Consider the following 57671-nt stretch of genomic DNA (forward strand, 5'->3'; position numbering starts at 1 on the left):
TACGACCACACTTCAGGATCGTTTCTCCACTTGTACGACACATCAGCATCTTTTAACGCTAATGGCCTTAGGTAAATTTGAGTGTTCATATGAGCGGTTTTAAAGCTTTAACAATAACTTTCATATCCGCTATGCTGTAGCGGTGATCAATTGGTAACGAAATAAGATGTTTAGCCAGAAAGTATTCATAACTATCAACATGTGCCCATTCGTAAACATTGGGCCAATAGGTGGCTACAAATATTTTTTGATTGATGAGCTGCTGTTTAATAGACGGATCTTCTCCCAGAAGCGGGTAAACCATCGGCACATCCTCTTCAGAAAAATTTAGCCTCAAAATATTTTCCTGCCCCAGGTGCTCATCCAGATAAGCAAAGTTCCTTCTTCTGATATCGGCGCACTTATCGTAATCGATGCTGGAAAGAATGGTTTTTGTTAATGCCGACATCTTTTTGATTTCGTTATTGCACAGCTGCTTGTTGTTTTCTATGTAATCGGCATAGCCCTCTTCAATATTGATATCGATACTTTTAATCAGGTGAGCAAACCGATCTGTTGATTGATCCTGTTTTAAATTTAAACCCAGTGTTTTAGAGATATTCAGATAGGCACCATCGGGTACACCGAAAAACTTGCGGCATGAGTAGAAGGTATCGCAATTGTTTACCGGCTTAGAAAAAAATGCCTGGGCATTATCTATAATCAGGTTCTTGATTTTTTTAGCTAGCTTTTTAACGGTTTCCGTTTTAAGTCCGAAGTAATTGGTGTAAAGTAAGCAGCAATGTTCGCCTAATTCAAAATCTATTACCGGATCTAAATCTTCGTCTATATGGTAAAAGTGATACTGTACGTTTAGTTTTTGAAGCGGCTCTAGCAAAACCTCACAGGTATAGTATGGAAGATATATGGTGGAGTATTTTCTTGTCCTTAACACATACTCAAGTGCATTTCTACCGGTATTAAGTGCAATTAAATCAGGGTAATAAAGCTCCCCTTTTGATAATTCTAGCGGGATGTAGCCACCGATTGTTTTGGGTGAGTGCGTTTCTGTTTCCATCGTTTTATCCTCTACCCTTGATCTGCTTTATACATTCTGCTTTCTACAGGTCTGTAATATTCCTGTAAACTGGCAGGTACCCTGGCATTGTAACCAATAATCTGCCTTAAATCGTTATCTATTTTTTCGCCAAATTCGTATCCCAAAAATCTGGGATAATCGAATTGTTGTTTGATGTAAGGTTTGGTAAAACCTAAGGTTAAAGCTCTACGCTGTTTGCGGGTGAAATTAATCCCCCCTGCATGCCAGATATTGGAATCGAATAATATAATGCTTCCTTTTTTAGCAATAGCTTGTTTAGCGAAAGCTTTAAAGTATTTTTCTTCGGGTTTGATATCTAATTTATGAGAACCCGACAAAAAGTGTGTGGCGCCATTAAATATGGTAAAATCATCGAGCACAATAATCATCTGGATCATAAACTTAGATTCAGACGAAAATGTACGAACATCGCGATGGATATTTTGGATATAGGATTTGCTCTTTTTGGTGTTAATTACTCCATTTATTCCATTAAGAATGTAGTTTCCGCCCAAAAAATCACGGATTTCTCTGTGGCAGTACAATTTACTCAAAAGCTCTATAGCGAAATTATCTTTCTCAAGCAAATGATGTAATGTTCCCTCCATATTTTCTTCAATTCCATTTAAAACCTGTATTTCTCTTCTTAACAGATAAGAAGCTTCGAAACCTGTGGTTATTTCTGAAATTAATTTCTGATTGATTGCCTTTTCATATACAACCCATCCATACTCATCAATAGCTTCCCTAAAGTCGGCTAAAGTGGCTCGTTTGTAAATAAATGTATTGTTCACAATTTTAGGTTTAGTTTATTTATTTGGTTAGTTATTAATGTGTAAAGGTTGGTTAAGCCTGTAAATGCATGATCTTAAAGAGTTCTGCATTAACGATATTCACATCAAATTTTGTTTTTGCAAATTCATGTCCTTTGTTCCCAAAAGCAATAATATCATTACTGTTATTAATAAAATATTCCATTTTGTTGGCTAGTGCACCGGCATCTTTAATCGGGATAAGAAATCCGTTGGCCTGCTTAAGGTCGTTATTAACGGTTTCACGGCACCCTACAGAGTCGCAGGTAATTACTGCCCTGCCTATGGCCATTCCTTCGAGCACACAGCGTGGAACGCCCTCTCCATAATAAGAAGGATGCACCATTACCGAAGAGCGCTCAATATCTGGCCGCACATCATCAACCTGTCCGATGTATTGAATCGTATCTCCACTCGCAATTTTTTGATACAGCTCGGGTGCAATGGCGTCAATATTCGGATCGTATGGTCCAATGAGTTTAAAAACGGCTTGCGGAAACCGTTGCTTAACTAATTTAGCGGCATCGTAATATTCTTTAATGCCTTTTGCATTTATGAGCCGCGATACCATTAAAAAAGTTATGGGCGAGGTACTTGGTTTAGAATAGTGATAATGACTTAAATCTACTCCCGATCCGTTAACCACATAAACCTGGTGTTTTTTATTCAGGATCTTCAGATCGATTAAGCGTTGAGAATCGTCTTTGTTCTGAAAAATAATATTTAAACGTGGATTGGGTTTCAGACTTAGTTTTAGTAATAACCTTGTTATTTTAACAATTAGTTTATTACCGGATGAATTATCGGTAAAGTTATAACCCAAGCCAGTAAGCATGGGGGCAATTAGTTTAACCTTGCATATTTTAGCTAAAAAAGAGCCGTAAATAACAGGTTTAAAGGTGTAAGGAAAAAAAATATCAGGTTTTATTTGCCTGATGAGTTTATATAGCGAAAAGATAAATCTTAAATCGGATATGATAGAAACATTACTACCATCTAATTTACTCTCGTAGGTAATTACATTCAGTTCTTTCAGTTTACGCCGAACAGATTCTTGTTCAATTTTTGGTGTAAATACAAAAACCTGGTTATGTTGCTGCATTTTTTCGATCAGTTTCCCTCTAAAATCGAGCAGGGATCTGGAAGAGTCGCAAACGATAAAAATCTTCTTACTAGTTATATTCATCATGTCAAAATTTTAATTTAAACTGCAAAGCCACCTATCCAGGTGGCTTATTGCAGAAAAAATATGAAGGTTTTGCTTTACCTACCTGGCACCAGCATTTGCCGTAACAATTGCAGGCACGCTCGCTGCATCGTTAAGGAATGATGCATACTCATACTCTGGAACCCAGGAAGAAACTGCCGTCGTTATATTGTTTGCCCCACATTTATCGTAAATATTGGTGGTAATACCGCTAAAATATCCTTCCGGATCACTTGCCACTTTTGTAGTTAATGGTTTAGCACAATTTGAGAAATATTCATTATCTGTTCTCACTATACCACCTGCTCTTGTACCGATTGAGTAACCTGAGTTGTTAAGGTGATAGTTGTTAAACATGTGTACACTACCATAATTCATTGATGGCTCTCTTTCGGTAACATTATACCACATGTTGTGGTGCATGGTTACGTGCAATTTACCTTTATCTGCTTCGTGACCTTCGATACCGCCACTAATTAGTACTGATAGGTTGGTATCGTGGAATTTACTCCAGGAAACAGTTACATAATCAGATTCTCTGGTAATGGTAATGTCTTTACCCCAATATTCCCAGCCATGAGTACGATCTGTAGAGAAATCGCAATGATCTACCCAAACATGGTGAGCAGCCTCTTTAATTTGCACTGCTGCCTGTTCTACGTAATTTTTAAAAGTGATATTCTGAATTATAATGTTACTTACTGTATAAATAAATAGATTCACACCCTCAATAACAGCTCCAGATCTACCAATAATAGATTTGTTTGATTTTACATAAACAATATCCTTACCAGCGCCTTTAATGGTACCACTTACATAAATAGTACGTGTAATGTTATCACCAACAGCTGCTTTTAATTGATCAAGGGTTGTTACAGTAGTTTCGACACCACCCTGGCCACCTGTTGTTTTACCATTTACCAAAGCATAACCTACTAAGGCTGCATTAATAGTTGTATTTGTAGGAGGTGGAGTTACCGTTTCTGCCGGTGGTAAAGCAGCACTTGTACCGCCCATTACATAGGTATAAGAACGGCCGTTCGTTCTTGGGTCGGTATTATCAGATGCTGAAAATATTACCGTAGTACCCCAATGGCTAAACCTTCCTTTACCTAAATTCCTAATATCATCGTGTATGCTATGAGCAGGACCAAGTTCTACTCCGTTTTCAAATAATCTTAAAATTGATTGTTCTTTTGAAGTAGCATTGTCACCGCCAGAAATGGATTGTGAAATTTTATATGCATAACCTCCTTCAGACTTTACTCCTATAAGGCTTAATTTACCTGTACTGCCACTGATAGCTGCTAATACTGATGCTGAATCGCTTGAAAACAATTCTGTACTGTCGGCCAATTTATCATCGGCATTCACACTTTTTTTACAATTACTAAAGAAGATAATTGTCGTTAACATTAAACCAATTAAACTCACTTTTTTAAACAATTTTGTCTTTCTCTGCATTTTTTATTTTTTTAAATTTACAACTTAACGCTATATGCGATAAATGAGTACATTTAATAAAATGCAGTTAAAACGCTGATAATTAAATAATAGGCTTAATATTCGGCATTACTTATACTGTAAACCAATTGCTTACAGATAGTAAAATGACAGTTTAATAATTCAGTTTTATAAGATTTATTATACATCTAGTTTACACAGTCATGACAAACTAAATTGCAATAACAGTTGTTTTAGGTTCCAACTGTAAATTTGGGTGATAAAAAGTTGTAAACCAGTTCACAAAATTCTTTACACCTTTGTGTACGGAAACAGATGGTTCATAATTTAATAAGTTTTTTAAATCATCAATATCTGCTGATGTTTCTGCCACATCACCATCTTGCATGGGCATAAATATTTTTTGTGCGGTTAATCCCGTCTCTTTTTCAATTTCTTCAACAAAATCCAACAAGTTAACCGGTGCCCCCCGCCCAATATTAAATACGGCAAAAGGCGCTGCTGATGTAGCTGGATCAGGTTTTTGGTTATTCCAGTTTGGGTTTGCCTTTGCTGGTTGATCAAAAACCCTCACAATGCCTTCAATAATATCATCCACATAAGTAAAATCTCTTTTCATTTCCCCGTTATTAAAAACTTCGATGGGCTTGCCTTCTAAAATTGCTTTTGTAAACAAGAACAAAGCCATATCCGGGCGGCCCCAAGGACCGTAAACTGTAAAGAAACGTAAACCAGTGGTTGGTAGATTAAATAAATGGCTATAAGCATGTGCCATTAATTCGTTGCTTTTTTTAGAAGCTGCATATAATGAAACCGGATGATCTACATTATCATGAGCAGAAAACGGCATTTTTTTATTTAATCCATAAACACTTGAAGAGCTGGCGTACAGTAAATGGCCAATTTTAAAATGACGGCTACACTCCAGGATATTTAAAAAGCCTTTAATATTGGCCTCTATGTAGGCATCCGGATTGGTTAAACTATACCGTACACCTGCCTGAGCGGCCAAATTACAAACTGCATCGAACTGATAGGTTTTAAAACAATTTTCTAAACTTTCTTTATCGCAGATATCCAACTTTATGAAAGTATAATTTTCATATCTATCACTTACCTGAGGAATACCGTAAACCAAATCAGTATGGTTAATACCAGTTTGAGCCAAGCGGGCATGTTTAAGGTTTACATCATAATAATCGTTGATGTTATCAATGCCCACAACAACGTCTCCTCTTTCCAATAAGCGTTTTGCCAAATGGAAACCAATAAATCCGGCTGTACCGGTAATTAGAATTTTCATAAAATTTAAGTTTGAGAAACAGTTAAGAATGGCCTCACAGAAGGCTTAATTATTAGTTTTTAGGATACAGCAAAGCATCCCATCAGAAAATGCGGTAATGGTTAGTTTAATATTTTTTGGATTTAGTTATGTTGCTGCAATGCGTTTAAAATAGATTGAGCAAATATTTCTGGTCTACGGCCGTACAAATATTGCATCGCCGTTTCAGCATCCGGATTTTGGTTATGTTTCAATTTCTCGCCCATCGCTTTGGCGAGGGCTTCTACATTGTTTACTTCAACTTTGGTAATAGCCGGAATTTCGCTGATGCCTCCTGCACAAAGTGTCGATACGACTGCGCTGTTTACCGACATCATTTCTAACAGTACATTCGGAAAACCTTCTTTTATGGAAGATACCACGCAAAGTTTTGCCTGTTTAAAATAAGGAGCCGGATTATCTATCTGTCCTTTTAAAAAAACCGAATCGCTTAAGTTATTCTCCTCGATAATATTGATTAATGATGCTCTTTCTTTTCCCTCTCCAAGTACGAGTAATTTCAATTTGGGATATTCCTGCTGAATCAGTTTAAAAGCTTTGATCAAAATCGGAAATCCTTTTTCTGGGATCAACCTTCCTGCAGAGCAGATAAAATCGAGTTTAGCATCGCCATTAATTAAAGGCTGATCAGATTTAGCAATGATTTTATTAAAATCGACGGGATTGGGTTGAACCAATATTTTGTGCTTCGATAAAAAGCTATTATGATCAAGCAGTTGCATTTTCATTAATGTAGTTTGGCAAACTACTAAATCTACAGCCGGATAACCAATGCGGTAAATAATTTGATAAATGCGTTTTTTAATTCCGGTGAAACGGGTAAAAACAGAAGTGCATTCTCGTACAATTAATTTGGACCTGAGATAACCTATAAGTTTTAAAAAGCCTAAAAAAGCATTTAAATACGGATGTGTGCTCATTAACACATCATCCTTTTTATATTTTCGGAGTATTGGTACCAGTTTGACAAAACCCCAAAAAATTGTTTTTTTAGATAAGTATCTTTTGGAAATCCCTTCAGAAATTTTAAGCCCTGTAAAAGGGTGTTTCTTTAAAAAGTACATTTCGCCGTTAACAGCAGTAGCCATCATCAACAGCACATTTTCAGCACCATTGGGGGCATCGGTTAACGAAATAAAAATCATTCTTTTTTCTGGTGTTGTCATTTCGAACGGCGATTTATTTCCTTTTAAGGTTTCGAACAATTTTTTTGAGCGGCATCATCAAGCTCATTACTTTCCGCTTGCCATCTATTACAATAATGTTGTTGGTGAAACTGATGTTATGGAGCCCTTTGTTGTAAGGTTTATCTGGTAATATTTCGAATTTATTGATGGTTGAAAACGCTTTTTCGCTCAATGTTTCAATTTCGTTAATGATAATTGAGCCTCCGTAGCGGTTAATGGGGTTTTGTGTAGGGCGGTACAGTGATTTGCCAACTTTAAATAAGCTCCCTGCAGCCCTGCAAAATTCTTTTTCTACAGGAATTGGGTTCTGATAATGCCCTGTGTATTGACCGTTTAGCGTTTTTGAATGATAAATATACAGGTGATGATGATCTCCGGATACACTGGTAAAAAGCCAATATCTATTTTCATGATAAATAATCGAGCTATCTACAAAAGCTTTCCCACTAACCAGCACTTTTATTTTGGTTAACTGGTTAGGATTCTCCTGATCAACCTGATAGAGTGCTATTTCTTTCGCTTCTGACGTTTCGGGAATGCAGTATAAACAACCATTTTCTTCTATAAGATAGGGATAAGATAAATGGATCGCATCTGGCTTGATGCCCTGCACTTTCTTCTTGTTTTTGAAGTCGAATTCATCAATCATCATAATCTCACCCTTCCCTTTCCAAAAATCCAGTTCTTCGTAATAAATCCTCGGTGCATTATTTACACTTACCACAAAAGGATCAGCGGCATAATCGATGTTATCTTCCTGTAGCCAGTTTATCCCCCCATTCAGCTTTTCCGTGCTGATCAGCTCTTCAGGTGTTTGATAAATAAAACCAATGTTCCATTTATCAGCTGCGAATATTTTATTAAAGAGGTTAACAGTTGCATTCATCTTATTATGCTACTAAAGAAACTTTATCTGCGGTTGATTTATTTTTAATTAACCATTGAGAGAGTACCAGCAATTTCCAGATCTGTGGATACCTGTTCCACTTCCCCGTCATATGCTCATTGATAATTTCTTGGGTTCTTTTCAAATGAATGCCAGGAATGTTCTTCAAATTATCGACTGATAAATTATCCATCACATAATCTTTTAATTCATTTCTGAACCAATGCTGGAATGGCATGGTAAAGCCAGCCTTTGGCCTATCGAACATATGTGCAGGAACACGATCGAACAATAAATCTTTTAATATCCGTTTTTGGTTTCCATTGGTGTATTTAAATGCTGTGGGTAGGCTTCTAGAAAACTCTATCACTCTGTAATCCATTAAAGGAGAACGCGATTCAAGCGAAAAGGCCATTGAAGCACGATCTACTTTGGTGTTGATATCTCCGTTTAAATAGGTTTTAATATCAAAATCAGAAATCCGTTCTAACAAAGGTTTAGATGGATTGGTTAAAATATGCATCAATGGATTATACTTGGCCAGATCGGGTTGTTTTACCCACGAGTTTTCCATATTGCCAAACATTTTTACATACAGTTTTTCTATATCTTCCATGGAAATACCCATGGCAATTAATTTATGGCGATAGCTCGGCAATTGGCTAATTAAGCCTGCCAATGCTTTTCTAATGCTGTGTGGCGCATAAAACAGGCTGTTAACCTGTTTAATCCATTTATAGCGATGATAGCCTAAAAAAGCTTCGTCGCCAGCATCACCACTTAAGGCAACGGTTACATGCTTTCTGGTATTTTTACTGAGCAACATGGTAGGTATAGCACTCGAATCGGCAAAAGGCTCGTCATAAAAACGGTTAAAGTTTTCAATTAAGTCAATGCCATCATTGTAATTACACTCAATGGTATAATGGTCGGTACCTAAGTGTTTAGCAACCTGATTGGCATAAGCACTTTCATCGAAACCTTTTTCATTAAATTTTATAGAAAATGTTTTAACGTGGTCGATTTCTTTTGTGGCCATAGCTGCAATTAACGATGAATCTATACCGCCAGATAAAAACACACCCAATGGTACATCAGCATTCATCCTTATTTTAACCGCATCGGCCAAAATAAGCGCTAAAGCTTCTTTAGCTTCTTCATAACTTCCATCAAATTTATTCTTCCAGCCATAATCTAAAGTCCAGTATTCTGTAATTTTAAGCTTATGGGATTTAAGATCGTATTTAAAATAGTTGGCTGCAGGCAACTGTTTCACCTCTGCATAAATAGACTGAGGCTCCGGCACATAACCCCAGATTAAATATTGATTAATGGCTTCTTCGTTAACACTTAGATTCCTGTCTATATTGATTTGTGAGGGTTGACTTGCAAATTCGAACGACAGGTGATCGTGTGCATAATAAAAAGGTTTTTTGCCAAAGCGATCTCTGGCACCAAACAGTTCGTTTTTATGGGTATCATAAATCACAAAAGCAAACATCCCGTTAAAGCGGGTTAAGCAATCGGCTCCATATTCTAAATAAGCTGCGCATATTACTTCGGTATCTGAACTGGTGTTAAACTGATAGTTTTTCCGTTCCAGGTCTTTTCTAATGTCTTTGTAGTTGTATATTTCTCCGTTAAAAACAATATGGAGATGCCTATACGAAAAGGGTTGATTGGAGCGGGCATCAAGATCGATAATGGCCAATCTATTGTGTGCAAAAATAACCTGATCGTAACGTTGAACCCCTGTATAATCCGGTCCCCGAAAACTGATTCTTGTCATTTTCTCACGGATAGTTCCGTTTGAGTAAGGTATGGTTGTGCCGTATATTCCACACATAGTGATAATATTTTAGATTGTTAACTAATTAATTCTTCATATTGAGCGCTGATTTTATCAAGCGCACATTTCTGATATACATTTCTCCTAATCTCAGCCGGGTTCCATTGGCCTTGAGTGCAGGCCTGGATAATTCGCCGCCTAAAGCCTGCCAGATCATCCTGTTCTAAAACAAAACCGTTAAAGCCATCGATAATTAATCCTGGAATGCCGCTCACTCTAAAGGTTACTACTGGTAGGCCTACGGTAAGCGCTTCTAAAACTACATTCGGGAAACCTTCTGTATAAGAGCTCAACACCATTAAATCGTGCAGAACCATTACCTCGTGGATGTTTTTAATCTCTCCTAAAATTTTAAGTCTGTGATCGAGCTGCAGGTCCTTAATTTTAGTGTTAATCTGATCTTTTAGTACCCCTGTCCCCACGAAATCGAGATGATAATTTTCGGGCAAATGCGCCATAATATCAACCAGCCGTTCTAAGCCTTTTTCCTGTGCAAAACGGGCCACAACTAATAGTTTATAAATTTTATCAGGTGTTTTAGCCTCCTTTAACTTATTAGTTTTCAATACTGGATTGGCAATAACCCTGATCAGCTCCTGATTGACATTATAAGTATCAATCAATGATTGTTTCATTTCTTCTGATTGGCAAACGATCTGTTTGTAACCCCGATAACTTGCGCTGGCAAAAAGCTCGTAAAATCTCGACTTAAATCCTTCAAATAATCTTTGTTCGTGTGGAATATTGGAAGCCCTCGCAATAAGCATCGGAATTTTTAAAAACCGCCCCACTAACGATACTAAAATATTGATGTGATCGGTAGTGGAAAAAACGGCATAAGGTTTTTCCTTTTTTAATACATTGTAAAGTGCAAAGAACGATTTAGAAGCTTTTTTGGTTTTTAAATCGATAAAACGGACAGCAGCCAGATCCATTGAGAAACAATTTACAGTAGAATCAAGAATCACAATGGTAACATCAAACAGATCTTTATTAAAACCCTGGGCCAAATTCCAGAACACCCGTTCTGAGCCTCCAGAGGTTAAAGAGCTGAGCACAAAAAAGACTTTCTTTTTGTTTTTAACTTCTTCTTTAATAGTTTTTTGCGGAGCGTACATGTTATTTTAGTTGATGACAATTTTGTTGATCGTTAACCAAATAATTTTGAAATCGGTAAGGATATCATTGTGTTTGATATACCTCATATTCTGTTTTATTTTTGCGGGAATAATGCGTTCGATATAATAAGTTTCAGGATCTTCGGCATGTTTTAGCAGCTCATTTTCATTGCAGAACTCAACTGAAGCCCAATCGGTAATGCCGGGTTTAACCGATAAAACATAACGTTGTTCTTCACTATAGAGATTTACGTATTTTCTAACTTCTGGTCTTGGTCCAACAAAACTCATCTGCCCTTTTAAAACATTCAATAACTGGGGCAATTCATCTAACTTGTATTTCCGTAACCAATACCCTATCCTTGTAATGCGGTTATCTCTGTTTCCGATGGTGAGTAAGCTATTGTTACTTTGAACAACATACATGGTTCTAAACTTTGCCAAATGAAAATCTTTCATGTTCCGCCCAACCCTGATCTGTTTAAAAATAACAGGACCTTTCGAATCGATTTTGATCAGGATGGCGATCAAGACTAAAAGCGGACTGAACAACACTAAACAGATGATTGCAAAAATCACATCGAATATTCTTTTTTTCTTTATTTTCATGATGCTACAGCCATTTGTTTTCGTCCAGGAAAGCCACCTTCTTCAATTTCTAAATGGCTATTTAATTGTATATGCACACAGCTGATTACCGAAGTGATAATAAATTCGACCTCTGTTTCTGTTAATTGCGGATAAATTGGAAGAGAAATCTCGCAGGCATAATTCTGATAGGCCATTGGATAATCTTCTATTTTATAACCCAGGTTTTTAAAGAGTGTAAGCATTGGCATGGGTATGAAATGTACATTGCTTGCAATGCCTAAAGATGCCAGATCGTCTATTACCTGATCTCTTTGTTCTTCCGTTAGTCCCTTAACCCGCATCGGAAAAAGATGATAACAAGATTCTCTTTGTGTACTCACCAAAGGCGGGGCAACAAACCAATCATTGTGCTGAAAGCCCTCGCAATATTGAAGGGCAATTTTTTTTCGTTGAGGCAACAATTCAGAATTGTACTTTCTAATTTGCGCCAAACCTATTGCAGCGCAGATATCGGGCATGTTGATCTTTAATCCTTGAAATAAAATATCATATCGCCAACCACCACCCCTTGATTTGGAAAGTGCATCTTTATTTTGTCCGTTAAGTGTATACATTTTTAAGTAACTGTATTCTTCCTGCGGATCGAATGAAGAAGGAAGGTTTAAGCAAATGGCACCACCTTCTGCCGTTGTTATATTTTTAACCGCATGAAAAGAAAATATAGTTACATCGCACATTTGGGCAGAGGGTTTATCGTAATATAAACTACCTATCGAATGTGCCGCATCAGAAATCAGGAGTATTCTTTTAAGCAGAGATTGTTTGTCTGATTGGCATTTAAACTTTTTCTTAATGTCATGATTATTAACTACCTCTTTTAAAGAAGAATAATCGCAAGGCCATCCAGCAATATCTACTGCAACTATGGCTTTGGTCTTTGAAGTAATTGCTGCCTGAACCTTTTCAGGATCGATATTAAAATCATCAAGCACATCAACCATAATTGGGGTGGCACCGCAATGCAAAACCGCTAATGCTGTGGCACTATAGGTATATGCCGGTACAATTACTTCGTCGCCAGCTTTAACACCAAACCACTTTAACATTAAAATGGCACCCGATGTCCAGGAATTTACACAGATTACCTCATCAGTTCCAGTCATCGCTTTAATTTCACATTCAAGGGCTTTTACTTTTGGCCCTGTGGTAATCCATTTATCGTTAAGTGTTTCCAATACCTGATCAACAACAGATTGATCGATAAAGGGCGGAGAGAATGGGATATTCATATTCGTCAATTTAATTGTGTTAATTGTATTCAACCAAAATGGGATCTTCTATTTTGATTTTGGAAAGTTGTAAAATGGCAAAGTAAAGGAACAAGGTCGGACCGCTTGTAGCCAGGAGCCACTCGTTATGAAAGAATGAATTGATAGATATAGCCATAAAAGAGCAACTTAAACAGATTAACAGCGCATTTTTCTTATCCTTGATGTGCAGGAAAGCATAAAAAATGATCTTTCCGACTTTTCGATACAATAAAATGAGCAGAATAAATCCTAGTAAAGGCCCCAAATAGGTGATAAACATTAAATAGGCATTATGCGAAGTGATAACAATCGGCCCTTTTTTATAAACAAAATTATGCTGAACCACATCATTCCAGGTTTTTCCATAAAATAATAAGCCAAAAGGATAATCGGTTATGATTTCGATATTCTCTCCCATCAAATCGCCACGCTCTTCTTTTCCTTTTGCGTTTTCGGCGCTTTTATTTAAAATATTCTGTTGTTTTTTACCTTCAGAAAATTCCTCTATCGAGCTTTGAGCAATAAAAAACATCGCACATAAAACGCCAAATATTAATATCGATTTAGCTTTGTAGTAGCTTAAGAAAAACAAGCCAGTTACAACAGCAAACGCAACTAAAACCGACCTTTGCATACCGAAGAATATAAGAGAGAGCGATAATCCAAATAGGAGAAGGTTAATTAGCCAGCTTCTTTTAAATAAAATAGCATTAATGACTAAAAATGGTGTTAAAGCAGCCATTTGATAGCCAAATGTAAAAATGGTTGTCGATATGCCGGCCGGTGCCTGTAATACATCTTCCTGTACCAAAAGCGACCGGATTGGCGCCATGTTGTATTGGTGATCGATAAACATGATGATGCCTGAGAGTAGCAGTATGCCAAAGAAAAACCCTACAGCGATATTCATCCGTTTTAAATTTGTACCGATAACATAATTGAAAAGTAAAGCAAAACAGCCTGCAACAATTAACAGCGCAAAAAATCCGGTTACATCTGCCTGACCTATGAGATAAAAAAACAGGGCAGCAATAAAGAAAATAAATAATTCTTTGCCATATAGAAACCCTGTTTCTTCTGTCCGGTAAAAATAGATTAACGGCGCCAGGAAAACTATTGGTGCCGGAATTCTGAAAACCCCAGTCATGAAGATATTGAATGTTGTTGCATAAACATAGGCAAACAACAAAAAGAGAAACATTATTTTTTTAATCATGACATGATGAGTTGCTCCCAGTTGGCAGAGATCAGTTCAATAGAATTTGTTTTGTTGATCGATTTTGCTTTTGCTGAAAATTTATTTTTTAAATTACTGTTATTAAGTATCTTATCAATTGACAATGAAAGCCCTACTATATCTTCTTTAGCAACCAAAAGTCCGTTAATTCCATGTTCGATAATCTCTGAAGGACCAAACTCACAGTCCATTGCTACACAGGCGCAGCCCATTCCCATCGCTTCTACCAATACATTTGGATAGCCCTCATTTCTGGAAGAAAGCACAAAAACCTCTGCTTGCGCATAATAATCCTGCAGGTTCGATTTAAAGCCGATCAATTTGACTTTATCTGTTAAATTTAAATCCGTAATCTGCTTTTCGAGGTTTTCTCTTTCAGGGCCTTCACCCGAGATTAAAAGATCAACATCGGATAGCTCCAAGCGGCTATAAGCATCAATAAGCAGATCGAAACCTTTTTCGCGACTTAATCTTCCAACAGAAAGTATAAATGCTTTATCATTTACGGTATCTTTATTTGGCTTTATAAACTGATTGATTGGATTATGGATGGTTTCGAAATTATTCAGTTTTTCGAATTGCTTAATCCTTTTAAATCCTTTAAACATTCCAAAAGCTGGTAGCACAATGGCTTTTGATTTTCTATAAATATGAAATATAAACCACTGTAGTAATTTGTTGTATTGTTGTATGGTGCTATCTAGGGTATTTCTTTCAGAAACCAGATAAGGCAAACCTAAAATCATGCAGCATAAACCTGCCCAAATGTTCGCCGATGTCATAAAACAAATGGTACAATCTGGTTTTTCTTTCTTTAATAGAGAAAGCAATCTGTAAAAAGTTAAGTAAGCATATCTAACCCTGTTTAAGAGATTTTGACTGTTTTTTCTTTCTACCAGATTTACAATTTTAACCTGTTTATTAATCTGATATTTAACTTGAGCTGTATTAAGGCAAATCATTGTAACACTGCAGTTTTTATCACTAAAGTGATTAGCCAGATTACTAATTACCCTTTCAGCTCCGCCACCTTCCAAACTATTGATTACGAAGCATAATTTAGTAGTCATTTCGAATTAGTTTACAATGGTTTTAATGGTCTGGAAAGCGTTTCCAAAGGTTTTATATTTCACTTCGAAGAGGAAGTATTTTCTGAGGTAAAAGTTCAAAAGTTTAACTTTCTGTAAGCCAGTATAGGTGAAGATTTTAATGATGATATAGAAATCACTCAGTTGCATCTTCTTTAATGGAATATAAGCCACCGGACTCCAAATACCGCCAGGGTGACGCCTGTAACAACTCATTACTTCTGGTAAAACGTATATTTTTTTACCTGTTACCCAGGTACAATAGAGTTTCAACAGTTTATCGCATGCATTGCACTTTAAAAACCAATCGTTTTTATAAAGATTTCTAATGGCTTCAATGTTGCGGTAAACAATAGTTGCGGTACAGGTTTCTACCTGCTTGTTCACAATCAGGTCGCTAAAGCTATACTGCAAGGGAACAGGATTAAAATCCATGTAAAACAGCTCAGTATCATCGAAATTTATTTCGCGTGTATAATGGCAGCACATTACATATTCTGGATTTTTTTCTAAAAAATCTACCTGTTTCTGCAGTTTATATGGGTCTAACCAATAGTCATCACCATCGCATGTGGCTACATATTTACCTTTGGTTTCTAGCGCAACCCGAATTACGTTTTGGGTAGCACCAATATTCTTTGGTGCTTTTAAACGTTTAATTTTGTCAGGATGTTTGGCAACATATTCATCAATAATCTCTGTGGTTCCATCGATAGAACAATCGTCGCCAATAATAATTTCTGTATTAAAATTGCATTTCTGCATCAAAAATCCATCCAGCGCTTTCGCAATAAATTTACTGTGGTTATAAGTGATGCAAAAAATGCTAACCATTATACCTGTATCGTCTTGTTTCATAATAGAAGCTGCTATTAATTGCCGTTAACCGCCATGCCTATGCTGCCATTAACCATGGTACTGTAATCAGTGAGTTTAAGCACTTGTTTTTTGCGGTAATTCTGGGTTCTCAAAATAATCCTGACTACTAAATCCTGATCGGCACTGGTTAACGTATGGTAAAGAGGCAAACACATAATGCGTTTAGAAATAGAATCACAGATTGGCATATTTACCTTAGCGATGTATGGCAAGGCCGATAAGGATGGGTAAAAGTATCGCCTACAATACACCTGAACCAGTTCTAACTGTTTCATGCAATCGAGCATAATTTCTTCCGATCGGAATATTACGGGATAGTATGCGTAATTAAATTCCGTATCGGCCTGAATAACCTGAAACTGGGCTTCAATTTTGTTCAGACGCATTTCGTAATGCTGTGATAGCTCTTTGCGTTTACTTAAAATCTGATCGATATGTTTTAGGTTACAAAGACCCATTGCAGCGTGAAACTCTGAGTTTTTAGCATTAGTTCCGATCTCTGAAAAGGTATCTACCCCACTATAACCAAAATTACGCATCAGCGCCATTCTCTTTAAAGTATCAGGATTTTGAGTAAAAACAGCCCCACCTTCAATCGTATGAAACAGTTTAGTTGCATGGAAGCTGGTTGTGCTTACATCGCCATAAGCGAAGATCGATTTACCTTTATATTTTGTGCCAAAACAATGGGCGGCATCATAAATTACCTTTAGTCCATGTTTTTTTGCAATGCGATCTATCGCTTCAATATCACAAGGATTTCCAAAAACGTGTGTAGCCAAAATTGCCGAGGTATTAGGTGTAAGGGCCGCTTCAATTTTATTGGGATCTAAATTAAGGGTCTCTTCATCTATATCAACAAAAACAGGTTTGCAACCTTGCCAAACAATACTGCTGGTGGTAGCCACGAAAGAAAACGGTGTGGTAATAATTTCGCCTTTTACTTCTAATGCCTGTATGGCCAGTTGTAATGCTATAGTACCATTGGTTACATATAATAAATGAGGTAGTTCTAAGTATTGTTGCAACTTCAACTCCAGTTCATTTACCAAAGGACCATTATTGGTGAGCCACTGTCTGGCCCAAATGCTACTTACATAGCTTTTAAAATCTGCCTGTTTAGGCAAAAAGGGTTTGGTTACAGGTATCATTGTTTGAGGATTAATTGTTTAAAATCAAGGAGTGCAGCGAGTTTGATGCTGCTACTTATACCGAGGTAAAAACTGCCATAGATGATGCTTATACCAGCAATTCGCAAAATATTGTTGATGTGATAATGTATTAAACACCAGGTATCGAGGTAGTAACAAGCTACACCTAACAGACTGGATAACATTAAAATAGGTACAATATCATGAAGCTGTTCTTTAATTGGGTAATTGATTAATTTGCCACTATATGTTGAATTGATATAATAGGCGAAAACAGTAAAGAAGAGCTGAAAATATAGAAGTCCCATGATGCCAAATGGAATTACACAGATAATTCCGATTACACTTAGCACCTTTTTTATAATTTCTAATTTCAAGAACTGCCCGCTTTGACCTTTAACTTTTAAAATATTCAGGTTATATGCGTGTACCGGATATAGAATACCCGCAATACATAAAATCTGAAAATAAGGTACAGATGGCAGCCATTTATCGGTTAAAAGCAAAGAGATTAAAGGTTGAGCAATAAGTGCTAAAAAAATCAGGATGGGTGCATTCCAGAATAACACCTGCTGCATTAACCTGCGGTAAACCATTTTAAGCTTTACATCGTCATTGCTGATGTTCGAAAACATAGGATAGGTTACTTTACCAATTGCCGTAGAAATGATCCCAATGGGCAACTGACTTAAACTATCTGCCCTGGCATAAAAGCCCAATTGGGCTGCCGCATAAAAGCGACCTATAATAACGGTGTATAAATTTTGATAAATGGTATCCAACAGGCCGGAAAGTGTCATTTTGTAACCAAAATGAAAGTGCTTTCTGAAGCTTTTTTTATTAAAAATCAGTCGTGGTCGCCAATCTGAATAAAACCAATGTAAAACGGTAGAAACACTCGCACTCAATAAACTCATCCAAACTAAACTCCAGGTTCCATAACCATTTTTTGCCAGGTAAATACCTAAACAACCGCCTAGTACTACTGCAGGTATCTGAATGACCGTTTGCAGTTTAAATTTCATTTCCTTAGTTAATAAAGTACTCTGAATACTAAAAAAGGCATTGATTAAAAAGGTTAATCCATAAACCCTAACAATATCGGTAAGTGTTGGCTGCCTGTAAAAACCAGCTATTAGCGGTGCTGCAAAGAACAAAACACCATATACAATGATGCTTCCAAACAGGTTAAAAAAAAATATGGTAGAAAAATCCTTTTGTCCCGCCATCCTTGTGCGGATCAGTGAGGATGTTAAGCCGCTATCCATTAAGGAATTACCAACAGCAATAAAAATAGAGAGCATTGCAATTAAGCCAAATTCCGCAGGGCTTAATAAGCGGGCCAATATGATGGTAACGAACAGGTTTATGAATTTAACACTAAACTGCTGTCCGATCGACCATATAATGCCCGATCGCGCTTTATATGTTAAACTCATGACCTTACAATCGAACCGTTTCTAATGATTGTGGCAATACTGCTTTTATATCGTACACCACACATTCCGGTTTACGCAATGCTGTGATATTTAAATTATTAAAAGCTTCGTGCGCTACTGCCAGTATAATTCCATCGTACTTTCTGGTTTTTGATGAACCATTTTCGCAAATAATACCATAGTTATGCTTGGCCTGATCGGCATTTGCCCAGGGATCGTGAATGGTTACTTTAACTTTGTATTCTTCCAACCGCCTTACAATATCAATTACTTTAGTATTGCGTACATCAGGACAATTTTCTTTAAAGGTAAAGCCCAGCACCAGCACTTCTGCTCCCACAATATGGATGTTTTTAGCGATCATTTTTTTGATGATCTGATCAGCCACGTATTTACCCATTCCATCGTTTACACGTCGTCCGGCTAAAATAATTTCAGGGTGATAGCCAGCTTCCTGTGCTTTTTGAGCCAAATAATATGGATCTACACCAATACAATGTCCACCAACCAAACCTGGTTTAAAATTGAGGAAATTCCATTTGGTTCCGGCTGCCGCTAAAACCTCAGAAGTATCGATACCGATCTGGTTAAAAATCATGGCTAGTTCATTTACAAAAGCAATATTGATATCGCGCTGGGCGTTTTCAATAACTTTTGCTGCTTCCGCTACTTTAATAGACGAAGCTTTATAAGTTCCGGCAGTAATTACCGAACGATACAGCGCATCTATTTTTTCTGCAGCTTCGGGAGTAGAGCCTGATGTGATTTTTAAGATATTGGCAACAGTATGTTGTTTATCTCCAGGATTAATACGCTCTGGAGAATAACCAGCAAAAAAATCTTTATTGAAAACCAAACCAGATCCTTTTTCTAAAATGGGTACACATTCGTCTTCAGTTACACCAGGATATACAGTTGATTCGTAAACCACTATATCTCCCTTCTTTAAAACCTTAGCCACAACTGAACTCGCTTTAATTAAAGGTGTTAAATCTGGCCTGTTATTTTTATCAACAGGCGTTGGCACTGTAACAATGTAAACCGACGAGCTGCGTAATTTTTCGATTTCATTGGTACAGTACAGGCCTTTTAAAGTTGTGCATTCGAAGGTTAAAACCTCATTCAATTCTGATTCATTAACTTCCAATGTATTGTCGTATCCAGCTTTTAATTCTGCTATCCTGCTCTGGTTAATATCAAAGCCAAATACCTTGTATTTTTTTGCAAACTCTACTGCCAACGGTAAGCCAACGTAGCCAAGACCAATTACCGTCATTTTCAGATTATCTTCAGCGTTATACATAATGTTGTTGCGTATTTACGGTTAATGTTAAGTTGCTTATTGGCACTCTGGTAACTAAAGCACAGTCTAAATGATCGAATGACATTAAAACATGCTTACCTTGAATCTGGATCACCTCTCCTTCCTGATTATGGAAGAGACCATTACTGATCCGAACACGGTCTCCTTTGGAAACACCGGTTAAACTCACTACATCTACATCATTGTAGGTATCCATAATGTGTTTCAACTTTTCAATCTCACTATCCCGAACTACTGCAGGTTTACCCATGTAATTAATAAAGTTTAAAACACCTAGTGTATACCTGATTTTGTAACCTTCACGCTCATCAATTTTCACAAAAACATATCCGGTAAAAAGCGGAAGGCTAACTATTTTCTTTCTATCGGCCCATTGATTTTCTACGTTACGCACAGGGCAAAAAGATTCGAAACCTTGCTCTTGCAGCAAACGGTCAACTTTTTTCTCCCAACGTGGGCGGGTATAGATCACAAACCATTTTTTTGCGAACGAGGGCTTGATGTTAATTGTAGATTCCATTTTTTTGATGAGGTTATAGTTTTATTTTTTAGATAATTTGATACAGCTTCGCTATATCACTTACATGACAATTTTATTTTCAAATCTTATTTTGCTTTTTGGGCAAAAGGGCAATCTAATTAAGAGTTGTTTGCAAACAGCTAATGCCTTTAATCGATGCGCAGTTTAAGCATCACGGCCTTATTGTTTGTAAACAGAATTAAATCGTTTGGGGACGTTTATTTGGTAAAGGGCAAGGTATTCTCTTTTAAAACAAGGTAGATTTAGTTTGCCATGGCATAACCGTAACCACCGTAGCTGTATTTTTGGCTTTTCTCCCTTTTGGCATCGTTAAAAACAACCATCGGATTTTTAAGCTTATTGTTTTCGCAAATATCTTTCAATATGGCCAGCTGGTATTTATTGGTATAATTATACCGCACCAGGTAAATGCTTACATCGGCATATTCGGCCAAACTAAAGGCATCAGCCACCTGGCCAACCGGCGAAGTATCGATAATGATGTAATCGAACCTATCTTTCAGTTCATCAAACAATAAATCCATCTTTGGGCTCATCATTACTTCAGCAGGGTTTTCAGGCAACTGGCCACATCCAATAACCGAAATGTTGCCTGAAATACTTGTAGGTTTAATAATATCATCTAAAAACACAGATTCACCAATTAAATAGTCGGTTAACCCAGTAGTTTGTTTTAAATCAACCTTATTCAAGAGATCAGGTTTTCTTAAATCGAATTCAAGCACAACAACTTTTTTATCAAGCATACCTAAGGTGGTAGCCAGGTTTACGCTAAAGAATGTTTTACCCTCTCCTTTCATACTCGAGGTAACCAACATTACTTTATTTTCGATATTGTTAGACATCATTCCTAAATTCATTCTAATGTACCTAAACAACTCTGATATGGTAGAACGGTTATCTTTTTGAAACACGATGGTACTTTTATCCAGGTTATGAGAAAGTTCGCCAAGCATTTTTACGCCTGTTAGCTCAATAGTACTGGCATCTTGTACCTTGTTGTTGAAAAATCCTTTTGCGTAAATTACCCCAGCCGGAACAAAAAACCCTAAAATAAATGCACACAGATACAAAAGAGGTGGCTTAGGGCTATTTGGTTTAGTGTCATAAGCGGGCTTATCTACTATCTGAGAGGTTGGTACGGTGGCCGAAAGCGATAAAGCAGTTTCCTCTCTTTTTTGCAGCAAATATTTATATAAACCTGATTTTACACTTTGTTCACGACTTCTTTCTAGCAACCCACGCTCTATTGTAGGTACTGATCTAATTTTATTGTCGAATTGAGAGTAGTTGGCACTCAAGTTATTTCTTTCAATAACAAAACCTTGTTTAATGCTAGATAGGTTTTCTAAAATACTAGTTTTTAAGGTTGCTATTTGCTCATTAAGGTTTAGTACCAAAGGGTTTTCTGCATTGGCGGTACGCAGCATCCTATTTCTTTCCAATTGTAGATCGTTAAATTTTGAAATCAATGAATTCAAAATCGGATCTTTTAAGCCCATTGCACTTGGGGCCAGGTTAAACTGACTTTGTCTACCTCTGAAATAATTTTCGATAGATCGTAATAACCTCAGTTGAACTGAAGATGTTTCCAATAACTGGTTATACTCTCCTGAGCGTGCAGCATTCATCTGTGCATCCATATTAACATCGGTAACACGGTTTTGCTGTTTATAGTTTTCTACATCCTCTTCGGTACCAGTAAGATCTGCAACCAGGTATTTTAGGCGATTATCGATAAATTTAATGGTATTTCGGGCAATGATATTTTTGTTATTAACATTGTTAATATTATAAGTTTCAATCAGATCGTTAAGAATATCAATTCCCCGCTGTGGAACAGCATCGTTCAAACTAATGGTAATGGTATTCGCATCTTTAACAACCGGAACTATCTTTAATGAAACCAGGTTATAAGCCTCTGTCATTTTGTACAGGTTTTTAAACTGCAATTTAATTTTACCAAATTCAGCCTTAAAAGCCGGGCCTTTATCTATTTTAATCGCGTAGTTTTTAGTATTAATGGTATCGCCATACTTTACAATATTGGTCATTAGGCTGTCCTTAATGATATAAGAGATTTCATCCAGATAGGAAACATTAATTTTTCTGGCATAAGCGCCATTTTTTAAACTAATAGCGGTAACTACAAGTGGAGAGGTTTTTCCATAAAGCTCCTTTTCTCTAATCCCCTCTTTCTTAAAGTAAGCGGTTTCTAAGTTTAGTTTTTTCAATACTTTAAAAATCAAATCCCTCGACCGTAAAATCTCAATTTCATTATCAACCGTTTTAACCGTTTGAAACATATTAAGATCACTGAAAGCGGTACTGTTAGACATTGCTGCACCATTTTTATCATCAGAGATTAATAGTGTACTGCTCACTTTATATTTTGGTGGGGTAATGTAAAGAAAAACATATACAGCAGTCATAGAAATAATGATACTGATTAAGAAATAGCGCCAGTTTCTGGCAAATCTTGTCATAGTTTCTGCAAAATCTTTTGCGCCACCATTTGTACTTTGTTTAATCATGATATAATGTTTTAAGAGACGTTTAACGACGAAGAACAGCTGTGATTAATACTGCCACTGCAGATATTGAAGCAATAACTACTGGCATAATGCGTGTATTAGGACTATATTCAATCGCTTTCGATTTGTCTGGTTCTACATACACCACATCGTTTTGTTTCAGATAAAAGAATGGAGAATCCATCACATCCTGATTGTTCAGGTTAAGTCTTTTCATCACTCTTTGACCATCCTGTTGTCTGATTACCAAAACATTTTCCCTTTTGCCATAAACGGTCATATCGCCCGCCATTCCCAGGGCTTCCAAGAGGTTAATATTATCTCCCTGTACGGTAAAAGTTGATGGTCGGTTTACCTCACCAATTACCGTTACTTTAAAATTGACCAACTGAACATCAACTACCGGTTTTTTAACGTACTTATCTAATTCTTTCGAGATGGTAGCCTGTGCCTGCTCAATAGTTAAACCTTCTAAACGAACGTTGCCTACAACGGGTAGGTTAATCATTCCGCCTTTACTTACCCGGTAACCTTCTGTTTTATAATTATTTTCAGCGTTTGCATTTCGGGTATTAACAGCAAATAAAACATTCGACTCTTGATTTAAGCTGTTTATACTTATGCTTAAAAGGTCATTTTGCTGAATTTTAACTTCCTGACCTTGAAGCTTTACTTCGCTAGTTTGTTTAGCCAGGTTACTGAAATATACAAGATCTCTTCTGGTAGCGCATCCGGTGATAATGCTTGTATATATTGCGATAAATAATATTACTTTCTTCATAGCTTAAGTAATGTTTAGTTTTTTGTTTCGTTTTATTGAGAACTAAGCTATGCAATTAAGCATCAATGTTTTATAGGCAGATGGGGGGTTGTAATTAAATTGTATAAAATATAACCAGCATGCACAGCATTTTAAATACTATGCCCATAAATTGCACATCATTTGTAAATTTTACAACGCATAATATGTGTAATATTCTGGCCGTTTTTTTACCCTAAAAAGTATGTTTTCCGATAAAATCTTAATCTGTAAAACTCAAAAAACATCAGAAAATGTTTTAACATTTAAAAAAGCTATTTAATACTACAATTTACAGGGGAAATAAAATGATTTTATAAAATTTCAAAGAAAAACTGGCGATTACCAAGCCTAGATTTAGTGGTTAATTGACTATTTTTCCCTAATCAGGGATTGAACAAGCTGCGCTTCGCATATTTCTGTGCAAGCTGTTTTACAATACATTTTTAATTGTCTAAAAATTACATTCCGCTTAACACGATTGAGTTTCCTTAACAGCGGTATGTTCATGGCGATCGATCCAGATAAAACGATTAACATAAAAGTAATATCCCTTTAAAGCAGCGCAAAAAGTAAAAAAATGCGCAACTGTGAAAGCTGTAAACCCGAATTAGCAAAATATGTACAGTATGCTTTAAAAAGGTTTAAAAGCCTGTTTTATGCATAAATTCGTTAGAAACCTAAAAACAAGAATTAAATATGAAAGTTATTATTTATGGAACTGGAAAAATGGCTGAATTTATCTGTTACTCCTTTATGAATGACAGCGATTACAATGTTGTTGCCTTTTGTGTTGATGATGCGTATGTACCTCCTGCAGGAAGTATGCTATTAGGATTACCCATTTTAAGTCTCACCCAGGTGATTAAAGATTTTCCCCCAGAAACCCATAAAATGCATATAGCCATTGGTAGAAACAGTGCCAGGGAAAGCGTGTACCACAGGGTGAGCGAATCTGGCTATAGTTTTGCAAATTATATTTCATCGAAAGCCAACGTGTGGCCCGATTTGGTATTTGGACACAATACTTTTATCGATCAGTGCTGCGATATACAGCCTTTTGTAAGCATTGGTAATAATTGTATGCTTATCGGCGCGCGGATTGGTCATCACTCTACGATAGAAAACAATGTTCTGTTATCGGGCAATATCTTGGCGGGAAATGTAACCATTGGTAATAATTCTTTTTTAGGAATCAATTCTGCTGTAAAAGAAGATATTGTTATTGGCAGCCACAACATTATTGGCGCAGGCGTTTTTATAAACAAGAATACTGAAGATTACGCCATTGTTTCAAATGCAACAGTACCTCAACGCGTTGGCGATTCTAAACGTTTTGTGATGTTTAACAAAGCGCAAGATGTAAAACAGACCTAATAAACGCTATCCATAAAAAAAGGGAAACGTTAATGTTTCCCTTTTTTTATCAGGCTTAATTTTTAATTAAACTTTTGTTTTATTTTCAGCGCTTCGTTTCAGCTGTGCATTAATACGCTCCAAAACATCATAAATATCAAAAGGTTTACTGATATAATCATCAGCAAATGCATCAATAGCTTTCTGTTCGCTATTATTCTGTGCAGACATTACGATAATTGGGATGTGTTTGGTAAAAATATCAGTTTTTAAATCTTCACAAATTTCTGCTCCGTTTCCATCTGGTAACATTACATCAAGTAAAAAAAGATCAGGCATTGCATCCTGGATATTTTTCTTTAACTCAGCAAATGATGATGAAAGCTGCAATTCGAAACCCTCATCTTTTAATAGAATTTCAATAACGTTTCTGATCTCCTGATCATCCTCTAAAATGTGTATTCGTTTTCTTTCCATGTTCAAATTATAATGTTTGGATTATACCGTTCGCGTGGAATGCGCTATACGATAGTAACAGTAACACCTAAACTCTCTAAATGTTTAACAATTTGTTCAGAAATTCCTTTATCGGTAATAATATGATCAATTTCTTCTAATCCACATATCTTTCCAAAGCCTCTTTTCCCAAATTTAGTAGAATCGGCAAGTACAATCGTTTTTTGTGATGCACCAATCATTTTGCGGTTTAAATGTGCTTCCATGGCGTTAGTAGTGGTTATTCCAAAATCAAGATCAATCCCATCAACACCTAGAAATAGTTTATTAAAATAAAAATCCTGCAAAACCTGTTCTGCATAAGCACCCATTACCGATGAAGAACTTTTCCTAAGCAATCCGCCTAATTGTATCACTTCAATACTAGGTTCGCGCATTAATTCGAGCGCTACATTTAATGCAGAAGTTACAACGGTTAAATTTGTTGCTGGCGCAATATTCTTGGCAAAATAAAGCACTGTAGTACCTGATGCAATAACGATAGAATCATTGTCATTTAACAATGCAGCAGCGGCAATACCTATTTTGTTCTTTTCTGTAGATTGTATTTTCTCTTTCTCATTAACCGGACGGTCTACCGTATATGGATTGTTTACAGTAGCCCCACCGTGGGTCCTAAACAATAGGCTCTTATCTTCAAGTAGTTTTAAGTCCTTTCTTATTGTTACAGACGAGACTTTCAACTCCTTACATAAATCGACTACATTTATGTATTGATCACGTTGCAGGCGACTTAATATAAACTGGTGCCTCTCAGCCAAATTCATCATAGTATATTTAATTAGCGTGCTGCAAATTAGCAATAAAAACATTCTTTAAAATATTTTGCACAAATATTTAATAAATTTTTAACACACATATTATATTATTTCGATTATGATTTCTTATAATTGCGTATTGTTTCGTTTTATTATTTTTATAAATCTAAATGGAAAGATTACACCCGCATCATCTAACAGAAAACATAAATTGGGACTTCATTATTATTGGCGGAGGTGCCACAGGTTTGGGTACTGCATTGGATGCTGCGAGCCGGGGCTTTAAAACTTTATTGGTAGAACAATCTGATTTTGCCAAAGGAACATCCAGCCGGAGTACTAAACTGGTACATGGTGGTGTTCGTTATCTCGCGCAAGGAGATATCGGTTTAGTTAAACATGCCTTAAAAGAACGTGGTTTATTACAACAAAACGCAAAGCACCTGGTAAATAAAGAAGAATTTTTGATTCCCTGTTACGATTGGTTCTCTGTTATAAAATATTTAACCGGACTTACGCTTTACGATTGGCTAGCAGGCAAATATAGCTTCGGCAAATCTAAATTTTTCTCTAAAAAAGAAACCTTAACCATGATGCCTGGCATAAAAGAAAAGGGATTAAAAGGAAGCATCAGGTATTACGATGGAAAGTTTGATGACGCCCGTTTAGCGATAAACATTGCACAAACCGCGGTTGAAAACGGCGCTTCATTATTGAACTATACAAAGGTAACCGGCCTGTTAAAAGGTGGCGACGTAGTTACGGGCATCGAAACAGAAGACACCATAACAGGCATAACAGCTAAATATACTGGCAAAATAGTAATTAATGCAACAGGCGTGTTTGTGGATGACATCCTGCAAATGAATAACCCGAATTCAAAAAAAATGGTACGCCCTAGCCAAGGTGTACATGTGGTGCTAGACAAAAGCTTTTTAAACAGTGAATCGGCTTTAATGATACCAAAAACCTCTGATGGACGTGTTCTATTTGCCGTTCCATGGCACGAACATTTACTGGTGGGTACAACAGACACCCCTTTAAACGAACATAGTTTAGAACCTAGGGCATTAAAAGAAGAGGTAGATTTTATTATGAGTACAGCGGCGAGTTATTTTAACCGCAAGCCCATGGAAAAAGATATCTTAAGTGTATTCTCAGGTTTGCGCCCATTGGCGGCTCCAACCAACGGAGATAGAAATAGTACAAAAGAAATTAGCAGAGACCATAAACTTATTGTTTCTGCAAAGGGATTAATTACCATTACTGGTGGTAAATGGACCACCTACCGCCGAATGGCAGAAGAAACGGTTGATTTAGCCATTACTCATGCTGGTTTAGAATCGAAAGCATGCGTAACCCAAAATTTAAGCATACATGGTAGTTTAACCACTACAACAGATGGTCATTTGGCTATCTATGGATCGGATCGCAGTAAAATTGAAGCTTTAACTGAACAAGATCCAAGCCTTGGCAATAAATTACATTCTGCATTCCCTTATACAGAAGCTGAGGTAATTTGGTCTGCACGAAACGAAATGGCCGAAACAGTAGAAGATATTTTAAGCAGGAGATTAAGGATCTTGTTTATTAATGCACAAGCAGCCAAAGATATGGCACCCAGAGTAGCTGCGCTCCTGGCCAAAGAATTATCTGCTGATAAAAACTGGGAAACTAACCAAATCGAAACTTTTAATAAATTAGCCGATGGTTATATTTATCATTCAACACCTAAAATAACCGAATCGGCTTTAGCCAATTAACCAAATTCCTAATTATGAGTAAATACATCTTGTCTATCGATCAGGGAACCACAAGTTCGAGAGCAATTATTTTTAATCACAATGGCGAAATTGTTGCCATTGCACAACGAGAATTCACACAGATCTATCCCAAAGCCGGCTGGGTAGAGCACGATCCAATGGAAATCTGGTCGACACAGTTGGCGGTTGTAACAGAAGTGATCGTTAAAGCAGGCTTAACCGTAGGCGATATCGATTCTATTGGCATTACCAATCAGCGAGAAACCACTGTGGTTTGGGATAAAGAAACTGGACAACCAATTTACAATGCCATTGTTTGGCAAGACAGGCGTACTTCTGCCTATTGTGATGAAATTAAAGCACAAGGGCTGGCCAATAAAATACAAGAAAAAACGGGTCTGATTATAGACTCTTATTTCTCGGCTACTAAGGCCAGATGGATCTTAGGAAATGTTGCCGGGGCAAGGGAAAAAGCGGAAGCCGGAAAACTTGCTTTCGGAACCATCGATACCTGGTTAATCTGGAAATTAACAGCAGGCGAAAAACATGTAACCGATGTCAGTAATGCATCCCGAACGATGCTCTATAACATCCACACTTTAAGCTGGGACGATGAATTGCTTGAGCTTTTTTCGATACCGAAAGCCATGCTTCCTGAAGTAAAATCATCAAGTGAAGTTTATGGTGAAACCGCAGGACGCATACTGGCAGCAAAAATTCCTATTGCAGGTATAGCCGGCGATCAGCAATCTGCTTTATTCGGGCAAATGTGCACCGAAATAGGGATGGTAAAAAACACTTATGGTACTGGCTGTTTTATGCTGATGAATATCGGGTCGAAGCCAAAAATATCAGCCAATAATCTATTAACCACTATTGCCTGGCAGATTAATGGTGAGGTAAGTTACGCTTTAGAAGGAAGTATTTTTATTGGTGGTGCGGTGGTACAGTGGCTTCGCGATGAAATGGGGCTCATTTCTAAATCAGCAGATGTAGAAACATTAGCTAAAAAAGTAAAAGATACCGATGGGGTTTATGTTGTTCCTGCTTTTGCAGGCTTAGGTGCTCCACACTGGGACCAACATGCCCGTGGTACCATAACAGGATTAACCCGAGGTACAAACAAATCGCATATTGCAAGGGCAGCCTTAGAAAGTATTGCCTACCAAACCATGGATGTTTTGAAAGCTATGGAAGCAGATGCAGGCGTAAATATTGCCGAATTAAGGGTAGATGGTGGTGCTACAGCTAACGATTTATTGATGCAGTTTCAGGCCGATCTGTTAAACTGTAAAGTAATCAGACCCGATGTAACCGAAGTTACCGCTATTGGTGCTGCATACCTGGCCGGATTAGCCACTGGTTTCTGGAAAAGTATAGATCAGATCCGCTCACAATGGAAAATCAACAGAACTTTTGTTGCTGAGGAAGGAATTGATAATACGGAAAGAATAAAGGGCTGGAATAGGGCTATAAAAGCAGCCAGGGTAAATGCAGAAGACTAATTGAACAATTTTAATTGGATAAGAATTTAATTATATGAATGTATATCTCGCAGAATTTATTGGTACTGCACTAATGATTCTTTTAGGAAATGGTGTAGTGGCTAACGTAGTACTTAAAGGTACTAAAGGCAACGATAGTGGTTGGATTGTAATTACAACTGCCTGGGCACTTGCCGTATTTGTAGGGGTTGTTGTTGCCGGCCCGTACAGTGGGGCGCACTTAAATCCAATTGTAACCCTCGGACTTGCAATCGGAAAGGGATTCAGCTGGGCATTGGTGCCATTTTATATTCTTGCACAACTGGCTGGTGCCATGACAGGATCTTTCCTAGTTTGGCTTATTTACAAAGATCATTTCGATGCTACAGATGACCAAGGTTTAAAGGCTGCTCCTTTTGCAACCGCTCCAGCCATCAGAAATATGTCGTCAAATTTGGTGTCAGAAATTATAGGCACTTTCGTTTTAATATTTGTGATCTTTTATTTTACTGATGCGAGTATGGGCACTAAAGAAACGGTTACCCCTATTGGATTAGGCTCAATGGGTGCAATCCCGGTAGCGTTTTTGGTGTGGGTAATTGGTTTGGCTTTAGGTGGAACAACCGGATATGCTATTAATCCGGCAAGAGATTTGGGCCCCCGGATTATTCACTTTTTAATCCCAATGAAAGGAAAGGGAAGTAGCGACTGGAGTTATGCCTGGGTACCTATTGTTGGACCGATAATCGGCGCTGTATTAGCTGCTGTGGCCTTTTTGTTGATTAGTAAATAGAATAACATTTAGTTGTGTAGTCAGATGTTACCATCTGACTACAAGTAAATTTAAATTCATTGAGCAAAACAAGAATTGAAGGACCTTATTTAGTGTCAGATGGTAACATCTGACATCACGAACACAATAAAAATAGAAAAAGTCGTCATCTCGACTGAAGCGTAGCGAAATGAAGAGATCTATTTATACAGATTTCTCGACTCCGTTACACTCCGCTCGAAATGACGACTCAAAGAATTACTGAAAAGCTGCTCTGCCTACCTGTTCATCACCTAGGTATATCCAAATGGCACCTTTTAAATATTTGCCGAAAGAATCTTTCATGTCCTGCAGGCTTACCTTGTTAAAATTGGCTACCATATTCTCGGTAATACTATAATCGCCAAGTACTTCAGCTTCACCCAAATCTTTCACAATCGAACTTGCGCTTTCCTGGTGCCTGTAGTATCTATCCCGATGTTCTTTTTTTAATGCCTCAAGATAACGTTCACCATACTTTCCTTCTTTAATATTGTTGTATACCGTAATCATTGCTTTAAAAGCTTTTTTGGGTTGAGTGGTACTTACAAACATAGAGGTATACGGAATCTGTTGTAACTTAACGGTTGCTCCTGGTGCATATGATAAACCAAGTTTAGTTCTCAGTTCATAATTCATGGTACCACTTAATGCATTAATGGTTAGTATAAAAGCATAATAATCGGCATTCGTCATGGTTGGAGCATTCATAATACAACTCATGTAATTCGTGGCAATATCTCTTTGTTCGATTACCAGATGCTCCCCTGTTAAAGTTTTACGATCGTAAACTGGTGGAGTGTAAGCTTTTCCTTTAAGCGCACTGAAAGAAGCTTGAATTTTCTTTTCAAGTTCTTCTTTTGTGATGTTCCCAGCTACGACCAAAAACATTTTATTCTTATTCAACAATTCGTTATGGTAATAATTACTAACCACTTCGGCAGTAAAACCTCCAACAGTTTTGCTTGTGCCCAAAGGATTAGTGCTATAAGGCGAATCTTTAAACATACTTTCCATGCTCAATTGCTCAATCCTTGTTTCAGGATCAGATTGACTATGATAAATACCCGTAATCATACGTTCTTTAGTTGTTTGAAACTCTGTTTTATCAAAAGCTGGATTAATTACAGCATCCGAAAAAAGCCTCCAGCCTTGGTCAAGATACTTAGAGATGCAATCCATGTTAATGGTACCATAATCAGTTGTAGATGAACCAGAAATATCAATACCATATTCATCAGCCAACTCCTGATAATCGACAACGCTATAATTTTTAGTACCACAGGTAGCGGCAGACGCTAAAGCCAGATTTTCAATTCCTGCCCTTTCCGCATTATAATTCATTACGCCACCTTTAAAAAACATGCTCATACTAACTGTTTCCTTCTGGGTAGGTTTTAAAATCACCTTTAAACCGTTTACATCAAATGAAATGGCTTTGGTTTGCGCGTTGGCAATATGAAAAACTAAGATAAAGTTTATAAAAAATATGAATCTTTTCATCGAGCGTTAGGTTATTTGGGTGATTTAAAAAATGTTTCTGGCTTCACTTCATTCATACCTGCTTTACCCATCATCAGGCCAGCGCAATAAGGTTTATCTTTAATATACTTGCGTACATAATCAAGTAAATCTTTTCTTGTTACTTTATTTACATTTTCTTCATAATGGGTATAATAATCAATCGATGCCGAAGCCCACCAGAAGGAAAGTAAATGTGCATAATCAGAAGTAACCTCTCTCCTTTCTACCTGTTCTATAGATAATAGTCTTTTGGCTCTTTCAATCTGCAGATCAGATAAATAATCTTCATTGGCCCAAAGCGAAATTTGCTTCAGCACCTCCTGGTAACATTCATTTATTTTTGCCGGATTAGGACTCACCATTAAACTAATAGGGCCTGTATATTTTTGCGTATAATAATTCACATCAGCCTGTTGGGCTAATCCTGAATTAATAAGTGCCTGTTTCATTTTAGAACCGTTTTGATTCACAATAAAAGAAAAAACATCAGCAGCATAAGTGGCCGGAATATCGTTTCTAGTATCTGGGCCATGCCAGCTAAAAAGCATAAACGGCACGGGGCTTTTATTCGATTCTACAAAATAATAATCGTTTTTTTGAAGCGGTTTAAACTCAGGGATTGGCCATTTCACAAAAGGATCAACCGGCGATCGTTTCCAGCTTCCAAAAACAGAATTTACATAACTAAAAGCTTCATCAACTTTAACATCGCCAGCAATTACCAGAACTGAATTATTTGGCCAATAATATTTATTTTTAATGGAATCCATTTTTGATGGAGTAGCCGATAAAATCACCTCGTGGCTACCAATTACATTTTTACGGGAATAATTTACACCCCACATATGTCGCGAATTGGCCTCTATCAAAGCAAATACCGGACTCGATTCGTGTCTTGTAAATTCGGCATTTACCACTTCATTTTCCAAAGCCATATCTTCTTTTATGAATTTTGGATAACGGATTGAGGAATTCATTAAGCTTAATCCGGGTTTTAAATTCGCTGCAGGAAGCGTAAAAAAATAATTTACCACTTCTTCTCGCGTAGTGGCATTAGAATTGATATCCAGATCGTTCATTCTCGAATTTAAGCGTTCGAAATCGGGATAATCTTTGTTAGCCTTAAAGAATAAATGCTCGTAAAGATGACTTAAGCCGTTAAATTCGTCGGTTTCAGTAAAAGAACCATTTCTGCAGGCCATTTCGATGGTAACCAGTGGCACGGTCCGGTCTACAACAACCAGCACTTCTAAACCGTTATCAAGTTTTTTGAAATGCATGTTTTCTCCGAGCTTTTCCTGGGCAAAAGCAGAACTAAAGCACAATAAACAGGCTAAGGAGCTAAATAATAGAGAGCGCATATTTTAATTGAATTTTAACACCAAATAAGTGTTAATCTTTCACTTTAACAAATAAAAAACACTTTATTTAACAATCCCTCTTATTAAAGGATATATGAATAATTACAGTTTATATTGTTAAATAATTACCTTTGAAATAGTTCATCTAACCACTTTAAAATTGCAAGAATACTTCCTCGTTGTTGATACCGAAACTTCAGGTCTGCCTAAAAATTGGACGGCGCCTTATTCTAAAGAAAAGAACTGGCCTCATATTGTCCAAATTGCCTGGATTATTTATGATCAATCCTATCAGGAAATTAAGCGGGAGAATCACTACATAAAAAATATAGATTTCACTATTGATAAGGCTGCATTAAAAATCCACAAAATTACCCCTGAATATCTGCATACACATGGCGAAAACAAAGAAAAAGTGATGTTGCAGTTTTCTGAAGATATAGAAAAATACCAGCCTTTAGTGATCGGACATTTTATTGAGCTCGATTATCATATGGTGAATGTTGAATTATACCGCATCGGAAAGGAAAATATATTTAAAAACCTGGCTTTTTTCTGTACGATGAAGGCAAGCGCACCATACATCACCAATACAGTAATCAGTCATTTAAAGCTGGATAAATTTTATACCATTTTATTTAATGAAGCACCCGAAAATACGCACAATGCTTTATCAGATACACTAAACACCGCAAAGATTTTCTTTCATCTTTTAAAAACAGGCAAAATTAGCTTAACTTCAGCCTATCATCAGGAGCATACTTTTAACCTGGAGAAGAAAAAGACAAAAGATTTTTCGTTTAAGAGAATTTTACAGGGATTTTTTAATGGAAGATAAACTAGCCGATCAAATTTATACCGCTCGTATCGGAGACATTACTTTTAAAAAGATAGTAAGTTGCAGCCCAGGCACACCTATTTTTGAAGCTGCAATTAAAATGTCAGAACAGAAAACCAGTTGCCTCTTTATTAAAAATGATCAGGATGTTTATCTGGGCTTCGTAACCGATATTACTTTAAGGGATAATGTAATTGCCAAACAACTGAATTCAAATTTGCCTATTGACGAAGTTATGGATACCAATATTGTTACCATAACTCCGGATGCTTATGTTTATGAGGCGATATTGATGATGTTCAGTAAGAAGTCGCGCTATTTATTGGTAAACGACAATGGTAATTATGTTGGCTTTTTAAGCAGGAACCGCCTTTTAAGCGAGCAGGCAGAATCTCCATTAGTTTTTATCCAATCAGTAAAATCTGCTGTAAATACCAGCGATCTAAAATTAAAATGGCAAAAAGTACCAGGCATTGTGTCGCAATTATTGGCTAGAGGTGTACATTCGAAAATTGTAAATGAGGTGGTAACTACTATTGCCGATACCATTTCCTTTAAAATTATTGAAGAGGTAATTGCTAAACTTGGTCCGCCACCTGCAAAATTTGTATTTATGGTTTTGGGTAGCGAAGGCAGAAAAGAGCTTAGCTTAAAAACCGATCAGGACAATGCCATTATTTACGAAGATACCGGAGAAGATAAAAGAGCGGCTGTACGTTCTTATTTTCTAGATATGGCTACCCAGGTTTCGGATAAATTAAATTTTGTTGGTTTTGTATACTGCGATGGCGATTATATGGCCACTAACCCAAACTGGACACATTCACTATCGCACTGGAAATACAATTATAAAAACTGGATAGAAGAAGCTTTACCAGAAGCTGCCGTAAAATTTGCTGCATTTTTTGATTGCAGGGCCATCTATGGCGATTTAACCATTATGGAAAGCTTACGTGCTTTTGTTGATGAAGAACTGCAGAAACCCATCGAAAAATTCTACGTATATCTGGCCAAAAATGCCTTACTCTATGAGCCACCGCTCACCTATTTTAGAAATATAAGAACACAAAAAATCCATAAAAAAGAGGTATTCGATATTAAAACAGCCATGACCCCTATTGTAGATCTGGCAAGGGTTTATGCTTTACAGAACAGGATTTTCCAAAAAGAGAATACAGGCGAACGTTTAAAGGCCTTAAGAGAACTTGGTGTTTTTAGCGAAGAGCAGTTTAACGAACTTTCGCAGTCTTATTATTATTTAATGGGCTTAAGATTGAAACATCAGGCTAATCTGATTATCAATGATCAGGCGGCACCCAATAACTTTATCGAAATTGATAGTTTAACCAAAATTGAGAAAGTAACCTTAATCGAAATTTTTAAAATTATCCAGAACTTTCAAAGCGGCATCCGCATGAAGTTTACCAATAGCCTGGGTTAAATTATCATTAATTCTCTTGTCTGCTTATTGTAATTGGTTACAAACTTTAATAACTTTAGGGATAATACCTGCTTATTATAAGATTAAAATACTAACCAAGTACTTAATTTAAAAAATCAGACTTATGGGAAAATTTGTAATTACCAAAAGATCAAACGGAGAATTCCAGTTTAATCTTAAAGCCAGCAATGGCCAGACCATTTTAACCAGCGAAGGCTATTCAGCCAAATCAAGCTGCGAAAATGGAATCGAATCTGTCAAAAAAAATGTGCAGGATGATTCCAAATTTGAGAAAAAGACTTCGTCTAATGGCAAGCACTATTTCAGTTTAAAGGCTACAAATGGCCAGATTATTGGCTCCAGCGAAATGTACGAAAGTACTACAGCCAGAGATAATGGCATCGAATCGGTTCAAAAGAATGCGCCTGATGCCGATACTGACGATCAGAGTTAATCATCATAATTACAATAGAAAAGTCGTCATCTCGACTGTAGCGCAGTCCGATTTTCGGGAGAGAGATCTATTTTTTTAGATTTAGCTTCACTGAGCCTTCGGGTTCTTGGCCATGTTGCACTCCGCTACCATTGACGTTATTTTGCAATTATTTATTAATGAGCGACTTGCGACATCTATGTATTTCCGCATAGCTAGGCCGTAGCACCCTATCCCCGTTCTACTTAAATCCGGCCTAACAAATTTTTCGGGCTCCACTGACAGAGCCATCCCACTGGCTTCGAAAGAAAAATTTTCAGCCGGTGTTTTTTGTTTCTTTTTGACATCAAAAAGAAAGAGCCCTTCGGCGGCGGCGAGCCGAGGCAAAGCTTTGCCCTGGGGCAAAAAAATTAAATGTATACGTCATTCATATTGATTTTTATACAATAAATTAACCCTCGAAATGACGACACTTAATGACATTGCCCTCCCTCTCTTTAAGGCTACCCTGTGGACGCAAAGATTTAATCCTCTCTTTTAGAACACTACAGTCAGATGTAAACATCCATTTACTAGCAAATCAAACTGCTAATACAGGCCTATCAAACGTTTGCGCGTCATAAATTTTAAAGTTATTTTAAATAACTAATCAAATAGCCGTAAAATCTGGCCAAACGGCACTTCTTTTTACACCATTCAGGCTTATTATATTTCATCCCACACAAACGTTTGCGCGGTTTTAATTCAATCTACTGTATAAGTTTGTTTGTAACTTAAATTCAGATAAGGTAAAAATCTATCTACAATACGCTCTTTTTAAGGTTTGGAACAGTGGCCAAGACTGGCGAATTATGGTGGTATAATCTTCGTATTAAAATCGGTAAGATTAGGTAAAGAGGCTGAGCGCAGCATATAAAAAAGCAACAACAACCAATTCCAAATATTATCAACCCTAAACCTAAAATTATCGTATGAAAAAAAACAGTCTACTTTTAACAGGGCTATTCTGTGCCTGCCTGTTCGTCCTATCTTGTAAAAAGGCCGAAGTATTACAACAAGAGGAAAAAACCTTCTCTATTAACAAAAAACTGGCTACAACCAACATTATTACCCAAAGCCGCAATGTAAATGTTGTGTATTTTGTACCTAACGACCTCGATACCCTTGCAGGGTATAGGAAAAGGTTGAGCGATCTTTTATTATGGACACAAGATTGGTACAAACAAGAAATGAACCGCAATGGTTATGGCAATAAAACATTTGGCCTTGCTGATGATGGCACAGGAAATGTAAAAATCCTAACCATTAGAGGAACGTTGCCGAAAGCGAGTTATCCGTACTCCGGAGGTAGCGGGGCAGTTGCCAGCGAAGTAAACGCTTATTTTGCTGCGCATCCAGCTGATAAAACCAGCGATCATACTTTGATCATTATTCCAAGGTATTCTATCGGTTCTAATGGTACACCAAGCGGAGGTCCATTTTATGGTACCGGCAGATGGTGTTACGCGCTGGATTATGAAGAAATGGACATTGCAAATCTTGGCTTAAGCACTACCATTGGCAATCGCTTCAGTGTTTGGTTTGGAGGTATGGTACATGAACTTGGCCACGGATTAAATCTACCGCACAATAGGCAGAAAGTTTCTGAAAACTCAACCTTGGGCATGGCATTAATGTGGGCCGGTAATGGAACCTTAGGAAAGAGTCCTACATTTTTAACGGCTGCAGACGCTGCTATTTTAAATGCCAATCAGGTTTTCAATAATAACGCTGGCACCTATTACGGTTCGGTAACCAGCAGCATTAATAAAATATACGCCAGCTACTCCAGCGCTTTGGCTTCTATAGTGGTATCTGGAAAATTCACTTCTACTGGCAACGTAACCAGCATTCTGTATTATAATGACCCTAATGTAAACAATGAGGGTACAGGTGTAAATAAGGATTACAATGCCATTACGTGGGAATCGAAAAAGATAGGTACAGATAGTTTTAGGGTTGTAATGCCAATTGCCGATTTACAGGAAAAAGCTGATGGTATTCCATACGAACTAAAAGTTAAACTGGTACACGACAATGGAACCGTAACGGAGCAGGTTTATGCCTATACTTTTTCAGGAGGTTTACCGGTACTTAACTTCTCTACTAAAAATGAGTTAAGCAAAACAGGCTGGAGTATTGCTTCATTTAGTTCTGAAGAAACCAGTGGCGAGGGCGCTACAAATGGTAGGGCAAGCAAATTGATTGACAACAGTGCAAGTACATATTGGCATTCGAGATGGAGCAGCTCGGCCACAAGCTACCCACATACTATAGTAATCAATTTGGACGCTTCAAAAACGGCAAATGGCTTAAGTTTAACACAAAGAAGTGGTTTAAGCAGGGCTGTGAAAAACTTTGAACTACTAACGAGTACAGATGGCGTAAACTTTACCTCAGTTAATAACTATGTGGCCCAAAATGTAAATGGCGCACAGTACTTTGATTTTGGTACTACCAAAACTTTCCAGTATTTTAAAGTTATTTTAAATTCAGCACAGGATGGTCTGCAGTTTGCCAGTCTTGCAGAATTGGGATTATATTAGATTTTCAAAACCAAACAACAAAAAAGGTCCCGATTTACATCGGGACCTTTTTAAATATGATTATCGCCTAAGCGAAAATTTCTATTTTACTGCATCAATTACAGCTTTGAAAGCTTCTGGGTGATTCATTGCTAAATCAGCCAATACTTTACGGTTTAAACCGATTTCTTTAGAAGCTAGTTTACCAATTAATTGAGAGTAAGAAATACCGTGCTGACGAGCACCTGCATTAATACGTTGGATCCATAATCCGCGGAATTCTCTTTTCTTAACTTTACGGTCACGGTATGCATATTGCAAACCTTTTTCTACTGTGTTTTTAGCAACAGTATAAACCTTACTTCTTGCTCCCCAATAGCCTTTGGCTAGATTAAGGATTTTTTTTCTTCTTCTTCTCGAAGCTACTGCGTTTACCGAACGTGGCATGTTGTTGTTGTTTTTTGGCAAGCGGCGTTCCGTTTATCGGAAACTTAAAGCCTGATACCTGGTGAAATTAATAAATTACTTTCCGATGCAAAGCATACGTTTAACGTTACCCATATCAGCATCAGATACGATACTTGTTTGACCTAAGGCACGTTTACGTTTAGTACTCATCTTAGTTAAGATGTGACTTTTGTATGCGTTGTTTCTTTTGATTTTACCTGTTCCAGTAAGCGAAAAACGCTTTTTAGCACTGGAATTGGTTTTCATTTTTGGCATAACCTGTTTTTTAATTTATAAACCTATTTTTATTTTTTTGCTACTTTAGGCGCAACTGTCAGGAACATACGTTTACCTTCCAACTTAGGTAATAACTCTACTTTTCCTACATCTTCCAAAGCCTGGGCAAATTTTAATAACAAAATCTCTCCCTGCTCTTTGTAAACAATTGCTCTACCTTTAAAATGCACGTAAGCTCTAACCTTCTCACCGTTCTCTAAAAAGCTTACTGCATGCTTCAATTTAAACTGGAAATCGTGGTCGTTGGTATTAGGACCGAAACGGATCTCCTTAATTACAGTTTGTTTAGCATTAGATTTAATTTCTTTTTGCTTTTTCTTTTGCTCGTAAACAAATTTACTGTAATCAATAATTCTACAAACTGGTGGTACGGCATTTGGAGATATTTCTACCAAATCCAATTCCAGTTCATCAGCAAGTGCCAAAGCTTTTGCCAAAGGATAAATCCCCGGTTCAACATTATCGCCAGCTAAACGCACTTCGGGCGATTTAATATACTGATTAATGTTATGCTCTGCTTCTTTTTTCTTAAAAGGTGGACGTGGTCCCCTGTTAAATCCTGGTCTTCCTAATGCCAAATTTGTACTATTTAATTTAAACTGTTATTTCTTTTCTTAATAAATTGTTGAACTCTTCCAACCTCATTTCGCCTAAATCTCCCTCACCATGTTTGCGGACAGAAACTTTTCCTTCTGCCATTTCCTTATCACCGATAATGAGCATGTATGGGATCTTTTTAACTTCCGAATCGCGTATTTTGCGACCGATTTTCTCATCACGAAAGTCAATCAGCCCGCGAATATCGGAATTATTTAGTTCATCTAAAACTTTTTTTGCATATTCTTCATATTTTTCTGAAATAGGAAGAACAATAAATTGCTCGGGACTTAACCATAACGGGAAGTTTCCGGCACAATGTTCGATCAAAACAGCAATAAATCTTTCTAATGAACCGAATGGTGCACGGTGAATCATTACTGGTCTGTGCTTCTGGTTATCGCTACCGGTGTATTCCAATTCGAAACGCTCTGGTAGATTATAATCAACCTGGATAGTACCTAACTGCCATTTTCTACCTAAAGCATCTTTCACCATAAAATCGAGCTTAGGGCCATAGAAAGCGGCTTCGCCATATTCTACAACAGTATTTAAGCCTTTTTCTGCAGCTGCTTCGATAATGGCATTTTCAGATAGTCTCCAATTTTCGTCAGAACCAATATATTTCGATTTGTTCTCCGGGTCTCTTAATGAAACCTGAGCAGTGTAGTTATCAAAACCTAATGATTTAAATACATAAAGCACTAAGTCGATTACTTTTTTAAACTCTTCTTTCACCTGTTCTGGCATGCAGAATAAGTGTGCATCATCTTGAGTAAAGCCACGTACACGGGTTAGCCCATGTAATTCGCCACTTTGTTCGTAACGGTAAACCGTGCCAAACTCGGCAAAACGAACCGGAAGATCTTTGTAAGAACGAGGTTTTGTTTTGTAAATCTCACAGTGATGAGGGCAGTTCATCGGTTTTAAGAAAAACTCCTCTCCTTCTTGTGGCGTTTTAATTGGTTGGAACGAATCTTTACCGTATTTCTCCCAGTGACCTGAGGTTACATATAAATTTTTATGGCCGATATGCGGTGTTACCACTTGCTCGTAACCTGCTTTAGCCTGTGCTTTAGTTAAAAAGTTCACCAAGCGCTCGCGCAAAGCAGTTCCTTTAGGCAACCATAAAGGCAAGCCCATTCCTACTTTTTCTGAGAAAGCAAATAACTCCAGCTCTTTCCCTAATTTACGGTGATCGCGTTTTTTTGCCTCCTCAATCATTAAAAGATATTCAGTAAGCTCGCTCGCCTTAGGAAAAGTTACACCATAAATACGGGTTAACTGTTTTTTGGTTTCATCGCCTCGCCAGTAAGCACCAGCTACATTCATCAGTTTTACTGCCTTCACAAAACCAGTATTCGGAATATGTGGACCACGGCATAAATCGGTAAATGAACCTTGGGTATAGAAAGTAATTTTACCATCTTCCAGGCCATCAATTAAATCCAATTTGTACTCATCGCCTTTTTCGGTAAAATATTTTACCGCATCAGCTTTGCTCACACTTTCGCGTACAAAAGTTTCCTTTTGCTTAGCCAGTTCGATCATTTTGGTTTCGATGGCTTTGAAATCATCCGAAGAAAATTCACGGTCGCCAAAGTCTACATCATAATAAAAACCAGTTTCGATAGCTGGGCCGATACCGAATTTGGTACCCGGATAAAGTGCTTCTAAAGCCTCAGCCATTAAGTGAGCTGATGAATGCCAAAAAGTCGATTTTCCGGCAGTATCATTCCAGGTCAATAATTTTACTGATGAATCAGATTCGATTGGTCTTGTTGAATCCCAAACTTCGCCATTAACCTCAGCGGCTAATACGTTACGGGCCAAGCCCTCAGAAATTGACAATGCAATTTGGTGGGCAGAAGTGCCCTTTTCATACTGACGGACAGAACCGTCAGGTAAAGTAATGTTAATCATCTACAACTATGATTTAAATTTTAAATAAAAAAGTTTTAAAGATCACTTACAATGTGATTTTATTTTGTGCAAAGGTACGAAATTTATCCTGCTATTTAATACTGCCGCTTAAAATTCTACTTCGGCTGCAGTCCTACTTCTTGCAGATAAACTTTCTGTATGGCCAGTAACTGATCAGGATAGGTATTCAGTTTTTCATATTTAACGGCCAGCAGGTCATAGTATTTTCGTTTTTCGTCAATGGCTTTTACATGCAGCATTTCCTTTGCTGTTTTGCCATAATCGTTTATGGCAGTGAGGTATTGTGTTACACCTTCGTTAAATTTTGCAGCCGCTTTACTTGGTTTCAAACGTGCGATATCAAGAAGGTCTATTTTTGAATTATTGATCAGATTATCAGCCTTGTGCGACAGGAAAATAGAATCAGGAAAACCTTTTGCATATACCTTCGAAGTATCTCTAAAAACACTATCTGTTTCATCGATCTGTTTCATTTCCTGCAAAAAAATTGAAGTTACTTTTTCATTGTAGGCATAATCATTATTTGATGAGTTGCAGCTAAACAGCATAATTAAGAAAAGGAAAAACAAGGCAGGTTTTAAAGATTTCATATTCTGTTATCGTTTAAAAATTTTTGTTTAAGGTATTTACGCAAAGGAGTATCTACAAATCTCATTACCATATAAGCGAAAACGGTTAAAAGGAGTACAGAAACCGGTATCACCACCCAAAGCGAGGATGCTGGAGGCTGAACTTCGGCTACATAGGTTAAAAATATCCAGACAAATGGATAATGTACCATATAAAGCGGATATGATATTTCGCCTGAGAGATTACAGATCTTTTTAAACGATGGGTTTAATACTGTACCTGCTCCTAATGCCACTAAAAGTGGAAAGTAAAACAGCACAAGTACCGGCTCGGTAATCCAATTGTATTTATCATTAAAAGGAACTAAAAAGGCTGCGAGCAAAAGCACGATCATGCCTAAAAAGCCAAGTTTATTTTTGATCACCCAATTTAAACGGTAAACCAGCATACCGGCTGTAAAAGAATACAGCACACGTGCTCCACCGTCCCAGAAATTCTGCCCTCCCCAGCCGCCACCTACGTTGGTAGCGCGAACAGCTATATAACAAAGGCATACCGCTCCTATAACAACCAAAGCGATCAGTGATTTTTTACCCAGGCGGTAAAGTATAAAAATGTAAAAGATATTGGCAATATATTCCCAAAATAACGACCAGGCCGGTGCATTTAAGCAGAATAAGTTGGTATACCGCTCAGGCATGGCCGGATAAGGGATTAAAAAAGCTGAGGATAAAAATAAAAGAAAGGTTTTCCCGAATCCATAAACCTCATAAAGATCGCTGTATGGATCGATCAGAAAAGTGATCAGCCCTAAAACGGAACCAATAACCACCAGCGGGTGCAAACGGATAAGCCTTAATTTAAAGAACTGTGTAATCCCGATATGTGGTGCACGGCTATCGTAAGCATAGGCAATTACAAAGCCGGATAAACAGAAAAAGAAATCGACAGCGAGGAAACCATGTGAAAGAAAATTCTTGTTATAATTGGTAATTGCGATTTCCATAAAGTGATAAATTACCACCACAATGGCAGCTACGCCCCTTAATCCATCTAAAATTTCGAAATGTTGCTTGGTTGCTAATAAATTTGTTTTGTTCTCGGCTGTAATCACTTTTGGCTAGGTTATATTTAACCCCAATAATAGTTATTCTCAGTTTAGATGCAAAAACTAAGGCCAACCTTTTCAAAAATGATACAAAAAAAGCCCTGAAAGCTTACACTATCAGGGCAACAATAGAATTATTATGGTGGTCTTGATTAATTCATACCAAATGATCTTACCTGGCCACTACCACCTGGTCTGTTCTGTCTAAAACGTTTCATCATGTTCTCCATTTTAGTTTTATACTCTTCAGCAGTGATCAATTTTGCTTTTTTAGGTGCGGTTACATCTTTTGCACTTACATTCCTATATTCGATGCTTTTGGCAATTGAACTATTACCTCTGCCTTCGATCGCTAAAACAGCACCTTCAGTCCACATATTTGGGTTCGGAGAAAAGTCGAAGCCTAAATCTTTTGTATACCAGATTTTGGTTTCTTCTACTACGTTTTTATCCATATCCAAGATTTTAATAGCCCTTGTAGATCTTATAATCGCCTGGTGACAGGTAAAACCAATAATCTGTTTAGTAGAATCTGTTTTAATCACTTCTATGGTTGGTGCCGGAGCTGGTTTTGCTGTAGTGGTATCATTAGGATTTCTGCCGCCCATTCTCATTGAGCCAATCGGACCAGAAGTAGATAAAGTTAATTTACTCGGCATATAATATGTGGTATCGTTCAGATCAAAAACCTCTGTAAGACCCTTATCTGCAAATGTATAGTAATATTCTCTGTTACCACCGCCTCCACCAAAACGCATCATCATACGGCCCATGCCGCCACCGCCACCACCTGCTCCATTACTATCTTCAGTTTCTTCAACAGGCATATAACTGGCATTTGTAGCCGTAAATAACAACTCGAAGTTGCTTTTGCTAGAAGAGGGCATTCTGGCTTTCATCTGATCGGTTAGCTGGATACCACTTGCCGAAGCCATAGCCGCCGGATCGATAATATTTTCAAATTGTATGGCTCCTGAAGTTTTTTTCTGCTGTGCATCTGCAATTGATGCAATTGATAAAACGCCCAGTAAAGCGAAGATTATTTTTTTCATTACGATTTTGTTTTGTTGGTTAGATACGATAGCCTTAAAAAGGTTTAACAAAGATATTGTAGTTTGTAATGTAAAACGTGTTAAATTGTGTTAAAGATTACGTTTAGATCGTTTAAGCATAGATTTAGGCTGAAAGTAATTTAAATATTACAATATCGAATCTTTTTGTTGGAAAAGCAGTGTCAGTAGTTCTTGGGTTGCCACAGTCCCGCCCTTTGCTTAATCCCGATAAAAACACCTTAATTTAAAATTGATCCTTAATCGGGATAACGCTGTCGGTCGGGTTTATTTTACTCTTGATAACAGCACTATTTATGCCAACTAAACCCGATCAAAGCGAGATGCTCCCGATTTAAGCACTGTATATTTTGTTTTTTATGGTGTGCTTGCTTGTTTCACAGGTTTCATCGGAGCAGAAGCGAGAGCGGGGCTGCCCTAACCTACAGGCTTCTACAACTGCTTTCCTAAAAACAATTGTGGTAAACTAAGTCGGAAAGTTTCCTTTTTAAGCATTGGGGTTAATATTCCGTACTTTCCAGCCAGCCATTACACAGTACATCGGCAATGTGCATGGTTTTAATCGCAAGATTATTTTTCTCAATATACCCCTGAAGATGCAAAAGGCAAGACAAATCTGTTGAAATAATATAATCTGCCTGTTGTGCCAGCGCATGATTAACTTTCTGCTCGGCCATTGCAGATGATATAGCATCGAATTTAACCGCGAAAGTTCCGCCAAATCCACAGCACATATCCGTATCTTCCATTTCGATCATTTCTAAGCCGTGTACTTTAGAAAGCAATTGGCGGGGTTCATCTTTGATTTTGCACTCACGCAATGCGCTGCACGAATCATGGTAAACAGCTTTTCCTTCCAATTCGGCTCCAAAATAATCTCTTTTGGCTACGTTTACCAGAAAATCAGAAAGCTCCCATATATTAGATTGCAAACTCCGGCATTTGTTGTGCACAATGGTATTGGTAAACAGATCGTTAAATCCACCTTTCACCATGCCTACACACGATGCTGATGGCGCTACTACATAGGTGTTTTCGGTAAAATCGTTTAAAAATTTTGCACCCACTTCTTTAGCCTCATCCCAATAACCAGCATTGTATGCAGGTTGCCCACAACAGGTTTGTTTTGAATTGTAGGTTACATCACATCCCGATTTTTCTAATAACCTTAAAGTATTAAAAGCGGTTTCAGGATAGAGCTGATCTACAAAACAAGGCACAAATAATTCTACTTTCATAATATTCTTAACGACTGCAAACTTACAATTTTAGCGATTCTTTATGTTCGTTTTTTCTTAGAAGTACTAAAAGAACTAATCCAACAATAAAAAATGATGCCAAAGCGATAATTGAGTAGCGAATATTTCCGGTTAAATCTTCAATGTAGGCAAAACTGAAAAGGCCAATTACAATCGCCAATTTCTCCGTTACATCGTAAAAGCTGAAGAATGAAGTGCTATCTTTTGTATCAACCGGTAAATATTTAGAATAGGTAGAGCGCGATAAAGATTGGATTCCGCCCATAATTAAGCCTACAATTGCGGCCAACGAGTAAAATTGATATTCGCCAGTGATGTAATAACCAAAAACACAACAGCCTATCCATACTACAACTACCATAATTAACACATTTATATTCCCTATTTTTTTTGCTAAATACGACATGAGCATGGCGCCGGGGATAGCAACAAGCTGAATGATCAATATTACTGCAATCAATTTTGCCGTTCCTAATTTTAATGTTTTTTCAGCGAAACCAGCAGCAGCAAGCATAATGGTTTGTACACCCATAGAGTAGAAAAAGAAAGAAACTAAAAATCCTTTTAAAACCCTCATTTGTTTAACCTGTGCCCAAACTTTCGATAGTTCGCTAAAGCCATCTTTAAGGATATTCGTTTTTATTTTATCGTGCTGAGGTGTTCCGTTCGGAAGTGCTGAAAAAGGAATCTGAGAGAAACCGATCCACCATACGCCAACCAATAAAAATGATAACCTTGGTGGAAATGAAGCATCAGTAATACCAAACCATTCCGGTTTTAACACAAATAGGAAACAAATCAGTTGGAGTAAAACCGAGCCGATGTACCCATACGAAAAACCTTGTGCACTCACCCGATCCTGATGTTCTTCGGTTGCGATTTCTGGCAAATAAGAGTTGCTGAATAATACCCCGCCGATATAACCCATTGCTGCTAATGCAAACAAAATGATACTCATTTCGAGCGTATCTAACTTAAAGAAATATAAACCGATGCAGGCCGCCCCACCTACATAGGTAAAGAATTTCATAAAAGACTTTTTATTCCCTCTTCTATCGGCAATGGATGAAAGCATTGGCAAAGCAAAAGCCATAATCAAATAAGCAAGCGATAAGGCATAATTGGAAAGCGAGGTATTTACAAAGGTCCGGCCAAAGAACTCCACTTTATCACCATGTTCTTTAGTGGTGGTAATAATGGTATAATAAGCCGGAAAAATAGTAGAAGTGATGACTAAGTTATAGGCAGAGTTTGCCCAATCGAAAAATGCCCACGAACGGATGGTTTTCTTATTGTTTTTTGTTATCATTTGTTTTTTCGCTTCGCGGAAGATTACATTGATTGTTTGATTGCACAGATTAAATAGTTCATTACAAAACTAATATTTTATTGGTAACTTGATTGGCATTTTTCTCACATCTCACATCTCACATCTCACATCTCACATCTCACATCTCACATCTCACATCTCACATCTAAAGATAATATTTCTTCCCATCTGTTTTAATCTTACCGGCATCTAATAATTCTCTAATGGCATCAATTCTTTCAGCTTCGGCTCCATTTTTAATATTTACAACCAGATCATCAAGACTTAAAGGCTGTTGTTGCAGTAAAGAAACGATCTCAAATTCAATCTCCTCTTCCATCTGACTCTGATTTTCGGCTCTTTTCTCTGCCAGACAAACATCGCATACCCCACATTTTGCAGCATGATGTTCATCGAAATAATGAAGCAGTTGAATACTCCTGCATAAATTTGATGAAGCATAAGCTACCACTGCGTTAATCTGTTTGTGTAGGATTTCCTTTCTCAGTTCGAGGTATTTCACATCCACATCGAAATGGTCCATATCTACCCTCGACCTAACGTATTGTAACTGCGGCTGATCGGTTTGTTGAGTGTAAGTAAGTAACTCGATAGCCTGCAATTTATTAAGCAATGCGATAATTTCTTTATACGACAATCCTGTTTTCTTGGCTAAATCGGCTTCATTAATCTTAACAAAACCGTCGAAAGCACCACCATGCGAACGCAGAATGGTTTTTATAATGCCGTCGTAAGCTTTGTTTTCAATCTGAAAACGGTAAATGTCTTCATGACTGGCAATAAACATCATTCTTGATGGTAGAAAAACACTTTCAGATAAGGTGAGGTAGCCATCATGTTCTAAAAACTTCAAAGCAGAAATTGTTTTTAAAACACTAATATTAAACCGTTTACAGAAATCAGCGATATCAAAAGTAAAAGTTAAACCTTCGCCTGCACCAAATGCCAATTGAAAATAATTACCGAGGTAGTGATAGGTTTTTCTGATCTCATCTGGATTAGGAAAACTATCTAGATACCTGGATTCTAAGCCTAGAACATCAGATTGATTGGCTAGAAGAACAGCGTAACTTCGTTTTTCGTCGCGCCCTGCCCTGCCGGCTTCCTGGTAATAGGCTTCTAAACTTTCAGGTAAATCTAAGTGCACCACGAAACGAACGTCTGCTTTATCAATTCCCATCCCGAAAGCATTTGTAGCCACCATAATCCGGGTTTTGTTATTTTTCCACTCTTCTTGTTTTAAGAAACGTACATCACGTTCCAGTCCGGCATGGTAAAAGTCGGCCTTAATCTGATTTCTATTGATAAAATTAGCAACCTCGGCAGTTTCCCTGCGGTTACGTACATAAACCAAACCTGTACCTTTTACTTTTTGGCAAATATCGATCAGCTTTTTATACTTATCTTCTTGGCCGAAAACCACGTAGCTTAAATTATCCCTGGCAAAACTTTTAACAAAAACCTGTGGGTCTGTCATTTCAAGCTTCTCTACAATATCTTTCCGCACAAACTCAGTAGCGGTTGCAGTAAGTGCTAAAACCGGAACACTTGGAAGGATTTCTCGGAGTTTGGCGATCTGCTGGTATGGCGGACGAAAATCGTAACCCCACTGCGAAATGCAATGTGCTTCATCTACAGCAATTAAATTTACATTCATGTACGAAATGCGAACCCGCACTAAATCAGACATTAAACGTTCAGGAGATAAATAAAGGAACTTGATTTTTCCGTAAATACAGTTATCCAGCAAGATATCGATTTCGCGTTTACCCATGCCAGCATAAATGGCAATGGCTTCAATCCCTTTCGATTTCAGGTTTTCTACCTGATCCTTCATCAAGGCAATTAAGGGCGAAACGACAATGCAAATCCCCTCTTTAACCAAAGCAGGAACCTGAAAGCAGATCGATTTTCCCCCACCCGTAGGCAATAATGCTAAACTATCCTTTCCTTCCAGAACCGAGGAAATAATATCTTCCTGTAAAGGCCTAAAAGCTTGATGTCCCCAATATTTTTGTAAAATCTCTATTGCTGTCATAAATCGGCGGTACCAAAACTATAAAAAAGCTGTTGATATTGCTAAATTGCGCCACAATTAATCAAAAATTTGATGAAACACCTCTATTTTCTATCCGCTCTTTCCCTATTATTTTTTAGTTCAAACGCCCAAGAGAAAAAATGGGATATTGAAAAATACCAGGGCACCACAAAAAACTTCACTTTAAATACAGATGAAGGTACCTGGATGAACCTTGATGTAAGTGCTGATGGACAGGAAATTGCCTTTGATTTACTTGGCGACATTTACGTGATGCCAATTAGCGGTGGAGTTGCAAAACTAATTAGTGGTGGTATTGCCTGGGACGTTCAACCCCGTTTTAGTCCTAACGGAAAATACATTTCTTACACCAGCGATAAAAGCGGTGGAGATAATATATGGATTATGAACCGTGATGGTTCTAACAAAAAACAGGTTACCAAAGAGAGTTTCAGGTTATTGAATAATGCCACCTGGATGCCAAATAGCGAATACCTAGTGGCCAGAAAACATTTTACAGCAAGCCGATCGTTAGGCGCAGGCGAAATGTGGATGTATAGTATAAACGGTGGAGACGGCGTGCAATTAACCAAACGTAAAAATGATCAGCAAGACGCAGGTGAACCTAACGTTTCGCCAGATGGCAAATATGTTTACTTTAGTGAAGATGTAAGTCCGGGTCCTAATTTTGAATATAGTAAAGATCCTAACGGGACTATTTATGCCATCCGTCAACTGGATTTAACGACAGGAAAATTAACTACTTTGATTAATGAACAAGGTGGTGCCTGTCGCCCGCAGGTTTCTCCAGACGGAAATTTAATAGCTTTTGTAAAGCGCGTAAGGTTAAAATCTACTTTATATGTTCAGAACCTGAAGACTGGTGAAGAATGGCCGGTAAATGAAGATTTATCACACGATCAACAGGAAACCTGGGCTATTTTTGGCGTTTATCCAAATTTTGCCTGGACTCCAGATAGCAAAAGCATTGTTTTCTATGCAAAAGGAAAAATCAGAAAAACGGAAATCGTCACATTGATCAACACGACCATTCCTTTTCAGGCCAATACTATTCAAACGGTACAAAAAGCTTTACATTTTGAGCAACAGGTTTTCAGTAATGAGTTTTCTGCAAAAATGTTAAGACAACTAACAACTTCGCCTGATGGAAAAATAATTGTTTTTAATGCGGCAGGATACCTATACAAACAAGAGTTGCCAGCGGGAACACCAGAAAGGTTAACCAATGGACTGGATTTCGAGTTTGAACCAGCCTTTAGCCCTGATGGAAAATACGTTGTTTATACCACCTGGAACGATGAATTACGTGGAGCAATAAAGCGTACGGATGTAAAATCGGGAAAAACCATTATGCTAACTGATGAAAAAGGTTTTTATTATTCTCCTCAATACTCAACAAAAGGAGATAGAATCGTTTTCAGGAAAGGAAGTGGTAACGATGTTTTAGGCTATAACTATGGTCGCGGAACAGGTATTTTTATGATGCCAGCCACTGGTGGTGCTAAAACTTTGATTTTAGATAATGGAATCCGTCCACAGTTTAATAATACCGATACACGCATTTATTTCCAGAGTTATACAGACGGCAAAAAAGCATTAAAAAGTATCGATTTAAACGGAGCGAATGAAAGAACACACTTTACTTCTCAATATGCAAATCAGTTTGTTATCAGTCCGGATAACAAGTGGGTGGCATTTAACGAATTGTTTAACGTTTACATCACACCAATGATCAATATTGGTACGGCACAGGATGCATCAGCAGGCAATAAAGCCATTCCGGTTACAAAAGTGACTACCGATGGCGGGACATATATTCAATGGGGCACCGATAGTAAAAGCCTGCATTGGACATTAGGGCCGAAATATTTTACCGTTGATGTAAATAATGCCTTCAACTTTGACGGAACTACACCTAAAACCGAAGCATCTTCTATCGACATCAATTTGGTTTTAAAATCTGATATCCCTACTGGAATAGTGGCGTTGAAAGGCGCAAGGATTATCTCGATGAAAGGCGACGAGGTAATTGAAAATGGAACCATTATTACCAATGGAAATAAAATTACTGCAATAGGAAAAGCAGACGCAGTAAGTATTCCAGCTAATGCCAAAGTAATTGATGTTAATGGCAAAACCATTATGCCAGGCATTGTTGATGTTCATGCCCACTTGCGTACCAGTCCTGATGGAATAACACCACAGAGCGATTGGAGCTATATGGCCAATTTGGCTTTTGGTGTAACCACTTCACACGATCCATCGAGCAATACCGAAATGGTTTTTAGCCAAGGCGAAATGCTTAAGGCCGGCAGAATGGTTGGCCCGAGGGTTTATTCAACCGGTGGTATTTTATATGGTGCCGATGGCGATTTTAAAGTGGTAATTAATAGTTTAGATGATGCTTTGGCTAATCTGCGCAGGTTAAAAGCCGTTGGTGCATTTTCAGTAAAATCGTATAATCAACCGCGTAGAGAGCAGCGTCAACAGATTTTAGAAGCAGCCCGACAGTTAAATATGGAGGTTGTACCTGAAGGTGGCTCTACTTTTTTCACCAACATGAATATGGTTGCCGATGGGCATACCGGAATTGAGCATAGTATTCCTGTTATACCGGTTTATAAAGATGTTACCACGCTTTGGAACAATACCGATGTGGCTTATACACCTACTTTAATTGTGGCTTACGGGGGGCAATGGGGCGAAAATTATTGGTACGACAGAACCAATGTTTGGGAAAACGAAAAATTGATGACTTATACCCCACGCTCGATTATTGATGCGAGAGCCAGACGGAGAACAACTTCTGAATATAGCGACTATAACCATATCGACATTGCTAAGGCTGCTAAACAAATTGCAGATGGCGGTACAAAGATTAATCTTGGCGCACACGGGCAGATCCAGGGTTTAGGGGCACATTGGGAACTTTGGATGTTCGTTCAGGGTGGCTTTACGCCAATGCAAGCCATCAGGGCCGCAACGTTAAACGGTGCAAGTTATTTGGGTATGAACAAAGAAATCGGCTCGCTAGAAGTTGGAAAACTGGCTGATATGGTGATCATGGACGCCAATCCTTTAGATGATATCCGCAATTCGGAGAAAATTAAATATGTTATGATCAATGGTCGACTTTACGATAGTGCTACCTTAAATGAAGTAGGAACCAGAGAGAAACTTAGAGGTAAATTATGGTTCGAAAATATCAGAGGAAATGGCTATATTATTCCAAGCGGAGAATCAGAAACCTGGACTTTTACTGTTCCGCATTGTGATTAAACTACATTAACACCATAAAAGACATGTAAATATAAATTCATGTCTTTTATGGTAAATTCACCTACCATGAAACCAAATAAACTCTATAATACCTCCTCTGTTGTATTCTTAGTGCTTAGTGCGCTCGTTTTTTCATACAGCGGATATTACATTTTGGGTATCCAAACTGTAAACTTATTTCTAGCGCTAATTGCAATGGCTTACATTACGTCTTTTATAGCGGTGATGAAAGACCGGAAATCGATCATTTCCTGGTTACTGTTAATCTTAAATTCAATTATACTAATTTGCATCATTTATTTCCTGACGCATTTTAAAATGAAGATGTAGTGTTGACGTTCGTTTTTACTGGGGATTCGTCATCTCGATCCGATAGCTATCGGATGCGGCGTAGTCCCGAACTTTCGGGAGAGAGATCTATCTAAACAGATTTAGCTTCGCTGAGCCTTCGGGTTCTCGACTTCGTTGCACTTCGCTCGAAATGACGATTTATGTTAAGAATTTACAAAACCAACAAGCCGTATTCTCGAAGCGTGTTGATCGGTTTAGAATACCAGAACAGCTCAAAGTTTTCCATTTCTTGTTCAAAATCGGTTTTAACCTCTTGAAAAGTGTAAACTTTTTCGTTTGAGATAGAAACTTTATTTAAAACAGCAGTGAGCCACTCACCTTCCTTTTTATTGGTCTGCACAGTAAAAGTCTCTTTTTTATCGTGAAAAGTTAATGATGCCATTTCCCAGGTATTACCCTTTTTTGATTTGGTAAAATATTCGGCGGAGGGCTTTCCTCCTATCCAAACTACTTTTGCGGTAGGTTTCGTATTAAACTGATCTTCGTCATTTAAAGCCTTTTCAATAAAATCGCCCGGAATCTTTGTCCTTGGAATTTTAAAATCAAACCAATCCTGCAGTTCATAATCAAAACAGATACCATGCATAAAATTGAAGAGTGACTTTTTCAACCCGAAACTGAATTTATTATGGTCGATGCCCGTTTTATCGGTATAATTGATATCGTTATTGGCAAAAGTACCAATCACTTCTGTGTCTTTTACCACTCCAAACTTTTCCGGATACATGCCTACCGGACTATGTGCTGTCATGGCAAATTGATGCCAAAAGCCTGACTGTAATATCCCAACCTCAAACAACTGACGTACCATCTCCAAACTGTCGATCGTTTCCTGCACTGTTTGTGTGGGGTAACCATACATTAAATAAGCATGCACCATAATTCCAGCTTCGGTAAAATTACGGGTAACCTTAGCCACTTGTTCTACCGTTACGCCTTTATCGATCAGCTTTAACAAACGATCTGAGGCAACTTCCAGTCCGCCTGAAACCGCAATACAGCCAGATGCCTTTAATAATAAACACAGGTCTTGAGTGAAGCTTTTTTCAAAACGGATATTCGTCCACCAGGTAACCGCTAATTTCCTTCTGATGATTTCCAAAGCTACCTCACGCATTAAAGCTGGTGGTGCAGCCTCATCAACAAAGTGAAAGCCATTTTGCCCGGTTTTTTCATATAAATCTTCAATCCGATCTACAATTAATTTGGCTGCAACAGGTTCGTAGACTTTGATATAATCAAGCGAAATATCGCAGAACGTGCATTTGCCCCAATAACAACCATGGGCCATCGTGAGTTTGTTCCATCGCCCATCACTCCACATGCGGTGCATGGGGTTTACGATTTCAATTACTGAAATATACTTATCTAATAACAATCCAGCATAATCTGGTGTACCAACATCAGCCTGCTTATAATCATTTCTGAAGGCATCGTTACGGTAAACCACCATGCCGTTTTCCAGCAGAAAAGTCCTTTTATAAAAATGGGCTTCAGCTGGAATAGGATGTGTAATATTTTGATGTAAGAGTTCAATAGGCAGTTCTCCGTCATCTAAGGTGATGTAATCGAAGAATTCAAAAACCCTTGCATCCGATAATGATCTTAATTCGGTATTCGGGAAACCACCGCCCATTGAAATTTTGATTTCCGGATGATTGGCCTTGACCCATTGTGCACAACGGAAAGCACTATACAAATTGCCCGGAAAAGGAACAGAAATCAGGAACAATTTAGGCTGAACGGTTTCAATTCTCTCTTTTAAAACCGAAATCAGGATCTCATCCATGTAGGTTGGTTCTTTATGCAAAGCATGGTACAGTTCATCAAAGGAATTAGCGCTTCTGCCTAAACGTTCTGCATAACGGCTAAAACCAAAATTTTCATCAACACACTCCAATATGTAATCAGATATATCTTCAAGATAAAGTGTAGCTAAATGTTTCGCTTTATCCTGCGTGCCCATTGCGCCAAAAGCCCAATCCAGCTCTTCTAAAGCTGAAAAACGTGAAGCTTGGGGCAGAAAATCATCACTACAGATCTGCAAGGCCAAAGTTGGATTCTTACCCTGTAGAAAGGCAATTACCGCATCGATGGTTTTAAAATATTCGTCTTGCAATGCAAAAATACGCTTAGCATTATCGCTTTTTGGATTTTCATTACCAACGCATAAACTACGCTCAGTGTGGCTGAACAAATCTTGCAATCCTTTTTTAGAGAACAGCTGTAAAATAACCTCAATACCTAAATCGGCTTGTGTAGCGCTGATATTTTTAGTGTTCAGAAAACCTTTTATATACGCCGTTGCTGGATATGGGGTATTCAGTTGGGTAAATGGCGGCGTAATGGCAAATATTTCGGTTTTCAAAGGGAATTGTTTTTTCTGCAAAAGTACGGGAATTTTTAATAGCGTCGTCACCCTGTCCCGATTTTGATTCAATTAAACTAAAACACCAATTCAAACGTTTTAACCCTACATCAACACGTTTTCTACCTGAATGAAAGTTTTTTGTTTTTACATCCTGATGCTCTGTGTGCAAATCAGCTTTGCACAAAAAACATTTGTATTCCCTAAAATTAAAACACAAGGATCTTCCATTGAACAAATTACTCCACCCAACTGGACCGTTATCGATCAGGTTTATGGCGACCTAAACAATGATGCTTCAGATGATTTAGCATTAGTTTTTGAGTTTAACAGATCAATTGATGAAACCCGTGTTTATGGAGACAACAATACAGATATCATTAAAGAAACTCAAAAACCAAGAATATTGGCTATATTTTTTAAAGATAAATCAACAGGTAATTACAGTTTATCTACTCAAAACAACGATTTCATTTTACGTTCTGAAGAAGGTGGTAAATTGGGCGATCCGCTACAACAGATTGTCATTAAAGATCAGCAACTGTATTTAAGGTTTCAAGGGGGGGCAGAATGGCGCTGGGAACTGGGCTATACCTTTAAATTTGAAAATAAAGACTGGTTTTTAACAAGCGCGATCAATCTTTATTTTAACCAGAACAGTGGCGATATGACCGAAAGGGTATACGATTTTAAAACCCGCGAATTATTTACCACTGTTGGTAATCTGCACCGAAGGGATATTGCAAACCGAAAAACAAGTGAGGTTTTATATTTTTCGCAGCTCAGAACCTTCAAAACCTTTAAAAAGCCCTGGGCATGGGAAATTATGCCAAATGTTTATTTGTAGACCCAAACCTATCAGGTTTTCGAAACCTGATAGGTTTGATTGCATTATTTTTCTTTCCAAGAAGCCATCACTTTGTTAAATACCTGATAGAACGGAAAGCCCGGAGCGAAGCATGAGTGAGGACTTGGAGAGATAGCAGGGCTGCACTTTCCGAAGTATTACAGCCGCTCATTTTCAAAATATTATTGACAACCTAAGAACACCTGTGTTTATATTTTCAGTTGATATGCCATTTAAAAGCTTACGAGGTTTAGATAGACTCTGAAATAAATTACCTTCGGTGAGCTCGCTTAAGGCTCGGTTTACTGCGTAGCTTTCCGCTGCACTACAGCTCAGGGTGACGGATATTACAAATTCTGCGCAATTACAAAACCACTTGCCCAGGCCCATTGAAAATTATAACCACCCAGCCAACCTGTAACATCTAAACATTCGCCACCAAAAAACAGGTTCGGAATCTTTTTACATGCTAAAGTTTTAGAAGATATTTCGCTGGTATCAATTCCGCCACGCATTACTTCGGCTTTATCGTAACCTTTATCACCTGCAGGTTTAACCTTAAAGTGATGAATGGTTTGTTCAATTAAATCGATTTCTGATTTTGTTAACGCTGCAACAGGTTTGCTTAAAGGTAAAAACTTACCTAATGCATCGGTAAACTTCTTGGTATAAATCCGGTTTAAAAGCGTCGACAATAAAGTTTTACCATTCGTTTTTCTTTCCTCATCCAATAATGCTACGATATCCCGATGAGGCAACAGATTCAGATTAACTGTTTCGCCTCTTCTCCAAAAAGAAGAAATCTGCAAAATGGCAGGCCCGCTTAATCCCCAGTGGGTAAAAAGGATATTTTCTTCGAACGAAATTTCATCATTGCTTACTTCGCAAAAAACAGAATTTCCCGAAAGCTGCGCAAACCATTCTTCATCCTTACCGGTAATGGTTAATGGAACCAAAGCGGGAGCCGTTTCAATTATTTTTAGATCGTGTTTTCTCGCAAAACGTAAAGCAAAATCGGTAGCACCCATTTTTGGGATGGGTAAACCTCCGGTGGTAATCACTAGCTTTTCCGCAGTTAAAACTACAGTTTTACCATTTTTCTCATAACTCACTTTAAAGCCTTCTGGCAATATTTCAATATCCTTTACATCTGCGTTACACCTAATTTCTTGCCCGAAATCTTCGCAAATGGATGTAAAAACCTCAACAACATCTTTCGCATTTTTATCATCAGGAAATAATTGGCCTAAAGTTTTTTCTTTGCCCGCTATTCCATAGGTTTCAAAAAAACTAATGGTATCGTCAACTGTCCACTGCGTGAAAGCAGATTTGATAAAATGTGGGTTTGCTGATATAAACTGCTCAGCCGATGCAAATTGATTCGTATAATTACAGCGACCACCACCTGAAATTAAAATTTTAGCGCCGGGTTTTTCATTTTTTTCGAGCACAATTACTTT

General features: G+C 37.6%; 48 protein-coding genes (2 of these 48 running past the window's edge). 11 read left to right on the plus strand and 37 right to left on the minus strand.

Translation table 11 applies throughout. From position 1 onward, the window contains the following. The 21 genes from J7E57_RS09520 to J7E57_RS09620 all read right to left on the minus strand — a co-directional run. Nucleotides 1–89 carry the 5' end (the start) of a GNAT family N-acetyltransferase gene (locus J7E57_RS09520; RefSeq protein ID WP_215127404.1) on the minus strand. 406 nt of this gene lie to the left of the window's left edge, so the window shows 89 of its 495 coding nt (coding positions 1–89); it begins with the start codon at nt 87–89; its stop codon lies off the left edge, out of view. Further along, on the minus strand, nt 86–1057 hold the full coding sequence (locus J7E57_RS09525) for a hypothetical protein (protein WP_215127407.1): 972 nt from the start codon (nt 1055–1057) through the stop codon (nt 86–88). The genes J7E57_RS09520 and J7E57_RS09525 overlap by 4 nt, the downstream gene beginning before the upstream one ends. 11 nt (nt 1058–1068) lie before the next feature. Then, on the minus strand, nt 1069–1872 hold the full coding sequence (locus J7E57_RS09530) for a phytanoyl-CoA dioxygenase family protein (protein WP_215127409.1): 804 nt from the start codon (nt 1870–1872) through the stop codon (nt 1069–1071). Between the two features lie 52 nt (nt 1873–1924). After that, nucleotides 1925–3079 (minus strand): glycosyltransferase family 4 protein, encoded by a 1155-nt coding sequence (locus J7E57_RS09535; RefSeq protein ID WP_251029868.1) that lies wholly within the window; start codon nt 3077–3079, stop codon nt 1925–1927. A 78-nt stretch (nt 3080–3157) separates the two neighbouring features. Next, entirely contained in the window at nt 3158–4561 is a 1404-nt protein-coding gene (locus J7E57_RS09540; RefSeq protein ID WP_215127412.1) for a polysaccharide lyase family 1 protein, read from the minus strand. Between the two features lie 211 nt (nt 4562–4772). Further along, a complete protein-coding gene (locus J7E57_RS09545; RefSeq protein WP_215127414.1) occupies nt 4773–5864 on the minus strand; it encodes an NAD-dependent epimerase in 1092 nt (363 codons plus the stop codon). A 122-nt stretch (nt 5865–5986) separates the two neighbouring features. After that, nucleotides 5987–7069 (minus strand): glycosyltransferase, encoded by a 1083-nt coding sequence (locus tag J7E57_RS09550; RefSeq protein WP_215127417.1) that lies wholly within the window; start codon nt 7067–7069, stop codon nt 5987–5989. A 13-nt stretch (nt 7070–7082) separates the two neighbouring features. Next, nucleotides 7083–7976 carry a hypothetical protein gene (locus J7E57_RS09555; RefSeq protein ID WP_215127419.1) on the minus strand — a complete coding sequence of 298 codons (894 nt, stop codon included), beginning with the start codon at nt 7974–7976 and terminating at the stop codon, nt 7083–7085. Nucleotides 7977–7980: 4 nt separating this feature from the next. After that, nucleotides 7981–9822 (minus strand): asparagine synthase (glutamine-hydrolyzing), encoded by a 1842-nt coding sequence (gene asnB, locus J7E57_RS09560; protein ID WP_215127421.1) that lies wholly within the window; start codon nt 9820–9822, stop codon nt 7981–7983. A gap of 20 nt (nt 9823–9842) precedes the next feature. Further along, entirely contained in the window at nt 9843–10943 is a 1101-nt protein-coding gene (locus J7E57_RS09565) for a glycosyltransferase (protein ID WP_215127423.1), read from the minus strand. A gap of 6 nt (nt 10944–10949) precedes the next feature. Further along, nucleotides 10950–11552 (minus strand): sugar transferase, encoded by a 603-nt coding sequence (locus tag J7E57_RS09570; protein ID WP_215127426.1) that lies wholly within the window; start codon nt 11550–11552, stop codon nt 10950–10952. Continuing rightward, a complete protein-coding gene (locus tag J7E57_RS09575) occupies nt 11549–12823 on the minus strand; it encodes a DegT/DnrJ/EryC1/StrS family aminotransferase (RefSeq protein WP_215127428.1) in 1275 nt (424 codons plus the stop codon). Before J7E57_RS09575 ends, J7E57_RS09570 begins: the two co-directional genes overlap by 4 nt. 19 nt (nt 12824–12842) lie before the next feature. After that, nucleotides 12843–14060: an O-antigen ligase family protein gene (locus J7E57_RS09580; protein WP_215127430.1), complete on the minus strand. Its 1218-nt coding sequence runs from the start codon at nt 14058–14060 to the stop codon at nt 12843–12845. Continuing rightward, nucleotides 14057–15151 (minus strand): glycosyltransferase family 4 protein, encoded by a 1095-nt coding sequence (locus J7E57_RS09585; protein ID WP_215127432.1) that lies wholly within the window; start codon nt 15149–15151, stop codon nt 14057–14059. Before J7E57_RS09585 ends, J7E57_RS09580 begins: the two co-directional genes overlap by 4 nt. A 6-nt stretch (nt 15152–15157) precedes the next feature. Further along, complete coding sequence (locus J7E57_RS09590; protein ID WP_215127435.1) at nt 15158–16027, minus strand: glycosyltransferase; 870 nt, start codon at nt 16025–16027, stop codon at nt 15158–15160. 14 nt (nt 16028–16041) lie between these two features. Continuing rightward, nucleotides 16042–17199: a DegT/DnrJ/EryC1/StrS family aminotransferase gene (locus J7E57_RS09595; protein WP_215127437.1), complete on the minus strand. Its 1158-nt coding sequence runs from the start codon at nt 17197–17199 to the stop codon at nt 16042–16044. After that, nucleotides 17196–18638, minus strand: a complete 1443-nt coding sequence (locus J7E57_RS09600; protein ID WP_215127439.1) for a lipopolysaccharide biosynthesis protein — start codon at nt 18636–18638, stop codon at nt 17196–17198. Before J7E57_RS09600 ends, J7E57_RS09595 begins: the two co-directional genes overlap by 4 nt. Before the next feature lie 4 nt (nt 18639–18642). Next, nucleotides 18643–19941, minus strand: a complete 1299-nt coding sequence (locus J7E57_RS09605) for a nucleotide sugar dehydrogenase (RefSeq protein ID WP_215127441.1) — start codon at nt 19939–19941, stop codon at nt 18643–18645. After that, nucleotides 19934–20482: a UpxY family transcription antiterminator gene (locus J7E57_RS09610; protein WP_029276571.1), complete on the minus strand. Its 549-nt coding sequence runs from the start codon at nt 20480–20482 to the stop codon at nt 19934–19936. Before J7E57_RS09610 ends, J7E57_RS09605 begins: the two co-directional genes overlap by 8 nt. A 263-nt stretch (nt 20483–20745) precedes the next feature. Beyond that, a complete protein-coding gene (locus tag J7E57_RS09615; protein ID WP_215127443.1) occupies nt 20746–23037 on the minus strand; it encodes a GumC family protein in 2292 nt (763 codons plus the stop codon). A 22-nt stretch (nt 23038–23059) separates the two neighbouring features. Beyond that, on the minus strand, nt 23060–23818 hold the full coding sequence (locus tag J7E57_RS09620; protein ID WP_215127445.1) for a polysaccharide biosynthesis/export family protein: 759 nt from the start codon (nt 23816–23818) through the stop codon (nt 23060–23062). Nucleotides 23819–24535: 717 nt separating this feature from the next. Here J7E57_RS09620 and J7E57_RS09625 point away from each other — a divergent pair. After that, the gene (locus J7E57_RS09625; RefSeq protein WP_215127447.1) at nt 24536–25213 is read left to right on the plus strand and encodes an acetyltransferase; all 678 of its coding nucleotides are present in this window, start codon (nt 24536–24538) and stop codon (nt 25211–25213) included. Nucleotides 25214–25279: 66 nt separating this feature from the next. Here J7E57_RS09625 and J7E57_RS09630 read toward each other — a convergent pair whose 3' ends face one another. After that, on the minus strand, nt 25280–25669 hold the full coding sequence (locus J7E57_RS09630; protein ID WP_215127449.1) for a response regulator transcription factor: 390 nt from the start codon (nt 25667–25669) through the stop codon (nt 25280–25282). A gap of 44 nt (nt 25670–25713) precedes the next feature. Continuing rightward, nucleotides 25714–26478 carry a DeoR/GlpR family DNA-binding transcription regulator gene (locus tag J7E57_RS09635; RefSeq protein WP_131029794.1) on the minus strand — a complete coding sequence of 255 codons (765 nt, stop codon included), beginning with the start codon at nt 26476–26478 and terminating at the stop codon, nt 25714–25716. A 158-nt stretch (nt 26479–26636) separates the two neighbouring features. Between J7E57_RS09635 and J7E57_RS09640 the strand changes: the two genes are divergently transcribed. From J7E57_RS09640 to J7E57_RS09650, 3 genes are read left to right on the plus strand one after another with little or no spacing between them, the layout of a single operon-like run. Beyond that, nucleotides 26637–28229, plus strand: a complete 1593-nt coding sequence (locus J7E57_RS09640; protein ID WP_215127451.1) for a glycerol-3-phosphate dehydrogenase/oxidase — start codon at nt 26637–26639, stop codon at nt 28227–28229. Nucleotides 28230–28243: 14 nt separating this feature from the next. Then, nucleotides 28244–29734, plus strand: coding sequence for a glycerol kinase GlpK (glpK, locus tag J7E57_RS09645; protein ID WP_215127453.1), 1491 nt, complete (start codon nt 28244–28246; stop codon nt 29732–29734). A gap of 34 nt (nt 29735–29768) precedes the next feature. Continuing rightward, nucleotides 29769–30506: an MIP/aquaporin family protein gene (locus J7E57_RS09650; RefSeq protein ID WP_215127456.1), complete on the plus strand. Its 738-nt coding sequence runs from the start codon at nt 29769–29771 to the stop codon at nt 30504–30506. Nucleotides 30507–30743: 237 nt separating this feature from the next. Here J7E57_RS09650 and J7E57_RS09655 read toward each other — a convergent pair whose 3' ends face one another. Both J7E57_RS09655 and J7E57_RS09660 read right to left on the minus strand, forming a co-directional pair. Next, a complete protein-coding gene (locus J7E57_RS09655; RefSeq protein WP_215127459.1) occupies nt 30744–32027 on the minus strand; it encodes a M16 family metallopeptidase in 1284 nt (427 codons plus the stop codon). Between the two features lie 11 nt (nt 32028–32038). Further along, nucleotides 32039–33409: a M16 family metallopeptidase gene (locus J7E57_RS09660; RefSeq protein WP_215127461.1), complete on the minus strand. Its 1371-nt coding sequence runs from the start codon at nt 33407–33409 to the stop codon at nt 32039–32041. Between the two features lie 160 nt (nt 33410–33569). Here J7E57_RS09660 and J7E57_RS09665 point away from each other — a divergent pair, with 160 nt between their 5' ends. From J7E57_RS09665 to J7E57_RS09680, 4 genes are all read left to right on the plus strand, one after another. After that, nucleotides 33570–34247, plus strand: a complete 678-nt coding sequence (locus J7E57_RS09665; RefSeq protein ID WP_215127464.1) for a 3'-5' exonuclease — start codon at nt 33570–33572, stop codon at nt 34245–34247. Continuing rightward, nucleotides 34237–35688 (plus strand): DUF294 nucleotidyltransferase-like domain-containing protein, encoded by a 1452-nt coding sequence (locus tag J7E57_RS09670; RefSeq protein WP_215127467.1) that lies wholly within the window; start codon nt 34237–34239, stop codon nt 35686–35688. The genes J7E57_RS09665 and J7E57_RS09670 overlap by 11 nt, the downstream gene beginning before the upstream one ends. A 124-nt stretch (nt 35689–35812) precedes the next feature. Further along, complete coding sequence (locus tag J7E57_RS09675; protein ID WP_215127469.1) at nt 35813–36142, plus strand: YegP family protein; 330 nt, start codon at nt 35813–35815, stop codon at nt 36140–36142. A 950-nt stretch (nt 36143–37092) separates the two neighbouring features. Then, nucleotides 37093–38706, plus strand: a complete 1614-nt coding sequence (locus tag J7E57_RS09680; protein ID WP_215127472.1) for a discoidin domain-containing protein — start codon at nt 37093–37095, stop codon at nt 38704–38706. Between the two features lie 81 nt (nt 38707–38787). Here the strand turns inward: J7E57_RS09680 and rplT are convergent, their stop codons facing one another. The 10 genes from rplT to J7E57_RS09730 form a co-directional block, all read right to left on the minus strand. Further along, nucleotides 38788–39132 carry a 50S ribosomal protein L20 gene (rplT, locus tag J7E57_RS09685; protein ID WP_025144714.1) on the minus strand — a complete coding sequence of 115 codons (345 nt, stop codon included), beginning with the start codon at nt 39130–39132 and terminating at the stop codon, nt 38788–38790. Nucleotides 39133–39207: 75 nt separating this feature from the next. Continuing rightward, on the minus strand, nt 39208–39408 hold the full coding sequence (rpmI, locus tag J7E57_RS09690) for a 50S ribosomal protein L35 (RefSeq protein WP_108198956.1): 201 nt from the start codon (nt 39406–39408) through the stop codon (nt 39208–39210). A 29-nt stretch (nt 39409–39437) separates the two neighbouring features. Further along, nucleotides 39438–40007, minus strand: coding sequence for a translation initiation factor IF-3 (infC, locus tag J7E57_RS09695; RefSeq protein WP_056872808.1), 570 nt, complete (start codon nt 40005–40007; stop codon nt 39438–39440). A 16-nt stretch (nt 40008–40023) separates the two neighbouring features. Beyond that, complete coding sequence (gene thrS, locus J7E57_RS09700; protein ID WP_215127474.1) at nt 40024–41949, minus strand: threonine--tRNA ligase; 1926 nt, start codon at nt 41947–41949, stop codon at nt 40024–40026. Between the two features lie 116 nt (nt 41950–42065). Next, complete coding sequence (locus tag J7E57_RS09705) at nt 42066–42560, minus strand: hypothetical protein (protein ID WP_215127476.1); 495 nt, start codon at nt 42558–42560, stop codon at nt 42066–42068. Next, a complete protein-coding gene (locus J7E57_RS09710) occupies nt 42557–43654 on the minus strand; it encodes an acyltransferase family protein (RefSeq protein WP_215127479.1) in 1098 nt (365 codons plus the stop codon). Before J7E57_RS09710 ends, J7E57_RS09705 begins: the two co-directional genes overlap by 4 nt. 146 nt (nt 43655–43800) lie before the next feature. Continuing rightward, on the minus strand, nt 43801–44700 hold the full coding sequence (locus J7E57_RS09715) for a hypothetical protein (RefSeq protein WP_215127482.1): 900 nt from the start codon (nt 44698–44700) through the stop codon (nt 43801–43803). Between the two features lie 518 nt (nt 44701–45218). Further along, nucleotides 45219–45956 carry a (Fe-S)-binding protein gene (locus tag J7E57_RS09720; protein ID WP_215127484.1) on the minus strand — a complete coding sequence of 246 codons (738 nt, stop codon included), beginning with the start codon at nt 45954–45956 and terminating at the stop codon, nt 45219–45221. A 22-nt stretch (nt 45957–45978) separates the two neighbouring features. Beyond that, complete coding sequence (locus tag J7E57_RS09725) at nt 45979–47286, minus strand: MFS transporter (RefSeq protein ID WP_215127487.1); 1308 nt, start codon at nt 47284–47286, stop codon at nt 45979–45981. Nucleotides 47287–47452: 166 nt separating this feature from the next. Then, complete coding sequence (locus J7E57_RS09730) at nt 47453–49345, minus strand: ATP-dependent DNA helicase RecQ (protein WP_215127489.1); 1893 nt, start codon at nt 49343–49345, stop codon at nt 47453–47455. Nucleotides 49346–49417: 72 nt separating this feature from the next. On the opposite strand from J7E57_RS09730, the gene J7E57_RS09735 reads away from it, so the two are divergent. Further along, complete coding sequence (locus J7E57_RS09735) at nt 49418–52645, plus strand: amidohydrolase family protein (protein WP_215127491.1); 3228 nt, start codon at nt 49418–49420, stop codon at nt 52643–52645. Between the two features lie 66 nt (nt 52646–52711). Beyond that, nucleotides 52712–52975, plus strand: coding sequence for a hypothetical protein (locus J7E57_RS09740; protein WP_215127494.1), 264 nt, complete (start codon nt 52712–52714; stop codon nt 52973–52975). 172 nt (nt 52976–53147) lie between these two features. Here J7E57_RS09740 and J7E57_RS09745 read toward each other — a convergent pair whose 3' ends face one another. After that, nucleotides 53148–55364: a B12-binding domain-containing radical SAM protein gene (locus J7E57_RS09745; protein ID WP_215127495.1), complete on the minus strand. Its 2217-nt coding sequence runs from the start codon at nt 55362–55364 to the stop codon at nt 53148–53150. A 130-nt stretch (nt 55365–55494) separates the two neighbouring features. Here J7E57_RS09745 and J7E57_RS09750 point away from each other — a divergent pair, with 130 nt between their 5' ends. Beyond that, nucleotides 55495–56211, plus strand: coding sequence for a hypothetical protein (locus tag J7E57_RS09750; RefSeq protein WP_215127496.1), 717 nt, complete (start codon nt 55495–55497; stop codon nt 56209–56211). 347 nt (nt 56212–56558) lie between these two features. Here the strand turns inward: J7E57_RS09750 and J7E57_RS09755 are convergent, their stop codons facing one another. Further along, nucleotides 56559–57671, minus strand: the 3' portion of a protein-coding gene (locus J7E57_RS09755) for an NAD(P)/FAD-dependent oxidoreductase (RefSeq protein ID WP_215127498.1). Its footprint extends 78 nt past the window's final position; 1113 of the gene's 1191 nt are visible here — the last part of the coding sequence; its start codon lies beyond the right edge, outside the window; the stop codon is at nt 56559–56561.

Source organism: Pedobacter sp. ISL-64 (assembly GCF_018613605.1).
In the GTDB taxonomy this organism is placed as follows: Bacteria; Bacteroidota; Bacteroidia; order Sphingobacteriales; family Sphingobacteriaceae; genus Pedobacter.

Excerpts from the sequence above, each read along its gene's own strand:
- J7E57_RS09585 (WP_215127432.1), bottom strand. The coding sequence starts at position 15,151 with ATGACTACTAAATTATGCTTCGTAATCAATAGTTTGGAAGGTGGCGGA.
- J7E57_RS09670 (WP_215127467.1), top strand. The coding sequence starts at position 34,237 with ATGGAAGATAAACTAGCCGATCAAATTTATACCGCTCGTATCGGAGAC.
- J7E57_RS09570 (WP_215127426.1), bottom strand. The coding sequence starts at position 11,552 with ATGAAAATAAAGAAAAAAAGAATATTCGATGTGATTTTTGCAATCATC.
- J7E57_RS09550 (WP_215127417.1), bottom strand. The coding sequence starts at position 7,069 with ATGACAACACCAGAAAAAAGAATGATTTTTATTTCGTTAACCGATGCC.
- J7E57_RS09675 (WP_215127469.1), top strand. The coding sequence starts at position 35,813 with ATGGGAAAATTTGTAATTACCAAAAGATCAAACGGAGAATTCCAGTTT.
- J7E57_RS09635 (WP_131029794.1), bottom strand. The coding sequence starts at position 26,478 with ATGATGAATTTGGCTGAGAGGCACCAGTTTATATTAAGTCGCCTGCAA.
- J7E57_RS09625 (WP_215127447.1), top strand. The coding sequence starts at position 24,536 with ATGAAAGTTATTATTTATGGAACTGGAAAAATGGCTGAATTTATCTGT.
- J7E57_RS09705 (WP_215127476.1), bottom strand. The coding sequence starts at position 42,560 with ATGAAATCTTTAAAACCTGCCTTGTTTTTCCTTTTCTTAATTATGCTG.
- J7E57_RS09535 (WP_251029868.1), bottom strand. The coding sequence starts at position 3,079 with ATGATGAATATAACTAGTAAGAAGATTTTTATCGTTTGCGACTCTTCC.
- J7E57_RS09545 (WP_215127414.1), bottom strand. The coding sequence starts at position 5,864 with ATGAAAATTCTAATTACCGGTACAGCCGGATTTATTGGTTTCCATTTG.
- J7E57_RS09600 (WP_215127439.1), bottom strand. The coding sequence starts at position 18,638 with ATGAGTTTAACATATAAAGCGCGATCGGGCATTATATGGTCGATCGGA.
- J7E57_RS09565 (WP_215127423.1), bottom strand. The coding sequence starts at position 10,943 with ATGTACGCTCCGCAAAAAACTATTAAAGAAGAAGTTAAAAACAAAAAG.
- J7E57_RS09610 (WP_029276571.1), bottom strand. The coding sequence starts at position 20,482 with ATGGAATCTACAATTAACATCAAGCCCTCGTTCGCAAAAAAATGGTTT.
- J7E57_RS09655 (WP_215127459.1), bottom strand. The coding sequence starts at position 32,027 with ATGAAAAGATTCATATTTTTTATAAACTTTATCTTAGTTTTTCATATT.
- J7E57_RS09575 (WP_215127428.1), bottom strand. The coding sequence starts at position 12,823 with ATGAATATCCCATTCTCTCCGCCCTTTATCGATCAATCTGTTGTTGAT.
- rplT (WP_025144714.1), bottom strand. The coding sequence starts at position 39,132 with ATGCCACGTTCGGTAAACGCAGTAGCTTCGAGAAGAAGAAGAAAAAAA.
- J7E57_RS09725 (WP_215127487.1), bottom strand. The coding sequence starts at position 47,286 with ATGATAACAAAAAACAATAAGAAAACCATCCGTTCGTGGGCATTTTTC.
- J7E57_RS09650 (WP_215127456.1), top strand. The coding sequence starts at position 29,769 with ATGAATGTATATCTCGCAGAATTTATTGGTACTGCACTAATGATTCTT.
- J7E57_RS09735 (WP_215127491.1), top strand. The coding sequence starts at position 49,418 with ATGAAACACCTCTATTTTCTATCCGCTCTTTCCCTATTATTTTTTAGT.
- thrS (WP_215127474.1), bottom strand. The coding sequence starts at position 41,949 with ATGATTAACATTACTTTACCTGACGGTTCTGTCCGTCAGTATGAAAAG.
- J7E57_RS09640 (WP_215127451.1), top strand. The coding sequence starts at position 26,637 with ATGGAAAGATTACACCCGCATCATCTAACAGAAAACATAAATTGGGAC.
- J7E57_RS09580 (WP_215127430.1), bottom strand. The coding sequence starts at position 14,060 with ATGATTAAAAAAATAATGTTTCTCTTTTTGTTGTTTGCCTATGTTTAT.
- J7E57_RS09715 (WP_215127482.1), bottom strand. The coding sequence starts at position 44,700 with ATGAAAAAAATAATCTTCGCTTTACTGGGCGTTTTATCAATTGCATCA.
- J7E57_RS09680 (WP_215127472.1), top strand. The coding sequence starts at position 37,093 with ATGAAAAAAAACAGTCTACTTTTAACAGGGCTATTCTGTGCCTGCCTG.
- J7E57_RS09750 (WP_215127496.1), top strand. The coding sequence starts at position 55,495 with ATGAAAGTTTTTTGTTTTTACATCCTGATGCTCTGTGTGCAAATCAGC.
- J7E57_RS09620 (WP_215127445.1), bottom strand. The coding sequence starts at position 23,818 with ATGAAGAAAGTAATATTATTTATCGCAATATATACAAGCATTATCACC.
- J7E57_RS09615 (WP_215127443.1), bottom strand. The coding sequence starts at position 23,037 with ATGATTAAACAAAGTACAAATGGTGGCGCAAAAGATTTTGCAGAAACT.
- J7E57_RS09720 (WP_215127484.1), bottom strand. The coding sequence starts at position 45,956 with ATGAAAGTAGAATTATTTGTGCCTTGTTTTGTAGATCAGCTCTATCCT.
- J7E57_RS09540 (WP_215127412.1), bottom strand. The coding sequence starts at position 4,561 with ATGCAGAGAAAGACAAAATTGTTTAAAAAAGTGAGTTTAATTGGTTTA.
- asnB (WP_215127421.1), bottom strand. The coding sequence starts at position 9,822 with ATGTGTGGAATATACGGCACAACCATACCTTACTCAAACGGAACTATC.
- rpmI (WP_108198956.1), bottom strand. The coding sequence starts at position 39,408 with ATGCCAAAAATGAAAACCAATTCCAGTGCTAAAAAGCGTTTTTCGCTT.
- J7E57_RS09740 (WP_215127494.1), top strand. The coding sequence starts at position 52,712 with ATGAAACCAAATAAACTCTATAATACCTCCTCTGTTGTATTCTTAGTG.
- glpK (WP_215127453.1), top strand. The coding sequence starts at position 28,244 with ATGAGTAAATACATCTTGTCTATCGATCAGGGAACCACAAGTTCGAGA.
- J7E57_RS09595 (WP_215127437.1), bottom strand. The coding sequence starts at position 17,199 with ATGATACCTGTAACCAAACCCTTTTTGCCTAAACAGGCAGATTTTAAA.
- J7E57_RS09630 (WP_215127449.1), bottom strand. The coding sequence starts at position 25,669 with ATGGAAAGAAAACGAATACACATTTTAGAGGATGATCAGGAGATCAGA.
- J7E57_RS09605 (WP_215127441.1), bottom strand. The coding sequence starts at position 19,941 with ATGTATAACGCTGAAGATAATCTGAAAATGACGGTAATTGGTCTTGGC.
- J7E57_RS09555 (WP_215127419.1), bottom strand. The coding sequence starts at position 7,976 with ATGAATGCAACTGTTAACCTCTTTAATAAAATATTCGCAGCTGATAAA.
- J7E57_RS09730 (WP_215127489.1), bottom strand. The coding sequence starts at position 49,345 with ATGACAGCAATAGAGATTTTACAAAAATATTGGGGACATCAAGCTTTT.
- J7E57_RS09590 (WP_215127435.1), bottom strand. The coding sequence starts at position 16,027 with ATGAAACAAGACGATACAGGTATAATGGTTAGCATTTTTTGCATCACT.
- J7E57_RS09525 (WP_215127407.1), bottom strand. The coding sequence starts at position 1,057 with ATGGAAACAGAAACGCACTCACCCAAAACAATCGGTGGCTACATCCCG.
- J7E57_RS09660 (WP_215127461.1), bottom strand. The coding sequence starts at position 33,409 with ATGCGCTCTCTATTATTTAGCTCCTTAGCCTGTTTATTGTGCTTTAGT.